The sequence below is a fragment of the Streptococcus sp. A34 genome (assembly GCF_043674115.1).
Lineage (GTDB): Bacteria > Bacillota > Bacilli > Lactobacillales > Streptococcaceae > Streptococcus > Streptococcus suis_V.
In genome coordinates this window covers 1-57,671 of record NZ_JBIMJM010000002.1, presented here as the reverse complement: position 1 = coordinate 57,671, position 57,671 = coordinate 1, and the positions used below count along the sequence as shown (strand labels likewise).

Annotated in this window: 55 protein-coding genes (1 of these 55 running past the window's edge); 47 read left to right on the top strand and 8 right to left on the bottom strand. The window is 44.3% G+C overall.

What is annotated here, in order from left to right; genetic code table 11:
- The 9 genes from ACHBGV_RS00955 to ezrA all read left to right on the top strand — a co-directional run.
- Positions 1-1,153 carry the 3' portion of an RsmF rRNA methyltransferase first C-terminal domain-containing protein gene (locus ACHBGV_RS00955; protein ID WP_394735448.1) on the top strand. The gene continues 149 nt to the left of window position 1, outside the view, so the window shows 1,153 of its 1,302 coding nt (coding positions 150-1,302); the start codon falls outside the window, past its left edge; it ends in the stop codon at positions 1,151-1,153.
- Positions 1,154-1,289: 136 nt separating this feature from the next.
- Positions 1,290-2,159, top strand: a complete 870-nt coding sequence (locus tag ACHBGV_RS00950; RefSeq protein ID WP_105110979.1) for a phosphate ABC transporter substrate-binding protein PstS family protein — start codon at positions 1,290-1,292, stop codon at positions 2,157-2,159.
- Between the two features lie 2 nt (positions 2,160-2,161).
- Positions 2,162-3,079, top strand: a complete 918-nt coding sequence (gene pstC, locus ACHBGV_RS00945) for a phosphate ABC transporter permease subunit PstC (RefSeq protein ID WP_105110978.1) — start codon at positions 2,162-2,164, stop codon at positions 3,077-3,079.
- A complete protein-coding gene (pstA, locus tag ACHBGV_RS00940) occupies positions 3,069-3,956 on the top strand; it encodes a phosphate ABC transporter permease PstA (protein ID WP_105123236.1) in 888 nt (295 codons plus the stop codon). Before pstC (ACHBGV_RS00945) ends, pstA (ACHBGV_RS00940) begins: the two co-directional genes overlap by 11 nt.
- A 24-nt stretch (positions 3,957-3,980) precedes the next feature.
- On the top strand, positions 3,981-4,784 hold the full coding sequence (pstB, locus tag ACHBGV_RS00935) for a phosphate ABC transporter ATP-binding protein PstB (protein WP_172010042.1): 804 nt from the start codon (positions 3,981-3,983) through the stop codon (positions 4,782-4,784).
- 12 nt (positions 4,785-4,796) lie between these two features.
- Positions 4,797-5,555 (top strand): phosphate ABC transporter ATP-binding protein PstB, encoded by a 759-nt coding sequence (pstB, locus tag ACHBGV_RS00930; protein ID WP_105110975.1) that lies wholly within the window; start codon positions 4,797-4,799, stop codon positions 5,553-5,555.
- 30 nt (positions 5,556-5,585) lie between these two features.
- A complete protein-coding gene (gene phoU / locus ACHBGV_RS00925) occupies positions 5,586-6,242 on the top strand; it encodes a phosphate signaling complex protein PhoU (protein WP_105137174.1) in 657 nt (218 codons plus the stop codon).
- Positions 6,243-6,646: 404 nt separating this feature from the next.
- On the top strand, positions 6,647-8,599 hold the full coding sequence (gene gyrB / locus ACHBGV_RS00920; protein ID WP_105110973.1) for a DNA topoisomerase (ATP-hydrolyzing) subunit B: 1,953 nt from the start codon (positions 6,647-6,649) through the stop codon (positions 8,597-8,599).
- A 98-nt stretch (positions 8,600-8,697) separates the two neighbouring features.
- The gene (gene ezrA, locus ACHBGV_RS00915; protein WP_105110972.1) at positions 8,698-10,422 is read left to right on the top strand and encodes a septation ring formation regulator EzrA; all 1,725 of its coding nucleotides are present in this window, start codon (positions 8,698-8,700) and stop codon (positions 10,420-10,422) included.
- 212 nt (positions 10,423-10,634) lie between these two features.
- On the opposite strand, the gene ACHBGV_RS00910 is transcribed toward ezrA, so the two are convergent.
- Positions 10,635-12,830, bottom strand: coding sequence for an LTA synthase family protein (locus ACHBGV_RS00910; protein ID WP_394735486.1), 2,196 nt, complete (start codon positions 12,828-12,830; stop codon positions 10,635-10,637).
- Positions 12,831-13,024: 194 nt separating this feature from the next.
- Here ACHBGV_RS00910 and ACHBGV_RS00905 point away from each other — a divergent pair, with 194 nt between their 5' ends.
- The 11 genes from ACHBGV_RS00905 to ACHBGV_RS00855 all read left to right on the top strand — a co-directional run bounded on the left by ACHBGV_RS00905 (position 13,025) and on the right by ACHBGV_RS00855 (position 25,227).
- Complete coding sequence (locus ACHBGV_RS00905) at positions 13,025-14,185, top strand: class I SAM-dependent rRNA methyltransferase (RefSeq protein WP_394735447.1); 1,161 nt, start codon at positions 13,025-13,027, stop codon at positions 14,183-14,185.
- The gene (aroD, locus tag ACHBGV_RS00900) at positions 14,182-14,856 is read left to right on the top strand and encodes a type I 3-dehydroquinate dehydratase (RefSeq protein ID WP_172062066.1); all 675 of its coding nucleotides are present in this window, start codon (positions 14,182-14,184) and stop codon (positions 14,854-14,856) included. The genes ACHBGV_RS00905 and aroD overlap by 4 nt, the downstream gene beginning before the upstream one ends.
- A gap of 1 nt (position 14,857) precedes the next feature.
- Complete coding sequence (gene aroC / locus ACHBGV_RS00895; RefSeq protein ID WP_394735446.1) at positions 14,858-16,024, top strand: chorismate synthase; 1,167 nt, start codon at positions 14,858-14,860, stop codon at positions 16,022-16,024.
- Positions 16,025-16,031: 7 nt separating this feature from the next.
- Positions 16,032-17,135, top strand: coding sequence for a prephenate dehydrogenase (locus tag ACHBGV_RS00890; protein WP_257104265.1), 1,104 nt, complete (start codon positions 16,032-16,034; stop codon positions 17,133-17,135).
- A gap of 9 nt (positions 17,136-17,144) precedes the next feature.
- Positions 17,145-17,483, top strand: a complete 339-nt coding sequence (locus ACHBGV_RS00885) for a YlbF/YmcA family competence regulator (protein WP_105110968.1) — start codon at positions 17,145-17,147, stop codon at positions 17,481-17,483.
- A 53-nt stretch (positions 17,484-17,536) separates the two neighbouring features.
- The gene (locus tag ACHBGV_RS00880; RefSeq protein ID WP_394735445.1) at positions 17,537-18,157 is read left to right on the top strand and encodes a DUF3885 domain-containing protein; all 621 of its coding nucleotides are present in this window, start codon (positions 17,537-17,539) and stop codon (positions 18,155-18,157) included.
- Positions 18,158-18,348: 191 nt separating this feature from the next.
- Entirely contained in the window at positions 18,349-21,081 is a 2,733-nt protein-coding gene (locus tag ACHBGV_RS00875) for a class I SAM-dependent DNA methyltransferase (RefSeq protein WP_394735444.1), read from the top strand.
- Positions 21,078-23,000 (top strand): DEAD/DEAH box helicase, encoded by a 1,923-nt coding sequence (locus tag ACHBGV_RS00870; protein WP_394735443.1) that lies wholly within the window; start codon positions 21,078-21,080, stop codon positions 22,998-23,000. Before ACHBGV_RS00875 ends, ACHBGV_RS00870 begins: the two co-directional genes overlap by 4 nt.
- Entirely contained in the window at positions 22,997-23,287 is a 291-nt protein-coding gene (locus ACHBGV_RS00865; RefSeq protein ID WP_172023980.1) for a hypothetical protein, read from the top strand. Before ACHBGV_RS00870 ends, ACHBGV_RS00865 begins: the two co-directional genes overlap by 4 nt.
- Positions 23,277-24,155, top strand: coding sequence for a GIY-YIG nuclease family protein (locus tag ACHBGV_RS00860; protein WP_394735442.1), 879 nt, complete (start codon positions 23,277-23,279; stop codon positions 24,153-24,155). Before ACHBGV_RS00865 ends, ACHBGV_RS00860 begins: the two co-directional genes overlap by 11 nt.
- Positions 24,156-24,480: 325 nt before the next feature.
- Positions 24,481-25,227, top strand: a complete 747-nt coding sequence (locus ACHBGV_RS00855) for a hypothetical protein (RefSeq protein WP_167785564.1) — start codon at positions 24,481-24,483, stop codon at positions 25,225-25,227.
- 38 nt (positions 25,228-25,265) lie between these two features.
- Here the strand turns inward: ACHBGV_RS00855 and ACHBGV_RS00850 are convergent, their stop codons facing one another.
- Positions 25,266-25,859 carry a DUF1361 domain-containing protein gene (locus ACHBGV_RS00850; protein WP_394735441.1) on the bottom strand — a complete coding sequence of 198 codons (594 nt, stop codon included), beginning with the start codon at positions 25,857-25,859 and terminating at the stop codon, positions 25,266-25,268.
- Between the two features lie 149 nt (positions 25,860-26,008).
- On the bottom strand, positions 26,009-26,602 hold the full coding sequence (locus ACHBGV_RS00845; protein WP_394735440.1) for a DUF1361 domain-containing protein: 594 nt from the start codon (positions 26,600-26,602) through the stop codon (positions 26,009-26,011).
- Positions 26,603-26,768: 166 nt separating this feature from the next.
- Between ACHBGV_RS00845 and ACHBGV_RS00840 the strand changes: the two genes are divergently transcribed.
- Complete coding sequence (locus ACHBGV_RS00840; RefSeq protein ID WP_394735439.1) at positions 26,769-27,806, top strand: hypothetical protein; 1,038 nt, start codon at positions 26,769-26,771, stop codon at positions 27,804-27,806.
- Between the two features lie 456 nt (positions 27,807-28,262).
- Complete coding sequence (metG, locus tag ACHBGV_RS00835) at positions 28,263-30,266, top strand: methionine--tRNA ligase (RefSeq protein ID WP_394735438.1); 2,004 nt, start codon at positions 28,263-28,265, stop codon at positions 30,264-30,266.
- 30 nt (positions 30,267-30,296) lie between these two features.
- Here the strand turns inward: metG and ACHBGV_RS00830 are convergent, their stop codons facing one another.
- Positions 30,297-30,863 carry a GNAT family N-acetyltransferase gene (locus ACHBGV_RS00830; protein ID WP_105122879.1) on the bottom strand — a complete coding sequence of 189 codons (567 nt, stop codon included), beginning with the start codon at positions 30,861-30,863 and terminating at the stop codon, positions 30,297-30,299.
- Positions 30,864-30,923: 60 nt separating this feature from the next.
- Here ACHBGV_RS00830 and ACHBGV_RS00825 point away from each other — a divergent pair, with 60 nt between their 5' ends.
- The 5 genes from ACHBGV_RS00825 (at position 30,924) to ACHBGV_RS00805 (ending at position 35,403) form a co-directional block, all read left to right on the top strand.
- Positions 30,924-31,865, top strand: a complete 942-nt coding sequence (locus ACHBGV_RS00825; RefSeq protein ID WP_394735437.1) for a competence protein CoiA — start codon at positions 30,924-30,926, stop codon at positions 31,863-31,865.
- Between the two features lie 42 nt (positions 31,866-31,907).
- Positions 31,908-32,534: a hypothetical protein gene (locus ACHBGV_RS00820; RefSeq protein WP_394735436.1), complete on the top strand. Its 627-nt coding sequence runs from the start codon at positions 31,908-31,910 to the stop codon at positions 32,532-32,534.
- Between the two features lie 72 nt (positions 32,535-32,606).
- Positions 32,607-34,409, top strand: a complete 1,803-nt coding sequence (gene pepF, locus ACHBGV_RS00815; RefSeq protein WP_394735435.1) for an oligoendopeptidase F — start codon at positions 32,607-32,609, stop codon at positions 34,407-34,409.
- 76 nt (positions 34,410-34,485) lie between these two features.
- A complete protein-coding gene (locus ACHBGV_RS00810) occupies positions 34,486-34,857 on the top strand; it encodes a hypothetical protein (protein ID WP_394735434.1) in 372 nt (123 codons plus the stop codon).
- Between the two features lie 12 nt (positions 34,858-34,869).
- Positions 34,870-35,403, top strand: a complete 534-nt coding sequence (locus ACHBGV_RS00805) for a DUF6630 family protein (protein WP_172062088.1) — start codon at positions 34,870-34,872, stop codon at positions 35,401-35,403.
- 50 nt (positions 35,404-35,453) lie between these two features.
- Here the strand turns inward: ACHBGV_RS00805 and ACHBGV_RS00800 are convergent, their stop codons facing one another.
- Positions 35,454-35,903 (bottom strand): DUF1694 domain-containing protein, encoded by a 450-nt coding sequence (locus ACHBGV_RS00800; protein ID WP_105122885.1) that lies wholly within the window; start codon positions 35,901-35,903, stop codon positions 35,454-35,456.
- 151 nt (positions 35,904-36,054) lie between these two features.
- Here ACHBGV_RS00800 and eno point away from each other — a divergent pair, with 151 nt between their 5' ends.
- The 3 genes from eno (at position 36,055) to ACHBGV_RS00785 (ending at position 38,196) form a co-directional block, all read left to right on the top strand.
- The gene (eno, locus tag ACHBGV_RS00795) at positions 36,055-37,362 is read left to right on the top strand and encodes a surface-displayed alpha-enolase (protein ID WP_099871461.1); all 1,308 of its coding nucleotides are present in this window, start codon (positions 36,055-36,057) and stop codon (positions 37,360-37,362) included.
- A gap of 192 nt (positions 37,363-37,554) precedes the next feature.
- Positions 37,555-37,740: a hypothetical protein gene (locus ACHBGV_RS00790; RefSeq protein WP_260464362.1), complete on the top strand. Its 186-nt coding sequence runs from the start codon at positions 37,555-37,557 to the stop codon at positions 37,738-37,740.
- A gap of 48 nt (positions 37,741-37,788) precedes the next feature.
- Positions 37,789-38,196, top strand: a complete 408-nt coding sequence (locus ACHBGV_RS00785; protein WP_394735433.1) for an HAD family hydrolase — start codon at positions 37,789-37,791, stop codon at positions 38,194-38,196.
- 32 nt (positions 38,197-38,228) lie between these two features.
- On the opposite strand, the gene ACHBGV_RS00780 is transcribed toward ACHBGV_RS00785, so the two are convergent.
- Both ACHBGV_RS00780 and ACHBGV_RS00775 read right to left on the bottom strand, forming a co-directional pair.
- Positions 38,229-38,414: a hypothetical protein gene (locus ACHBGV_RS00780; RefSeq protein WP_105110949.1), complete on the bottom strand. Its 186-nt coding sequence runs from the start codon at positions 38,412-38,414 to the stop codon at positions 38,229-38,231.
- Positions 38,415-38,474: 60 nt separating this feature from the next.
- Positions 38,475-39,482 (bottom strand): lactonase family protein, encoded by a 1,008-nt coding sequence (locus ACHBGV_RS00775; RefSeq protein WP_105110948.1) that lies wholly within the window; start codon positions 39,480-39,482, stop codon positions 38,475-38,477.
- A 134-nt stretch (positions 39,483-39,616) separates the two neighbouring features.
- On the opposite strand from ACHBGV_RS00775, the gene ACHBGV_RS00770 reads away from it, so the two are divergent.
- The 10 genes from ACHBGV_RS00770 (at position 39,617) to ACHBGV_RS00725 (ending at position 49,221) form a co-directional block, all read left to right on the top strand.
- Entirely contained in the window at positions 39,617-40,792 is a 1,176-nt protein-coding gene (locus ACHBGV_RS00770; protein ID WP_394735432.1) for an AI-2E family transporter, read from the top strand.
- Complete coding sequence (locus ACHBGV_RS00765) at positions 40,782-42,011, top strand: tetratricopeptide repeat protein (protein WP_394735431.1); 1,230 nt, start codon at positions 40,782-40,784, stop codon at positions 42,009-42,011. The genes ACHBGV_RS00770 and ACHBGV_RS00765 overlap by 11 nt, the downstream gene beginning before the upstream one ends.
- Before the next feature lie 3 nt (positions 42,012-42,014).
- On the top strand, positions 42,015-42,731 hold the full coding sequence (gene budA, locus ACHBGV_RS00760; protein WP_105110945.1) for an acetolactate decarboxylase: 717 nt from the start codon (positions 42,015-42,017) through the stop codon (positions 42,729-42,731).
- A 190-nt stretch (positions 42,732-42,921) separates the two neighbouring features.
- The gene (locus ACHBGV_RS00755) at positions 42,922-43,803 is read left to right on the top strand and encodes an extracellular solute-binding protein (protein ID WP_105110944.1); all 882 of its coding nucleotides are present in this window, start codon (positions 42,922-42,924) and stop codon (positions 43,801-43,803) included.
- Between the two features lie 9 nt (positions 43,804-43,812).
- On the top strand, positions 43,813-44,661 hold the full coding sequence (pstC, locus tag ACHBGV_RS00750; protein WP_105161098.1) for a phosphate ABC transporter permease subunit PstC: 849 nt from the start codon (positions 43,813-43,815) through the stop codon (positions 44,659-44,661).
- Between the two features lies 1 nt (position 44,662).
- A complete protein-coding gene (gene pstA / locus ACHBGV_RS00745; protein ID WP_170242578.1) occupies positions 44,663-45,514 on the top strand; it encodes a phosphate ABC transporter permease PstA in 852 nt (283 codons plus the stop codon).
- Positions 45,507-46,256: a phosphate ABC transporter ATP-binding protein PstB gene (gene pstB, locus ACHBGV_RS00740; protein ID WP_125265798.1), complete on the top strand. Its 750-nt coding sequence runs from the start codon at positions 45,507-45,509 to the stop codon at positions 46,254-46,256. Before pstA (ACHBGV_RS00745) ends, pstB (ACHBGV_RS00740) begins: the two co-directional genes overlap by 8 nt.
- Positions 46,256-46,897 carry a phosphate signaling complex protein PhoU gene (gene phoU / locus ACHBGV_RS00735; protein ID WP_172021635.1) on the top strand — a complete coding sequence of 214 codons (642 nt, stop codon included), beginning with the start codon at positions 46,256-46,258 and terminating at the stop codon, positions 46,895-46,897. The genes pstB (ACHBGV_RS00740) and phoU (ACHBGV_RS00735) overlap by 1 nt, the downstream gene beginning before the upstream one ends.
- Before the next feature lie 4 nt (positions 46,898-46,901).
- Positions 46,902-47,576 (top strand): winged helix-turn-helix domain-containing protein, encoded by a 675-nt coding sequence (locus tag ACHBGV_RS00730; RefSeq protein WP_172095015.1) that lies wholly within the window; start codon positions 46,902-46,904, stop codon positions 47,574-47,576.
- Positions 47,569-49,221: an ATP-binding protein gene (locus ACHBGV_RS00725; RefSeq protein ID WP_394735430.1), complete on the top strand. Its 1,653-nt coding sequence runs from the start codon at positions 47,569-47,571 to the stop codon at positions 49,219-49,221. The genes ACHBGV_RS00730 and ACHBGV_RS00725 overlap by 8 nt, the downstream gene beginning before the upstream one ends.
- A gap of 181 nt (positions 49,222-49,402) precedes the next feature.
- Here ACHBGV_RS00725 and ACHBGV_RS00720 read toward each other — a convergent pair whose 3' ends face one another.
- A complete protein-coding gene (locus ACHBGV_RS00720) occupies positions 49,403-51,061 on the bottom strand; it encodes an NFACT family protein (protein WP_394735429.1) in 1,659 nt (552 codons plus the stop codon).
- A 605-nt stretch (positions 51,062-51,666) separates the two neighbouring features.
- On the opposite strand from ACHBGV_RS00720, the gene trpX reads away from it, so the two are divergent.
- The 7 genes from trpX to ACHBGV_RS00685 form a co-directional block, all read left to right on the top strand.
- Positions 51,667-52,674 carry a tryptophan ABC transporter substrate-binding protein gene (gene trpX / locus ACHBGV_RS00715; protein WP_394735428.1) on the top strand — a complete coding sequence of 336 codons (1,008 nt, stop codon included), beginning with the start codon at positions 51,667-51,669 and terminating at the stop codon, positions 52,672-52,674.
- A 20-nt stretch (positions 52,675-52,694) separates the two neighbouring features.
- The gene (locus ACHBGV_RS00710; protein ID WP_105122555.1) at positions 52,695-53,561 is read left to right on the top strand and encodes an ABC transporter permease; all 867 of its coding nucleotides are present in this window, start codon (positions 52,695-52,697) and stop codon (positions 53,559-53,561) included.
- Entirely contained in the window at positions 53,558-54,316 is a 759-nt protein-coding gene (locus ACHBGV_RS00705) for an ATP-binding cassette domain-containing protein (RefSeq protein WP_172074322.1), read from the top strand. Before ACHBGV_RS00710 ends, ACHBGV_RS00705 begins: the two co-directional genes overlap by 4 nt.
- Positions 54,317-54,415: 99 nt before the next feature.
- Entirely contained in the window at positions 54,416-54,856 is a 441-nt protein-coding gene (locus ACHBGV_RS00700; RefSeq protein ID WP_394735427.1) for a hypothetical protein, read from the top strand.
- A 57-nt stretch (positions 54,857-54,913) separates the two neighbouring features.
- Positions 54,914-55,381 (top strand): ATPase, encoded by a 468-nt coding sequence (locus ACHBGV_RS00695; RefSeq protein ID WP_172096590.1) that lies wholly within the window; start codon positions 54,914-54,916, stop codon positions 55,379-55,381.
- Between the two features lie 338 nt (positions 55,382-55,719).
- Positions 55,720-57,066, top strand: a complete 1,347-nt coding sequence (locus tag ACHBGV_RS00690) for a DUF2130 domain-containing protein (RefSeq protein ID WP_394735426.1) — start codon at positions 55,720-55,722, stop codon at positions 57,064-57,066.
- A 192-nt stretch (positions 57,067-57,258) separates the two neighbouring features.
- Positions 57,259-57,671 (top strand): helix-turn-helix domain-containing protein (locus tag ACHBGV_RS00685; protein WP_248025482.1); only part of this gene is annotated, 413 nt, incomplete at its 3' end.

Genomic DNA, 57,671 nt, shown 5'->3' with positions numbered 1-57,671 from the left:
TCCGGACATGCCCTGGTCTTACTATGGCAAAGTTTCAGGAAAATCCCCTGAGCACGTGACAGGTCTGGTCTATTCCCAGGAACCGGCCGCTCAGATTGTCGGTCAAGTAGCTGCGCCTGCAAAAGGGATGAAAGTCCTGGACTTGGCGGCAGCCCCAGGAGGCAAGTCGACCCACCTGCTTTCCTATTTGGATAATACTGGCCTCTTGGTCAGTAACGAAATATCGACCAAGCGTTCCAAGATTTTAGCTGAAAATATTGAACGGTTTGCTGCCAGAAATGTTATCGTGACCAATGAATCAGCCGACCGTTTGGCAAAGGTTTTCCCTTCCTATTTCGATATGATTGTTCTGGATGCCCCCTGCTCAGGTGAGGGCATGTTCCGCAAGGATCCGGATGCCATTCAGTACTGGTCTGCGGACTACCCGGCCCAATGTGCGGCTCTACAGAGAGAAATCTTGGAGTCTGCAATAGAGATGCTGGCTCCCCAGGGACAACTGATTTATTCAACCTGCACCTGGTCGCCTGAGGAAAACGAAGAAATTGTAGCCTGGTTAGTAAAAGAATTTCATCTAGAGTTGGTGGATATTCCTAAAATAAATGGAATGGTGGAGGGCATTGGCTGTCCTGAGACGGCTCGTATGTATCCGCACCATTTCAAGGGGGAAGGGCAATTTGTGGCCAAGTTCCGCTATGTCGGTCAGGGAAGAAGCAAGAAAGTCAAGTCTGGCAAGTCCAATCTCAACCGGGAACAAAGCCAGCTCTGGAAGGAGTTTGCGGAACAGCAGTTGCGGGTTCAGTTGGACGGTCTCCTGCAGGTCTTTGGCGACAATCTCTATCTCTTGCCTGCCGGTCTGCCAGACTTATCCAAGGTTAAGATTGCCCGAAATGGTCTTCATCTGGGCGTTTTCAAGAAGAAACGTTTCGAGCCAAGTTTTGCCCTTGGTCTTGCCCTGCATAGCCATGAGGTGAAAAAACGAGTGGACATTGGCTTGGATGATTTCACCGCCTATGTGGCTGGTCAGCCTCTTGAAGTGTCCAAGGATTTGCCTAATGGTTGGTATCAGGTAGCGGTTGCTGGCAATGGTCTGGGATTTGCAAAAATTGTCAATGGGACCTTGAAAAACAGCTTTCCCAAAGGCCTTCGTTTTTAAGAGATGCAAGCAGATTATTTTTGCAACTTGTACGGTTATATGTTATAGTGGAATGGTGGAAAAATCTTGTAAATTCTATGTAAAAAATACATAAAATAGAGGAGATTCCACTGAAAAATGTAAAGGAAAAAACGACATGAAAAAAAAGCATAAGCTAGGTATTGCAGCTTTATTTTTAGTTTCTAGTTTGGCCCTTTCTGCTTGCTCGTCATGGATTGATCGTGGAGAATCCATTACAGCAGTAGGGTCGACAGCCCTCCAACCCTTGGTTGAGGCGGCAGCGGATGAATTTGGCTCTGTCAACATCGGTAAGTCTGTCAATGTCCAAGGTGGTGGTTCGGGTACTGGTTTGTCACAGGTTCAGTCAGGAGCTGTCCAAATTGGTAACTCAGACGTATTTGCTGAGGAGAAGGATGGGATTGATGCCAGCCAGCTGGTGGACCATCAAGTAGCAGTTGCAGGTCTAGCGGTCATTGTCAACGAAGAGGTGACAGTAGACGACATCTCGACAGAGGACTTGCGTAAAATCTTCACTGGTGAAATTACCAACTGGAAGGAGCTAGGTGGTAAAGACCTTCCAATTTCCATTATCAACCGTGCAGCAAGTTCGGGTTCTCGTGCGACCTTTGACGGCATCATCATGCAAGGTGAAAAAGCCATTCAAAGTCAGGAACAGGATTCAAACGGGATGGTTAAGTCCATTGTAGCCCAAACGCCAGGAGCGATTTCTTATTTGGCCTTTGCCTATCTAGATGAGTCAATTCATACCATTAAATTGAACGGGTTTGAACCGACGGCTGAAAATGTAGCGACCAACGACTGGCCAATCTGGGCTTACGAGCATATGTACACTAAGGGCGAGCCCGAAGGTTTGACCAAGGAATTCTTGGACTACATGTATTCAGAAGAAGTCCAAGAAGGTATCGTTGTCAGCATGGGCTATATTTCGATGAATGCCATGAAGGTTGAAAAGACAGCTGATGGCGTGGTCACAGAGAAGGAGTAGAAATGAAAAATCAACAACTTGAAAAAGAATTGTCAACCCCTTCCAAGAACTCTCGTTTAGAGAAATTTGGTCAAATTTTGACCTTCCTTTGCTTGAGCTTGATTGTCTTCATCGTTGCCATGATTTTGATTTTCGTGGCCCAACGCGGACTTTCGACCTTCTTTGTGGATGGCATTAGCATTGTAGATTTCTTGTTCGGTGACAAGTGGGAACCGGCATCCAAAACTTTTGGTGCCCTACCAATGATTTCTGGTTCCTTTATCGTTACCATCCTGTCAGCAGTGATTGCAACGCCGATTGCTATCGGAGCAGCAGTCTTTATGACAGAGATTTCACCAAAACGTGGTGCTAAGGTTCTCCAGCCAGTTATCGAATTGCTGGTCGGTATTCCATCAGTAGTTTATGGTTTCATCGGTTTGCAGGTAGTGGTACCCTTTGTCCGCTCCATCTTTGGCGGGACAGGTTTTGGTATCTTGTCAGGTGTATTCGTACTCTTCGTCATGATTTTGCCAACTGTAACCTTTATGACAGTGGACAGCTTGAAGGCCGTTCCTCGTCACTACCGTGAGGCAAGTTTGGCCATGGGTGCGACGCGTTGGCAGACTATCTGGCGCGTTATTCTGAACGCAGCTAAACCAGGTATTTTCACAGCTGTTATCTTCGGTATGGCCCGTGCATTTGGTGAGGCCTTGGCTATTCAGATGGTGGTGGGTAACTCAGCGGTTATCCCAACGTCCTTGACAACACCTGCTGCGACCCTGACCTCTGTCTTGACCATGGGTATCGGTAACACGGTAATGGGAACGGTCCAGAACAACGTCCTCTGGTCACTGGCCCTTGTCTTGCTCTTGATGAGCTTGGTCTTCAATATGATTATGAAATTTATTACGAGAGAGGGTAAGAAAAACTATGCACGCTAAGAAAATGGATAAACTGGCGACTGGTATTCTTTACTCTATCGCCACAGTTATCGTCGTTATTTTGACAGCCCTTATCCTCTTTATCCTACTAAGAGGGTTGCCTCATGTGGACTGGCATTTCTTGACCAGCAAGTCATCTTCCTATAAAGCAGGTGGTGGTGTTGGTATCCAACTCTACAATTCCTTCTTCCTCTTGGTTGTAACGCTTTTGATTTCAGTTCCTCTGTCAACTGGTGCTGGTATCTATCTAGCGGAATATGCTAAGAAAGGTCCATTGACCAACTTTATCCGTACCTGTATTGAAATCTTGTCCTCTCTGCCATCGGTAGTCGTTGGTTTGTTTGGTTACTTGATTTTCGTTGTCCAGTTTGAATATGGTTTCTCTATCATCTCAGGTGCCTTGGCCCTGACTGTATTCAACCTGCCACAGATGACCCGTAACGTTGAGGATAGCCTGCGCCACGTTCACCATACACAACGTGAGGCCGGTTTGGCCCTTGGGTTGTCACGCTGGGAAACAGTTCTCCACGTGGTCATTCCTGAGGCTTTGCCAGGTATTGTTACTGGTATTGTCCTTGCATCCGGTCGTATCTTCGGTGAAGCAGCAGCTCTGATTTATACCGCTGGTCAATCAGCTCCGGCCCTTGATTGGTCCAACTGGAACCCGCTCAGCGTTACCAGCCCGATTTCGATTTTCCGTCAGTCAGAAACCCTAGCGGTTCATATCTGGAAGGTCAACAGTGAGGGAACGATTCCTGATGCGACACAAGTATCTGCAGGTTCTGCAGCCATCCTCTTGGTATTTATCTTGATTTTCAACCTTTCTGCCCGTTATATCGGTAAGAAACTTCATGCGAAAATGACTTCTGCAGCATAAGCAGTCGACTTATAAGGAGAAAAAATGGCAGAATATAACTGGAATGAACGCCATATCATTACCTTCCCAGAAGAAAAAATAGCCCTTTCGACAAAGGATGTCCATGTTTACTACGGAAAAAATGAGGCTATCAAGGGCATTGATATGCAGTTCGAGAAAAATAAAATCACAGCCTTGATTGGTCCGTCAGGTTGTGGGAAATCGACTTACCTTCGCAGTCTCAATCGGATGAATGATACCATTGATATTGCCAAGGTAACCGGCCAAATCCTCTATGAAGGAATTGACATTAACAAGCCAAACATGAACGTTTACGAAATCCGTAAGCACATCGGTATGGTTTTCCAACGTCCCAACCCATTTGCTAAGTCCATCTACAAAAACATCACCTTTGCCCATGAGCGTGCAGGTGTCAAGAACAAGCAAGTCTTGGATGAAATCGTGGAAACCTCGCTCAAGCAAGCAGCCCTCTGGGACCAGGTCAAAGACGATTTGCACAAGTCAGCCTTTACCTTGTCAGGTGGTCAGCAGCAACGCCTCTGTATTGCGCGTGCTATCTCTGTAAAACCACAGATTTTGCTTATGGATGAGCCAGCTTCAGCCCTGGACCCAATTGCGACGATGCAGTTGGAAGAAACCATGTTTGAACTCAAGAAGAATTATACGATTATCATCGTGACTCACAACATGCAACAAGCAGCCCGGGCCAGCGATTATACAGCCTTCTTCTACCTGGGTGATTTGATTGAGTATGATAAGACATCAAACGTCTTCCAAAATGCCAAACTCAAGTCAACCAGCGACTACGTTTCAGGACACTTCGGATAGAAAGGAGACACCATGACAACACCTATTTTACAAGTAAAAGATTTGTCTGTTTACTACAATAAGAAAAAGGCTTTGAACAGCGTCTCTATTGATTTCTACCCGAATGAGATTACAGCCTTGATTGGTCCCTCAGGTTCTGGTAAATCAACGCTTTTGCGGTCTATCAACCGTATGGGCGATTTGAACCCAGAAGTAACCTTGACAGGAGCTATTGATTACAACGGCAAGAATATTTATAGTCCACGCACAGATACTGTTGACTTGCGCAAGGAAATCGGGATGGTCTTTCAGCAACCCAACCCATTCCCAATGACCATTTATGAGAATGTTGTCTATGGTCTTCGTATCAATGGTATCAAGGATAAGGCCGTCTTGGATGAGGCGGTAGAACGTTCGCTCAAAGGTGCTTCTATCTGGGATGAGGTCAAGGATCGTCTCCATGACTCGGCCTTGGGTTTGTCAGGTGGTCAGCAGCAACGTGTTTGTGTGGCCCGTGTATTGGCAACCAGTCCTAAGATTATTTTGATGGATGAACCTACCTCGGCACTTGACCCGATTTCGGCTGGTAAGATTGAAGATACGCTCTATGGCTTGAAAGAAAAGTACACCATGGTTCTGGTTACCCGTTCTATGCAGCAGGCGTCCCGTATCTCAGACCGTACTGGTTTCTTCTTGGATGGCGACTTGATTGAGTACAATAAAACCAAGGAAATGTTCTTGAATCCAGCTCACAAGGAAACCGAAGACTATATTACTGGTAAATTCGGTTAATCTTCATTTAGATATAGAAAAGAGATATATATGTTAAGAGCACAATTTGAAGAAGAATTAGGAAAATTGCATAATCAATTCTATGCCATGGGGAACGAAGTACAGGCGCAAATCAACAATGCAGTCCGTGCTTTTACAACTCATGACCGTGAATTGGCTAAGGAAGTCATCGAGGCAGATAGCAAAATCAATGAGTTTGAAGTCAAACTTGAGAAAAAGTCACTTGAAATCATTGCCTTGCAACAGCCTGTATCAACAGACTTGCGCCGTGTTATCACTGTCTTGAAGGCAACCAGCGACTTGGAGCGTATGGGAGACCATGCTGTCTCTATCGCCAAGGCGACTATCCGCATGAAGGGTGAAGTTCGTATCCAGATTGTTGAAGATGAAATCAAGAAGATGGGTAAAGAAGTCCGTAATCTGGTAGAAGCGGCTCTGGATCTCTACTTGAACGCATCAGAAATCGAAACAGCCTACGAAGTGGCAGCTCGTGATGAAATCATCAATAATTTCTACGCGACAATCCAGGAATTGACCACTGAAGAAATCAAGAAAAATCCGGACGCTTTGATTGCTGGACGTGATTACTTCCAAGTCTTGACCTACCTGGAACGTGTAGGGGATTACGCGAAAAATATCTGTGAGTGGATGGTCTATCTCCGCACAGGTGATATTACAGAATTGTAAGAATAGCATAAACTATTGAAGTCTTTAGCATCCGTCTAGAGGCTTTTTTATTGGGTTCTGTGTCTTGATTGTTGGGGTGAGAGTTAGGGTCTGCTTCTCAGGTGAAACGTCTGCTTTTAGTAGGAATTAGCGCTAAAATATGGTATAATGAAGGGTATTCGTTAGAATGTTTTAATACTCTTCGAAAATCAAAAATATCCGTCGTCAAGTGCCTTGGTGAGTGAAAAGCTCCGGGGGAGGTTTTCAGCCTGTCGCCTTGAAACGAGAGAACGACAGAGTTCTACCTTCGGCGTTTTTGAGGCGAACAAGTTCGCTCTATTTCCAGCCTTCAACTGTTCCCCAAACAGTTGAAGCTAGGCTAGATTGATTTTCATTAAGTATAACTAGAAAAATAAGGGATGAACATGACAGAAGAAATCAAAGATTTACAAGAAAAAGCCCAGGAATATGATGCCAGTCAAATTCAGGTCCTAGAGGGACTGGAGGCTGTTCGCATGCGTCCGGGTATGTATATCGGGTCTACTTCTAAAGAAGGCCTCCACCACCTGGTTTGGGAAATCGTCGACAACTCGATTGACGAGGCACTGGCAGGCTTTGCCAGCAAGATTGAAGTCTTTATTGAGCCAGATAATTCGATTACGGTTGTTGACAATGGCCGTGGTATCCCGGTTGATATTCAGGAAAAAACAGGTCGTCCGGCCGTTGAGACAGTCTTTACCGTTCTCCACGCCGGTGGTAAATTTGGCGGTGGTGGTTACAAGGTGTCAGGTGGTTTGCACGGTGTAGGTTCATCGGTCGTCAATGCCCTGTCTACCCAGCTGGATGTCCATGTCTATAAAAATGGTCAGGTATATTATCAAGAATACCGTCGTGGTGAAGTGGTAGATGATTTGAAGGTCATTGGTGAGACAGACCGCAATGGTACTACCGTTCACTTTATTCCAGACCCAGAAATCTTCACGGAAACGACCGAGTTTGACTTTGCTAAGCTCAATAAACGTATCCAGGAATTGGCCTTCCTCAACCGTGGTTTGCAGTTGACCATCAGCGATAAGCGTGAGGGGCAGGAGCAGACCAAGGAGTACCACTATGAAGGTGGGATTGCTTCTTATGTTGAGTACCTTAATGAAAACAAGGATGTTATCTTTGAAACGCCGATTTATACGGATGGTGAGATGGATGATATTACGGTGGAAGTGGCCATGCAGTACACGACCAGCTACCATGAAAATGTGGTCAGCTTTGCCAACAATATCCATACCCATGAAGGCGGTACCCATGAGCAAGGTTTCCGTACGGCCCTGACTCGTGTTATCAATGACTATGCTAAGAAAAATAAAATCCTCAAGGAAAATGAGGACAATCTGACTGGTGAGGATGTTCGTGAGGGTCTGACCGCCGTTATCTCTGTCAAGCACCCTGGACCGCAGTTTGAAGGTCAGACCAAGACCAAGCTGGGCAACAGCGAAGTTGTTAAAATCACCAACCGTCTCTTCTCAGACGCCTTTGCGGAGTTTCTTTTGGAAAATCCACAGATTGCCCGTCGAATTGTAGAAAAAGGCATTCTGGCCAGCAAGGCTCGTATTGCTGCCAAGCGGGCGCGTGAAGTCACCCGTAAGAAGTCAGGTTTGGAGATTTCCAACCTGCCTGGTAAATTGGCTGATTGTTCGTCAAATGACGCGACTAAGACAGAGCTCTTTATCGTCGAAGGGGATTCGGCTGGTGGTTCGGCTAAATCCGGTCGTGACCGTGAGTTCCAGGCCATTCTGCCTATCCGTGGTAAGATTTTGAACGTGGAAAAGGCCAGCATGGATAAAATCCTGGCCAACGAAGAGATCCGTAGTCTCTTTACAGCTATGGGGACTGGTTTTGGGGCAGATTTTGATGTTGAGAAAGCACGCTACCAAAAATTGGTCATCATGACCGATGCCGATGTCGACGGAGCTCATATCCGAACCCTTCTCTTGACCCTCTTTTACCGTTACATGCGTCCGATTGTCGAAGCGGGTTACGTCTATATTGCCCAGCCACCAATCTATGGTGTCAAGGTCGGAAGTGAGATTAAGGAATACATCCAACCAGGAGCCAATCAAGAACAAGAACTCCAGGCAGCCTTAGAAAGACATAGTACAGGACGTTCCAAGCCAACCATTCAGCGTTACAAAGGTTTGGGAGAAATGGACGATCACCAGCTCTGGGAAACAACCATGAATCCTGAAAATCGTCTTATGGCACAAGTTTCAGTAGATGATGCTGCTGAGGCAGATAAAATCTTTGATATGTTGATGGGAGACAAGGTTGAACCCCGTCGCGAGTTTATCGAGGAAAATGCGGTTTACTCAACATTGGATATTTAGAACATATTCACTGAAAAAAATTGTGCACTAGCTAGCAATATATGGTATAATAAGGCGATATATTCTAGTAAATTACTATACTATCTAAGGAGAACTACATGTCTAGAGGAACAATCTATTTAATCGTAGCGATTGTTGTCATTTTAATTGTTGCCTATGTAGCCTGCCTCATCATCCGTAAGAGAAACGAGCAGAAGTTGCTCCAGTTGGAGGATCGTAAGGAAGAGCTATTTAACCTGCCTGTGAATGATGAAGTGGAGCAGGTAAAGACCTTGCACTTGATTGGTCAGAGTCAAATTTCCTTCCGCGAGTGGAATCAAAAATGGGTGGACCTTTCCCTCAATTCATTTGCAGATATTGAGAACCATATTTTTGAAGCAGAAGGGTTCAACAATGCTTTCCGCTTTGTCAGCACAAAGAATGCTATTGACAGCATTGAGAGCCAGATTGACCTGATTGAAGAAGATATCACGTCAATCCGTCAAGGCTTGGCAGAGCTTTCCGAACAAGAAGAGAAAAATACTGGTCGTGTCAAATACGCCTTGGATATGTTTGAAGAATTGCAGGCAACTCTGCAGAAAAATTCAGGCAAGTACGGCGATACACTTCCAGAGCTTGAAAAGCAAGTTAAGAATATCGAAGTTGAATTTTCAGAATTCGTTATGCTCAATTCTTCTGGTGACCCGCTTGAGGCAGCTGAAATTCTGAACAAGACAGAGGAGCACATGATTGCCCTCAATCAAATCATGGATCGAATCCCTGCCTTGGTGGAGAAAGTGGATGTAGACTTCCCAGAGCAGTTGGAAGATTTGGAGTCTGGTTACCGTAAGTTGGTTGAGCAGAATTACCTGTTCACAGAGACGGACATTGAGTCGACTTTCCAGGAAATCCGTGTTGCTATTCGTGAAAATTCAGCCCTCATCGTGTCGTTTGATTTGGATGTGGCTGAGGCTGAAAATACCCACATTCAAGAGCGCATTGACCATCTCTATGATGTATTCCAGAAGGAAATTGATGCTCACAAAGAGACAGTTAAAATCAGCAAAACCCTGCCCAAGTATTTGGAGCATATCCGCAGCAATTCAGACAAATTGACAGAAGAGGTTAACCTTCTTCAAGCTACCTACGTTTTGGCGGATAGCAAGGTTTCTCGTATTCAACAATTGGCAAATCGCTTGACATCACTGGATGCTGTTGTGACAGAAGGTGTTGAAGATTTGGACAATCCTCAGGTAGCCTATTCAATTCTTCAGGAGCGCTTGGAACATGCCCTTGCAAGTTTGAAAGAAATTGAAGAAGAGCAGCTAGTCTTGGCAGACTATCTCAAGACCCAAGAGGATTCAGAAAAATCGGCTCGTATCAAAGCAAATCTCTACATTCATAAGCTGCACACCCTGAAACGCTTTATGGAAAAACGAAATCTTCCTGGTATTCCAGAATATTTCCTTTCAAGTTTCTTCCGTACCAGCGATCAGGTGGAAGCTTTGGCAGCAGAGTTAGAGTATTCTAAAATCAATATTGAAATCATCAATCGATTGTTGGAGAATGCGACCTATGATATGGAAAAATTAGAAGAAATCGCCTATTCAATCGTTCAGTATTCTACACTGACAGAGCAGTTGCTTCAGTATTCTAACCGCTACCGTTCATTCGACGAGAATATTCAAAAAGCCTTCAATCGTTCGCTTGCAATTTTTGAAAAAGATTTTGATTATCAAGCATCATTTGAAGAAATCTCATTTGCCTTGGAAGCAGTTGAACCAGGCGTTACAGAACGTTTTGTTCGTTCATACGAAAAGACTCGCGAAAGCATTCGTTATTAACAGAAGATTAAGGACTGAAGCAGTAGCTTCGGTCCTTGTTTGCGCTTTGGAGATTGCAGCGAAGCAATTGGATTAAGGTTGAAAGGACAGTTGTATAGGTGCAATCTGCATAGAAAAACTCCTCAGAATGGTCATTCTAAGGAGTAGTGAAATATGTCAACAGGTTTCAAATTAATGACACAGGGAAAGGAAGTTAGCTTATCTCCCATTTCCTAATTCCCTGCGCTGGTGCTGGTTTCCGTTGTTGTGTCAGAATCATCTGTGTCGCTGGAAGTTGTCGCACTTGTCTCAGCTGTTTCTTTATGCAATTCCTGATAGCTCGGTGCTTTAAAGAGACTGACGGTCGATTGTTTATTTTTTCGTGCCCAGAGGCTGGTTGACTCTTGACCAAGTGCTTCTTCTCTTTCTAGCAGTTTTTTCAGGGAATCTTGATAGGAATAAGTTGAAACATCTGGGAATCCGATATCGGTTTTTAAGAAGCGGAAGAGATCGCCAGTTTGAATGGCATCGCTAGTTGCTAACTGAGAAGCTACCCGATTTTTTATATTTTCGATTTTAGCCAAAGTCGTTTCATCTGGATTGGTGAGTTCGATGCCACTATCGGTGTAGTAGAGCTTGCCGGCATAGGATGTATATTCTGGTGTAACAAAGGTATCTGCTGTTCGCATGGCAACAATCTGTTGTTTCTGCGGTGACAGTAAATCTTGTCCAACTTGTAGGAATTGACTGGTTTCAATGCCTAGTAAGTGCTCAATGGTTGGCAAGGAGTCTATCTCGCCACCGTAGGTCTCAATGATTCGTCCCTCTGTCATTCCAGGTACCACAATCATGTAGGGAACCCGTTGTAACATGGCGTTGTCGTATTCGGACCAGGTTTCTGGGTCCTTGCCAATGAGGGCAGCCAAATCCGGGTTACGGGAATTAGAAATACCGTAATGGTCGCTGTAGAGGACAATGATAGAATTTTCGTAGAGGCCACTTTCTTTCAGGTAGTCAAAGAAAGCCTTGACTGCTGCATCGAGATAGTTTGCTGTCGCAAAGTAGCTATTGATGGTCGCATCCTCTCCCTTGGCCAGTGGGAAGCCGACTTCGTCGCCGCTCAAGCTGGTTGTGAAGGGATAGTGATTGGATACGAGAATGTATTTGGCGTAGAATGGTTGCTGGAGAAGTTCCAGATACTGAATGGAATCAGCCAGGACAACCTTGTCATTGAGCCCGTATTGGAAGGAATTTTCTTCCGTCGGTTCTGAGAAGTAGGAAATATCAAAGAAGTTGTTGTATCCCCAGCGCTTGTAAGTGTTGTTTCGGTTCCAGAAGGTGCCGCTATTTCCGTGGAAGACAGCTGAGTCGTAACCGGCCAACTTGGATAGGATATAGGGAGCAGCTTGCTGGCTATTGCTTCCCCCATACTGGACCATAAAGGAACCCTGGTCGAGTCCGAATAAGGATGTATCCATCATGGTCTCAGCATCGGAGGTTTTCCCCGCCTTGACCTGGTGGAAGAAGTTTGAGAAAGCAAGGGTAGAGTTGGAATGGTAGAGGGAGTTGAGGAAGGGAGTAACCTCGTATTCCTGGCCGTCGACCTCTAGTTTGTAATCAATGATGAACTGCTGTAGACTTTCTAGGTGCAGGTAAATGACATTTTTCCCCTTGGCCTTGCCAAAAAATTCAGGATTTGGTGCTGCATAATTGGTTTGGATGAAGCTTTGCACAGGCTCCAAATCGGCTGCGCTGGCGCCGGAACGGTCCTTCTCCGCAGAATAGGTCTGGTTGGCATTATAGCTTAAGTAGGCTGGCAAGCCCAGGGCCCGAACGATATAGGTATTGGAAAAACCGCGGGACAAGAGCTCTGGGCGATCAATTTCTGCTAAGAATAGGTTGATCGAAAAAAGCAGAACAGATAGTGACGTTAGGGCCAGAGCCTGTTTCTGAGGGAAAACTGAACGGTCTAAGCTTATTTTTTTAGCGCGAATCAGGAAAATCAGGCCAACAAAATCTAAGAAATAAACTAGGTCCCAGGGACGAAATAACTTGGTCACTGCTTGTCCCTTAAACCCTTCGGAAACGCTGGAAGATGCCAAAATAGTCGAGACGGAGAAGAAATCTGAAAATTCTCGGTAGTAGACGGCATTTGCGAACAGCCAGGCAAAGAGGAGGAAGTAAATTGTCCCTGCAGTTGCGTAAAAGAACTTGCTATTTTTGATATAGAGGGCCAGCCCCAGCAGCAGCAGCCCCAGTGGAATAGGGTTGATAATGGCAATCAGCAACTGGTAGGGGTTGGATAGGTCCAGGTTAAAGTCAACAAAATAGGCCCACAAGGCCTTGAGCCAATAGCTAGTCAGGAGGGTAAGAATAAAAGCCAGTCGACCACTCAGGTGCTGTTTCATCCATTGGCTAATCTTTTTCACCATTCTAAAGTCCTCTCTGTCCTTTCAAAAAATTTTATAAGCCCTTTCACACCGAAGGCAGATTTAGAAACTAGCTCTATATAAGAGTTCCGGTCTGTGAATATAGGTTCTCATCATTATACCACATTTTCAAAACATACTTGAATTCTAGGAGTTTTTTTGTGAATCGAATAATTTTTTGGTATAATATTTCCATGAAATTGATTCTACATCCCAAAGCTGAAAAAAGGCTAAAAAGAGGACTGCATGGCCTCCTGGAACACGATTTTTTGGTTCAACCGGATCTGGACAAGTGGGTGGAACTCTATAATCAAGCCAATCAGTTTATTGGTCAGGCCTATATTTCCAAAGAGAATAAGGGCTATGGCTGGTTGGTTAGTTCTACCAAGCAGGCAGTGACAGAGGAATGGTTTGTCAAACTCTTTGAGACCGCCAAATCTAAGCGGCAGGCCTATCTCCATTCTGAGCAGACGACTGCCTTCCGTCTCTTCAATCAAGATGGCGATGGTTTTGGTGGTTTTACAGTGGATTTGTATGCTGACTATGCTGTATTCTCCTGGTATAATTCCTTTGTTTATGGCATCAAAGAGGTGATTATTTCTGCCTTTAGCCAGGTTTATCAAGAGCTTGCAGGTGCCTATGAAAAGATTCGTTTTAAGGGATTGGATTATGAGAGTGCACATCTATACGGTCAGGAGGCTCCAGATACCTTTACGGTTTTGGAAAATGGTGTCCGCTATCAAGTTTTTATGAACGATGGATTGATGACGGGAATTTTTCTGGACCAGCATGAGGTCCGTGGCTCACTAATAGATGGTCTCGCAGCTGGAAAATCCCTGCTCAATATGTTTTCCTATACGGCAGCCTTCTCGATTGCAGCGGCTATGGGCGGAGCCAGCCGGACGACCTCTGTTGATTTGGCTAAGCGATCTCGGGAGCTGTCCCAGGCGCATTTTGAGGCAAATGGTGTGGATGTTGACCAACATAGCTTTGTGGTCATGGATGTTTTTGAATACTTCAAATATGCCAAGCGTAAGAGCTTGACCTACGATGTTATCGTTATTGATCCACCAAGCTTTGCTCGTAATAAAAAACAAACTTTTTCGGTTGCCAAGGACTACCATAAGCTGGTCAGTCAGGCGGTAGAGATTTTAGAGCCAAATGGTCATTTGATTTTGTCAACCAATGCTGCCAATCTTTCCCTGGAGAAATTCAAGGACCAGATTGAAAAAGGATTCGGCGCTGTCAAGCATCGCTATGTGACGACCTATCGTCTTCCGTCGGATTTTGTATACAATAAAAAAGATGAAAGTAGTAATTACCTTAAGGTCTTTACAATACAGGTGAAAAAATGAAAATAGTCGTTCCGATTATGCCTAGAAATTTGGAGGAAGTGGAAGCCCTAGACGTTGAGCGTCTGGCCGAGGCGGACTTGATTGAATGGCGGGCAGATTATCTGCAAAAAGAAGCTATCTTGACTCTTGCGCCTGCTATTTTTGAAAAATGCAATGGTAAGGAAGTGATTTTCACGGTTCGTACGACGCGTGAGGGTGGCTATCTGGACCTAGATGACCAGGAATATGTGGACTTAATCAAGGAAGTTGCTGGACTTTATAAGCCTGAGTACATTGATTTTGAATATTATTCATATAAGGCCGTCTTCGACCAGATGCTGGACTTTCCAAATTTGGTGCTGAGCTACCACAACTTTGAGGAGACACCGGCCAACTATCTGGAAATCATGTCTGAATTGACTAGTCTATCGCCAGCTGTTGTTAAGATTGCTGTGATGGCTAAGTCAGAGCAGGATGTTCTGGATGTGATGAACTACACACGAGGTTTCAAAACCCTCAATGCAGAGCAGACCTTTGCGACGATTTCCATGGGTGAGCTGGGTAAACTCACTCGCATCGCTGGTCACATAACTGGTTCATGCTGGACCTTTGCAAGTTTAGATGAGGTTTCTGCGCCTGGGCAAATGTCCCTGGCCAATACCCGCAAGTTTTTAGAGATTTTGGAGAATTAGGATGAGATATTTAACTGCTGGAGAGTCCCATGGACCACGTTTGACGGCTATTATTGAGGGAGTGCCTGCCGGCCTTCCATTGACTGCAGATGACATCAATGCGGACTTGATTCGCCGTCAGGGCGGTTACGGTCGCGGAAGTCGGATGAAAATAGAAACAGACCGTGTGGAAATCACGGCTGGTGTTCGTCATGGTAAGACGACTGGGGCACCGATTACGCTCAATGTGACCAACAAAGACCACCAGAAGTGGCTGGACATTATGGCAGTGGAAGATATTGAGGACAAGCTCAAGTCAAAACGCCGGATCAAGCATCCTCGTCCAGGTCATGCGGATTTGGTCGGTGGGATGAAATACCGTTTTGACGACCTTCGTAATTCCTTGGAGCGGTCATCTGCGCGTGAGACGACCATGCGGGTGGCGGTAGGTGCCGTTGCCAAGCGCATTTTGGCTGAGTTGGACATTGAAATTGCCAACCACGTTGTCGTCTTCGGTGGCAAGGAAATCGACGTTCCAGATGGTCTGACTGTTGCAGAAATTCGTGAATTGGCTGCTAAGTCTGAAGTGTCTATTGTCAACCAGGAACGTGAGCAGGAAATCAAGGATTACATTGATCAAATCAAACGCGACGGCGACACGATTGGTGGTGTTGTCGAGACAGTTGTCGGTGGAGTGCCTGCTGGTCTTGGTTCCTATGTACAATGGGATAAAAAATTAGATGCAAAATTGGCCCAGGCCGTTGTGTCGATCAATGCCTTTAAGGGAGCAGAATTTGGAGTAGGATTCCAAGCAGGTTATTTGAGAGGTAGCCAGGTCATGGACGAAATCCTGTGGAATGCAGAAGAGGGCTATACTCGCCGCACCAACAATCTCGGTGGATTTGAGGGCGGTATGACCAATGGTCAGCCCCTGGTCATCAAGGGAGTGATGAAACCAATTCCGACCCTCTACAAGCCGCTTATGTCAGTGGATATTGACACTCATGAGCCTTACAAGGCGACGGTGGAGCGTTCCGATCCGACGGCTTTGCCAGCGGCGGGAGTGGTCATGGAGGCTGTTGTGGCGACAGTTCTTGCGACAGAAATCTTGGACAAGTTCTCATCTGATAACCTGGAAGAACTCAAGGCAGCTGTGGCTAGCCACCGTGACTATGTGAAGAATTTCTAGGAGTCTCATGACAAAAACGATTTATATTGCAGGCTTGGGGCTGATTGGGGCCTCTTTGGCCCTGGGTATTCGGAAGGCCCACCCAGATTACCGAATCATTGGCTACAATCGCGGTGAGCAATCGCGGCGCGTGGCTCTGGAGCGGGGCATGGTGGACCTGGCGACAGACAATTTTACCCAGTATGCAGGTCAGGCAGATGTGATTATCCTCTGTGTGCCTATCCAGCAGACTATCGAATTTATCAAAGAACTGAGCCAATTGGACTTAAAAGAAAATGTCCTTGTGACTGACGCAGGTTCGACCAAGGTGGCCATTGTGGCAGCAGCTGAGGAATACCTGGCACCCAAAGGTATCAACTTTATTGGTGGACATCCCATGGCAGGTAGCCATAAATCGGGCGCTGAGGCGGCAGATAGCTTGCTCTTTGAAAATGCCTATTTTATCATGACGCCTTCTAGTCTGACCAAGCCAGATGCAGTGCCACGATTGACAGATTTGTTGTCGGGGACCGGTGCTCGTTTTGTGCAAATCGATGCGGAGGAGCACGACCGGGTGACTAGTCAGGTTTCCCATTTTCCTCACGTTTTGGCATCTAGTCTGATGAATCAGGCTGGGGACTATGCTCTGGACCATCCTTTCACTAATAATTTTGCGGCAGGTGGTTTCAGGGATATGACGCGGATTGCGGAGAGTGAGCCTGGCATGTGGACCAGTATTTTGGTGACCAATCCAGAGCCGATTCTGGGACGGATTGAGGAATTTAAGGCGAGATTGGACCAAGTAGCTCAGCTATTGTCCACAAAAGACCAGGATGCTATCTGGGAGTTTTTCGACCATGGACGGAAGATGCGCAAGGCTATGGAAATTCATAAGCGGGCTGGTGTGGATTCCTTCTATGATTTGTTTATCAATGTTCCGGATGAGGAAGACACGGTCTTGAAGGTGCTGGAGGTCCTGCGAGGCATTTCTATCGTCAATATCCGTATCAACGAGGAAAACCGTGAGGATATTTACGGTATCTTGCAAATTACGTTTAAAAATAAGGAAGATTTGGAGGATGCTGCTGGACGGTTGCGTCAGCAGACGGACTACCAAATCCACCTAGATTAGGAGAAAATTATGTCAACAAATATCTATGATATTGCTAATGAGTTGGAGCGTGCTATCCGCAATTTGCCTGAATACAAGGCGGTTGAAGCGGTTAAGGTGTCTGTGGAAGCCAATCCAGAAGCCAAGTCTATTTTGGAAGGCTACATTGAGTTCCAAAAGTCTATCCAGGCTAAATTGCAGGCTGGTGACATTCCGACTGAAGTGGACCAGAAAAAGATGCTGGACTTCAATAAGCAGGTTCAAGGTAACGCTCTTTTGACAGAGTACTTCAGCAAGCAACAGCAGTTGGGAACCTATGTTGCTGATTTGGAGCGCATTATTTTTACCCCGTTGAATGAATTGTTGTAAAAAAATTGGAGCATGTCATGAAAATGACTTGCTTTTTTGAAAGGTAGCAAACGATGATTTTTAAGAACTGGATCGAGGAGTTTCGATTAGAAAACAAGCCATTGGTAGGTCCATTTTTTTATGCGACCCCTCTGGCGCTCCGATTTGAGATTGGTCCTGCAGAGGAGGCTGAGACTCTTCCTAGAAAAGTTTATCTTGACCATGCTTATGCGCGTGCAGTTGAATTGATGGAGACTGCAGCTTCAGCATACGACTATGTGATTCTTTCGCTGCTTCGCCAGGAAGATAGGGACATCGACACTTACCTCTGGCATTTTACATCGAAATTTAACTTTGACAAGTGTCCTGAGCATGACTTGATTGAAGTAGAGGACTGGACGGGAGAAGTGCTGGTCTATGAACGCTATCTTTTCCCGGTCGCTGACCAAGATTTGAAAGCTCTGTTGAAGGAGATTATCAAAGCCGACCATGGTGGTTTTCACTACCTTTCAGCTTCTGTATTCTTCCTATCCAGTAAGAAAAAAGTCATCTATCATTGCTATGATGATAGGGGAGTGGATATCGCGGTGGTGGATGATGACAAGCGTCGCCAGCTTTTTACAGATTGCCATGACCTTCTTTTTGACTATGATATGGAGGAGATAGTGAGGAGGATGGATTTTTTAAAAAACTAATATAAAAATGCCCATGATATACTACGTATACCATGGGTTTGACTTTCAGTCAAACCCTAACAACAACAGTCCTATCACAAAATAAGATTAGGAAACTGAATGGTGTGTTTAGTATAATAACGTGGGTTATTTTTTCATCAAACGCTCCTTTTGTACTAATACAAATGTGTTAGGAAAAAGTAGGAGATCTTATGGCAAAGTTTGATATTATTACAATCGAAGACAAGATTCAGCAGTTATTGGAGGATGGTTTTGACCAAGCTTCTTTTATCTATGAATTCTTGTCTTTTTATGATATTCCAAAAGCGACTATCACCCGTATCCGTAAAGAACAAAGTGGTGAAATCAAGAACAAGCTCTACTTCAAGACGGTTCCTACTGACAAGTCGGTTGTGGCAGGTGTTGCTGAGATTGAAGAAGGAATTAAGGATAAAAAATCACAACCCCGTTATATCATCGTGACCAACTTTGTGGACTTTGCAGCTAAGGATACCAAGACAAGTGATACTCTGCAGATTCCTTTTAAGGACTTACCAACCTATGCTGACTTCTTTTTGGCGTGGAATGGCGTCGAGAAGGTAGACTATGCCAAGGAAAATCCTGCGGATATTAAGGCTGCGGAACGCTTTACACGTTTGTATGATGAATTAAAGAAAATCAATCATTTTGATGACCGTAGTCAAGAGGAAAAAGAGTTTAACCTGTTTCTGATTCGACTTCTCTTTCTTTTATTTGCCGAAGATACAGAAATCATGAAAAAAGGTATTTTTACAAATGCCATCAAAACACGCTCGCGAGAAGATGGCAGTGATTTGAATGCTCTTTTTAATCAGATATTTGCCAGTCTGGATATTGCTAACCGTTTCAGCCAAGAAAGCTGGTTACAGGAATTTCCATATGTCAATGGAAAACTGTTTACAGATGCATCAACTAATCTAGTTTTTGATAAGAAAACAAGAAAATTAATCTTGGAAGCAGGCGAGCTCCTCAACTGGAATGAAATCAATCCGGATATTTTAGGGGCTATGATTCAGACAGTGGCTAGCAGTGAGCACCGTTCAAGCTCTGGTATGCACTATACTTCTGTTGAAAATATCATGAAGGTCATTAAACCGCTCTTTCTTGATGAACTGACTGCAAATTTTCAGACTATTGTAGATAAAATCAATGAGAATGAAGACAAGGACATAACCGAGCGAACCAAGCGAGAGAATAGAGCAACTTTCGAGAAAGAATTGTCCACACTTCACGAACGCCTATCCAAGATAAAATTCTTTGACCCAGCCTGTGGCTCAGGGAATTTCCTTATTATCACCTATAAAGAGCTTCGTCGTTTGGAAATTCAGATTTTGAAAACTCTCCGTCATCTAAGAAATGACCACAGTATTAACTTATTTGAAAAATCCAAAATCTCACTTCATCAATTCTATGGAATTGAGCTAGATGACTTTGCTCATGAAGTGGCTCGTCTTTCCCTCTGGATAGCTGAGCACCAAATGAATGTGGAAACGGAAAAAGAAATCGCAATAAAACAAGCCTTTCTCCCTCTGCGTGATGCAGGAAACATCACTCAAGGAAATGCCCTTAGACTTGACTGGGATAGGGTTGTTCCACACTCATCGACTGATGAAATCTACCTGATAGGCAATCCGCCATATATTGGTACAAAAGGGAGAAATGCACAGTCTTTGGATCAAAAAGCTGATTTAGCTCAAGCCATTTTTCCCCTTGAGACAAGAATAATGGATTATATTTTTGGTTGGTTTTTTAAGGCTGCGAAATTTATCTATAATAATAATGCTGAGTTTGCTTTTGTTTCTACTAACTCACTATTTCAAGGAGAGCAAGCCCCAATTGTCGCAGATAACCTGTTAAGTAAATTAGATATAAAATTTGTTTATCCATCTTTTAGGTGGTCCAATAACGCAAAAAATAATGCTGGTGTAATTGTAGTAATTGTAGGTTTTACCAATAAAACTAATGCTAGAAAACATATTTATTTAGAAGATTCAATCAGTTCTGTTGATAGAATTAACGTGCATCTAAAAGCAGGTGCCGATTACAATGTTTTAAAAACTAATCAATTAAATAAAAATTTACCTTTCTTGATGACAATTGGGAGTGCTGAGTATGGAGATGATAATCTAATTTTTTCCATTGAAGAGTATAAAGATTTTATTTTTAAATATCCAGAAACTGAGTATATGTTTAAAAAATGTATTAACGCAACTAATTTAGTCAATGGACAATTTACATATGCACTTTGGCTAGAAGATCATTTAGTAAATGATGCACTGATGATTCCAGAGTTAAAAACAAGAATTGAAATGGTTAGGGAGTTTCGTAGTAACAGTAAGCGAGCTAAAACAAAAAGTGCAGAGAGAACACCTTGGAAGTTTTCAGATTCGACATATCAATCAAAATCGGCTTTAGTATTCCCTGTAGTACACCCAGAGAATCGGGAATATCTTCCGGCAACTTTCATTGATGAAAATATTGTCCCTACCAATGCAAATTATGTAATCTATGATGCTCCAATTTGGTTGCTAGGAATCATAGTGTCAAGAATGCATATGGTTTGGTTTAGAAATATTGGAGGGAAATTAAAGAATGATCCTAGATATTCATCGAAACTCGTATTTAATACATTTCCAATTCCTAAAATTAAAAATGAAAAAATGAAGGAATTAGAAAATTTAGTGTTTGAACTTATTGATGTAAGAGAAGAAGAAGGTGGAACACTTGCAGACCAGTATGGCGGAAGTAATAAAGAAATGAATAAAAGAGTTCGTATAGTGCATGAAAAGATAGATGATACAGTTGAAAAACTGTATTCACAAGTTGCATTTTCTTCTGATAAGTCTCGATTTGACGCACTTATAAAATTATATAATAAAAATCTAAAAATAAAGGAGCAATCATGAGCCAGCTTTTTGAAGTGACCTATGGTCAGAAGAAAACCAGCGTCAATACCAATGAACTGGGCATGCGTGAGATGCAGGCGCGTGTCTATGAAAAGAGAAACAGCCCCTATCTCTTGGTCAAGGCACCGCCAGCATCCGGTAAGTCCAGGGCACTGATGTTTGTTGCCTTGGATAAGTTGAAACGCCAAGGCTTGAAAAAAGCTATCATAGCCGTACCAGAAAAGTCCATCGGCAAGTCATTTCGTTCGACCAAACTTTCGGACTTTGGCTATTACTGGGATTGGATCGTCAAAGATGAAAACAACCTAACCACATCAGGCACCACCAAAAGTAAGGTAGAAAAATTTATCAACTTTATCCAGTCTACTGATGAAACAGATGATGTCTTGATTGCTACCCATGCAACGCTCCGCTTTGCTTCTGAACAATTGGATGCCAGCGATTTTGATGATTGTTTGCTTGCCATTGACGAGTTTCATCATGTCTCCCAGGATGATAATTCTGTTTTGGGAAATGCTCTACGGGAAGTCTTGCAGAAATCAACAGCTCATGTCTTTGCCATGACAGGTTCTTATTTCCGTGGAGATAGTGTACCTATCTTGGATCCGGCAGATGAGGCACGTTTTGAGCGCGTGACCTATACCTATTATGAACAGTTGGAGGGCTATCAATACCTCAAGTCCTTCGTCATGAACTACAAGTTTTACCGTGGTCGCTACACGGATGCCTTTCCAGATTTATTGCCAGAGTTTATTGACAAGAAGACCATTATTCATATTCCAAATGTTAATTCAGGTGAGTCTTCAAAGGATAAGTATGGTGAAGTCGATGAAATTTTAGATTGTTTAGGAGATTACCTGCATAAAGATGAACATGGGATTATTCATCTGCGTTCTAAGACAGGTAAGATCTTGAAGATTGCGGACTTGGTGACTGAGGACGGTCGTGATTTAGTCAGCAATTATCTGGCGAAAATGGATAGTGAAGACGACCTGGATATGATTATTGCTCTTGGGATGGCTAAGGAAGGTTTTGACTGGCCATTTGCAGAATATGCCCTGACTATCGGCTACCGCTCTTCGCTGACAGAGATTGTCCAGATTATCGGACGGGTCACAAGGGACAGCTCAAACAAGACCAGAGCTCAATTTACCAATCTAATTGCAGAACCAGATGCCGAAGATGAGGAAGTCCAATTCTCTGTAAATAACATCATGAAAGCTATTACTGCTAGCTTGTTGATGGAAAATGTCCTCTCGCCATCTTTCAAGTTTAAGCGAAAGGAAAATGACGGCCAGAAAGCTAACGGAGCTGAGATTTTTATCAAGGGTCTAGCCAAGCCATCAACGGAACGTACCCAAAAAATCATTGAGCAGGATATTACAGACTTAAAAGCCTCTGTCTTGCAAGATGATGTGGTACAGGCAGCTATTTCTGCAGGTGCAGAGAGCAAGGTCATCACAAAACAGTTGATTCCAAGAGTGATTGCCAACCGTTATCCAGACCTGACACAGACAGAGGTTGAAGAGGTTCGTCAGCATTTAGTCGCTGATTTGACCTTATCCAATGCTAAGAAAGACAGCGAAAATAATAAGCTGTTAAAAATGGCGGATAAATTTATCAATATTGACGACTTAAGTATAGATTTGATTGATAGTGTCAATCCATTTCAAAGTGCTTATGAGGTTCTGTCCAGGGATGTGGATAGTCGTACCTTAAGCCTGATTGCACGGGTATTTGATGCCAAAAAAGTAGAGTTTACAACTGACGAATTGCGCATGCTTTATCCACAGATTAAGGCTTTTCAGGCTGAGCATGGACGTTCACCAAGACGAAATTCCTCAGATTTAGAGGAAGAACGACTTTACTTTGCCTTAGCTAAGCTTGATGAACTCCGTCGTGAAAGGGATAATCAATGATAGAAAATTTTGCAACCTTAGAAGATATTTTTGCGGATGAAGCCTTTGAAAGCTTGGTTGCTGGGATTCGTGTTGTCAAAGTTGAAAGATTACACCCAGAAATAGAGAAATTTATGGAAATCTGTCAATGGGTTAAGAAACATGGACGAGAGCCACAAAGAAGTACTCAAATCAAAGAACGACAATTATTCAGTCGCTTGAAGGCGATTCGTGCGGATGAGGAGAGAAGAGCTCTAGTTAGCGCCTATGATGAACTGGATTTGTTAGGAGATAGACATGATAGATGACTTAGATGATATTTTAAATGATGATTCCTTGTTTGAAAATTTCGAAACAGATAGGACCTTATTTAGCACTAAACGCTATCAGGGAACAGTTAGAGCTAGGAGTAAATCTAGTAGTCGTCAACGTGTTCAAACTGGCTTTGACACCTATCAGAAATTGTTTACACAGGTTCATGCTGATATTGCTTGTGGTAAACGTCAGATAAAATCCATCGAGGAAACCAGTCAAGGAAACCGTATCAGTCGAAAAAATCCCATTAAACAGGGGAATTTTTATGTTGATAATGGTGTCATGCTGTATGTTGCCAAAATTTATGATCCTAAGACAGGTGTGGAAGTCAACCAGTCAACAGATCGTAAGTACAAGGTGCATATTGTATATGAAAATGGAACGGAGAATCATGTTTGGCTCTTGAGTTTAATTTCTTCATTGTACGATAAAAAGCGTTCGGGCAGATTGGTAACTGAACCCTTAGATACTATTTCTATGCTAGGAGAAGAAACCGCCCAATATCACACAACAGGCTACATTTATGTTATCAAATATGCTGGAACAGATACTCGATTTTTAGAATTGGATAACCTCTACAAGATAGGGGTAGCTACAGATATCAAAAAAAGGCTTTCCAATAGTCAAAACGAAGCGACTTACCTATATGCTCCAGTCTATCTGGTAGCCAGTTATGAGATCCAGAATGTTTCTGCTAACAAGTTAGAAAAATATTTACACGACGCTTTTAGCGACAAGCGCGTCCAACTGGAGACTATTTCTCCAACCGGTAAAAAAGTTTCTGTTACTGAGTGGTTTGTGGTAGAATTAGAACAGATTGAACAAAAAATTTATGAGCTTTTTATGTTTCTAAATCTCTGACATCTTATCAGCTAAACCAGTGGAGAACTATATCGTTCGTTTCTATTTTTCACATTTGCGATTTGATAACTAGTGGGCACGATTGCCATAGCAATAGCTTTCATATTCTTTCGTAGGAAATAGGCGGAAGGACAGATGGACAAACTATTGCCTTGATTTTTTATCGTAAACTGTGCCTCCCTGCAATCATTGGTGCATTGGTAGGTGGTTTTGTCATTTTAAGTCTATTATTTGGCAGAAGGAAATAATGATATTGAAGCATTGCAAAAGAATGGAACCTATCGTACAATGGTAGTATATTTCAGATATACAGGAAGGGGTTGCTATGCCTTACCGTAAATTAACATCAAGAGATCGGTCTTTTATCAAAGGTCAGACGGACCGCTTGCTGAATCAGATGAATAGCAATGCGGCCTATTTGGGGACAGTTCAGACCTATGAAGCAGCCAAGGCTAGGGCCAATCAAGCCTATCTGGCAATGGAACTAGAAGATGACCCAGAGAAAAAGGTCCGACTGGCAAAATTGGTTGAAACCTATACTGCACAAGCCCAGGCTATACTGGATGATTGGGAAGAGAAAAAAAGACCTGCAGAGAAAACGACCAGAAATGTCAAGTTGATCTTGTGGCTGACGATACTGTTCACCCTTAGCTTTGTCTTCCCCGTCAATATCATTCTAGCCATTCTTTTTTCCGTTTGGTTTTATCGGAATTACCTTCGTTCAAGTAGAACTGACCAAGTGATTAAGGCTGCTAATAGCCAATCTTTGACAGAAGAGAGATGGTTTGAAGACTGGTTGACAGAAAAGATTGTCAATCTCAACAAGGACAAGCGGGAGTGGACTGAGGCTATGCTGACAAAATATGACAACTTAGATGACATAGCAGCAGGTATCGGTGAAATGGATGAGATAGATAAAGTGGCTGGTGAGAAGCTTCTTCGACGCTATCAGGATATTTTGGCAGATATTGAAAAACTTCCGGATTCTGACCAGAAAACCTATTATTTGGATTTTCATCGGGAGATCATTTCCGACTTGGAAGATCTATTTGAACAACTCCATTTTGGATAAGAAAAACCGGTAACAGTACAAGGCTGTTGCCGGTTTTGTTATTCGTCTATGGAAAAGACCAAGACCATGATTTGAATAAAGGTAAAGCCCAGGATGAAAGGCAGGGCAGCCCAAGAAATGACTTCAATCATTTCACTGACGACCAGGCTTGGTCTGGTAAAGATGTCCCATGAATTGAGCCGTGCATAGCGTCCGATGTGAATGGCAAAGCTGGATAGGAGGGAAAGACCACCAATCAGAAACAGCCTGATCCAGTAGGACTTGATAGAAAAGGCAGAGAAAATCAGCCTCAGGCTTTCCACGCCTGTCATGACCCCATAGAAAATACTTGGGACATAGAGCATGAAGAGAATCATGCTTTCACGTTGCCAAAGAACTGTGTTGGCGAAGTGCATGTGGACGATATCCGTCACCATGTAGAAGGTATTGGGATAGAAGAAGAGCCAGAGGAGCCCAGCCATGATTTTGAGGACTTTAGATTTTGTGTGGTTGGTCAGGATGGCGAAGTCAAGTGCCACCAAAGCCAAAAACATATTCCAAGTCAAGTCTGGTGCGGTGACACCATAACGCTTTAGACCGGCAGCGATGATGAGGAAAAAAATATGGATCAAAACATTTTTCATTGTAAACATGACAAGCCTCTTTCTGTAGAATATAAATGCTAGTATATCACATTCAGGCAGAAAAGGGGGACTAGGCATTGTATTGTTTGAACATGCTTAAGAATGGATTAAGTATTAGATACAAAAAAGAAACAGCTGAACTGTTTCTTTCAACTCCTTTATTCATCAACGGCAAAGACCAAGACCATGATTTGAATGAGGGTGAAGCCAAAGATAAAAGGGAAGGTGTCCCAAGAGATAGCCGCCAGCATAGAGTTTAAGACGATAAAAGGTTGGATGAACATATCCCAAGAATGAAGATTTGCAAAATATGCAACGTGAATAGCATAGCTAGAAGTTAACGCTAGAGTACCAATAACCCCAAGACGTAGTGCGTAGTTTCTGATTGAATATCCCTTGAAAATCAGTTCTACGCTTTCCACGCCAGCCATAATACCGAATAAAATAGCAGGAATGGTCAACATGAAGAGTATCAAGCTGCTTTGTTCCCAAAGGGTATTGCTGGCCAGCTGGAGATTGGTTAGCTGGGTCACCATAAAGAAGGTGTTGGGATAGAAGAAGAGCCAAAAAGGTGTCAGGAGCAGTTTGCTTGCCACGTGGCTATTTTCCTTGACTAAAATAGCTAAATCCAAAGCAATCAGGGCCATCGTAATATTTCCAATTAGGGGTGAATCTTGTGCACCATATAGAAATAGTCCGACTACTATCAATGCGTAAAATAAATGAATCAAGAGATTTTTTGGTGAAAACATAGATAACCCCATTCTTTTTCATAACTTCTTCTAGTATACCATATCTTGATAGCTTGTGGACGGGAAGTCGCTTTGTTTTTGCACAAAAATATGATAAAATGGGAACATTAGCAAGAAAACTGGAATTGTAGACGCTATTCGACATCTTACTAGAAAAGAGTTTATCATGTCTTTTATCACAACAATTATCGATGACCACTTAGCAGATTTTTCTGGCTCCCTGTCTTATTTTGATCGGGAGGGAAATGTTCATGGCGTTACGCACGGGAGCAAGACCTCCTATCCATCCTTTGAGGATTACTATCTGGCTATGGGCGCGCGTATTAGTAGCGAAGTACAAAGTAAATATACCAGAAAATTAAGGTTTTGGGCTTTTTGGGAGGCCATACAATTCCCCTCGATTGCTCTTTCTCTATTCATCGGTCTTATTTCCTTGGTTCTTTTTTTCATTACAAAGGGAGAGGGATGGCCTGAGGGGCTTGTAAATATTGCTATGTTCTTTACGATTTCCCCACTTTTTGGATATATATATTACAATTTGTTTTTCAAAACTTGGGCGACAACAAATTTTGAAAATGCCTATTATAGAGAACTAGCTAAGAAACAGTCAACGATTTACACGAAGAAAGTCAAGCGTGAAAAAAATTGGCCATTTATCATCGCTGTTGTTGTGCTACTAGCCTTGGGATACTTTGATAGCTGGACTACATCAGTAAAACTATTACTGATGGGGCTGATTCCATTATTGTTGAGCATGATCGAGGGAATCATCCTAATAGGCCTTATAAAACTTTTTACTACTCTATTCCCAAAAAAGAAAAAAGAGACTTCTGATGCTTTGCAACGTCTATCTCCAGAACTCGATAAGGAGTTAAAAAAGTGTCTCAGGGCGATTTATTTAGATTTTCAAAAAGGGAACTACTCAGATGCCTACAAACGATTTGACACCTCTCAGAAAAGTTGGGAAGAGTTTCACCAAGAGATTCAAAATTTCCTTAATGACCAAGAACTGACTGCCTTCCATACCATTCCCTTTGAGGAGACGGAAATTTCAATTTTAAACGTCACGGCCAGCGATTTTGAGGCCGATTTATTTCTATATGATACTCAGGCGATAGAATTTCCAGAGTTTTATCTCATTTGCAAAGTTAGCTACCAAGACGACACAATAAAAGCAATTGAATTGGTTGAGATAGGCTATTAAAGAAAAGAGTGTATTCTCCATGAAGGTCCTCTGATGATAGATTTAACAATGTTGCCTTCGTTTTTCTCTGAAAAAACAGAAAGTTATAGCAATTGAAATCGTTTAAGCTGCATTTTTTTAGATATGTAGTTAGTATGATATGGATGAGCAGTCGTAAATTTTACTCTATATATTTTAATTTACTCCGATACTTTGTAGTTTTCTCACAGTCTTAATCGAATTGGACATGTTTTATACATGAAAGGAATGAATTTCTAAGGTAAATGTCTTAGATATAAATTTAACCGAACAATATATCAGAACACTATCCACTCAAGAAATGGGAGTAGAAAGTAGATTGATATATAGGAACTAAAACTTTTAAAGACCAGTTGCCTGGTCTTTTTTTTGACTTCAAATTGTGGTATAATTGGCTGGTATCAAAAACGCGTTCCATTAGCGCGGAAAGGAAAAAACATGTCAAAAACACCATTTTATATTACAACGCCTATTTATTACCCATCGGGTAAGCTCCACATTGGCTCGGCCTATACGACCATTGCCTGTGACGTACTGGCTCGCTACAAGCGTCTCATGGGCCACGAGGTCTTCTATCTGACAGGGCTTGATGAGCACGGGCAAAAGATTGAGGAGAAGGCAAAAGAGGCTGGTCTGACACCACAAGCCTACGTTGACGGCATGGCGGTTGGCGTTAAAGAGCTCTGGAACTTGCTCGACATCTCTTACGACAAATTTATCCGCACGACTGATGATTACCACGAGGAAGTGGTGGCGGCTGTTTTTGAAAAATTGCTGGCGCAGGACGACATTTACTTGGGAGAGTATTCTGGTTGGTACTCCGTATCAGACGAGGAATTTTTCACCGAGAGCCAATTAGAAGAGGTCTTCCGAGATGAAAACGGCAAGGTAACAGGCGGTATCGCTCCGAGCGGTCACGAAGTAGCCTGGGTATCAGAAGAGTCCTACTTCCTCCGCCTCAGCAAGTATCAAGATAAATTGGTTGAGTTTTTCAATGCTCATCCAGACTTTATCCAACCGGACGGTCGTCTCAATGAAATCATGAAAAACTTCATCGAGCCAGGCTTGGAAGATTTGGCCGTATCCCGTACTTCATTTACCTGGGGCGTGCCCGTACCGTCAAATCCAAAGCACGTTGTCTATGTCTGGATTGATGCCCTACTCAACTACGCAACTGCCTTGGGCTATGGTCAGGAAGAAACAGCCAACTACGACAAGTTCTGGAATGGAACAGTTTACCATATGGTTGGCAAGGACATTCTTCGTTTCCACTCCATTTACTGGCCAATTATGCTCATGATGTTGGATATGAAGTTGCCAGACCGCTTGGTTGCTCATGGCTGGTTTGTCATGAAAGATGGCAAGATGTCTAAGTCTAAGGGCAATGTGGTTTATCCAGAAATGCTGGTCGAGCGTTTCGGTTTGGATCCGCTCCGTTATTACCTCATGCGTAGTCTACCAGTTGGCTCTGACGGCACCTTTACACCAGAAGATTATGTTGGTCGTATCAACTACGAACTAGCTAACGACCTTGGAAACTTGCTCAACCGTACCGTTGCTATGATTAACAAGTACTTCGGTGGTCAGGTACCGACTTTTGTTGCCAACGTGACAGATTTTGATGCGGACTTGGCGGCAGTAGTTGCTGACAACTTAGCAAGCTACCACAAATATATGGAAGCTGTTGACTACCCACGCGCCTTGGAAGCGGTATGGAATATCATCTCCCGTACCAACAAGTACATCGATGAAACAGCACCGTGGGTCTTGGCAAAAGAAGAAGCTGACCGTGACAAGTTGGCGGCGGTGATGGCTCACTTGACAGCAGGTCTTCGTGTGGTGGCTCATCTCATTCAACCATTCATGATGACTACTTCAAATGCCATTATGGAACAGCTTGGTTTGGGAACAGCATTTGACCTTGAAAACCTTGATTTTGCTGGTCTTCCAGCTGGTTTGACAGTGGTCGCAAAAGGTACACCTATCTTCCCACGTCTGGATATGGAAGAGGAAATCGCCTATATCCAAGCTCAAATGGGTGGCAGCTCTGCTATTTCCCAAGAGGAAGAAAAAGAGTGGAACCCAGCTGACGTGGAACTCAAAAACGAAAAAGCTGCGATCAAGTTCGAGGACTTTGATGCGGTTGAAATCCGCGTGGCCGAAGTCAAGGAAGTTGCCAAGGTGGAGGGCTCTGACAAGTTGCTCAAGTTCCGTCTAGATGCTGGTGACGGTCAGGACCGCCAAATCCTGTCTGGTATTGCCAAGTACTATCCAAATGAGCAGGAGTTGGTCGGTAAGAAAGTTCAAATCGTTGCCAACCTCAAGCCACGTAAGATGATGGGCTTGCTCAGCCAGGGTATGATCCTCTCAGCCGAACACGACGGCAATTTGACACTTTTAACAGTAGATCCATCTGTGCCAAACGGCAGTCAGATTGGGTAAGTTTGCAGAGACAAGACACAAAAACCAGCCCTAGTCGGCTGGTTTTTTGAGTACTTTCCATTCCTTTTCTAGAATGGACATAATGAGGGTATCGGCATAACCGTCTGCTGTCTTATGGCTGTCACGCTTGATACCTTCTAAACGAAAACCTGCTTTTTCATAGGCACGCTTGGCACGCGGGTTGAAGGAAAAAACTTCCAATTCCAAGCGATGTAAGCCAACCTGCTCAAAAGCGAAATCTCTGGTTTTCTCGACTGCCCAAGAGCCCAAACCACGGTCCAAATAGTCCTCGTCAAAGATAACAATCCGAAAGTTAGCGGAGTTATTCTCCCTATCTAGTTCATTGATGACCGACTCACCGATAAAGGTTCCGTCAGGTGCAATCAAGATAAAATCAAACCGATCAGGGTCAGCCACAATCCGATTGTAGAAGTTGATAACGTCATCTTTAGTGTAAGTTCCCGAGCTCCCTGTCAAACGATAAATTTCAACGGAAGGCTTGGTAAAACAGTCCTCATAGTATTTCTCTGCAAAGCCCACTTGAAAGGACTGCAGAATGAAGCCATCCTTTTCCCATTTGATAATATTTTTGGTCATTTTCCATCTCCTTTTCATCATTTTACCACAACTTGCGAACTAATAAAGAGAGGAGGTTTTATGTTAGTTGCACTTGATGAAGATGGGCAAGTCTTTAATGTCTTGGAAAATCCTGCGCCGCAAGGCAGTTTTTCCTGTCCAGGTTGTGGAGGACTTGTCCGATACAAATCTGGAAAAATTCTGCGTTCGCACTTTGCCCACGTCACCCTGCGGGACTGCCATTACTTTTCCGAGAATGAATCCGCCCAGCATCTGTCACTTAAGTCTTGTCTGTACAGATGGTTAATCAATGCCGAACAAGTTGAACTTGAAAAAAGCCTGCCCAGTATAGGGCAGGTCGCGGATTTATTTGTTAATAATAGTCTAGCTTTGGAAGTCCAATGTTCCAGTCTGCCGATTTCTCGTTTGCAGCTGAGGACGCAGGCCTATCGTGAGGGTGGTTATCTGGTTCTTTGGTTGCTTGGCAAGGATTTGTGGCTCAAGGAACGACTGACCAATTTGCACAAGCAATTTCTCTCTTTTAGTATGAATATGGGGTTTCACCTCTGGGAATTAGATGACGAGAAAAAAGAATTGCGGCTCCGTTACCTTATTCATGAAGACTTACGAGGTAAGGTCCACTGTATGACTAAGGTTTTTCCATTTTGCGAGGGAAATTTATTGGAAATCTTGCGTCTGCCCTTTGCCAAGCAAATTCTATCTAGCATGACTTGTCCAATGGATGAGGATTTGCCTCGCTACATTGCTCAACAGCTTTATTACAAATCCCCCAAATGGCTCGCCCTGCAAGCAGAGGCTTATGGACGTGGGGAAAATCTACTGATCAAGACAGCATTAGACTTTTATCCCCAAATCCGACTGCCCCGCTCTGCCATTGGCTTTGCCCAAATCAAGCAAGACCTGACTCCGATGTACCAAGCATTTGATCAGTTTTACGACAAAGCAAAAGATAAGAGTAGACAAATCTTGTATCCACCTATAATGTATAGACAACTTATGTAAATAATGATATAATAAAAAAAGGTTTACAAGGAGGTTCGTGGAATGAAATTCAGTCGTTTTACCTTAGTAAGTGCCTCTTTACTGCTAATAGCTTGCTTATCAGCTTGTGCTGTCAGGTATGAGGAAGGGCAAACAAGCACTGCCTCTAGTCAGCAAGTGCAAACAATCAATGAGGATGAAGTACAGAAGTTTACCTCCCAGCATAGTCAGAAAGTAGCATCTAAAGAAGTAGGAGATGACGGAGGAACACTCATAGTCTTTGAAGATGGTACGGAATACCTTTTCACTGATGAATATTATATGCTTTCCTACCAAAGCGGTTGTAAGGTAACCTATTTCATTGAAAGTGGTGATTATACTGTAGCGACAGATGAATACGAAGGCGAAGAGAAAGCAAGTACAGCTAAGGGACAGGTCGGACAGTATTTTGTAGACAGTGGCTATTCTATTTCTTTTGCAAATGATGGCGCCCTCCTCATTGATTTACAAGGAAATTTCACCCACCAGTATGATGACCAGGAGAAAAAAGGAAATATTAATGATGCGGAAGGAAATAGTTACGTCGATAGCTTGTTAAACCAATATGGCATCCCGAATCTTGCCTTTTATGACAGCTTTGTCAAAGAAGTGGTAGCAGATGCCAAGACCTACTTGACTACTGATGAGTAGGTTGTAAGCCCTCACTTTTCAATGGAAAGCGAGGCTTTTTTGTGGTAAAATAATAGGAACGGAGGATTTATTATGTCAAAACAACGTTATGAAATTGAAGAAAAATACCAGTGGGATTTAGCGACTGTTTTCCCGACAGATGAGGCTTGGGAAGCCGAGTTGGCTGATCTCCAAGCAGAAACAGAAAAAGCTAAGGTCTTTGCAGGTCACTTGCTGGACTCAGCTAAGAGCCTCTTGGAGATTAGCGAAACCCAGCTTGGTCTTATGCGCCGGCTTGAAAAGCTCTATGTCTATGCGTCCATGAAGAACGACCAGGATACCCGCGAAGGCAAGTATCAGGAGTTTCAAGCCAAGGCTTTGGCCCTTTATTCTGCCTTTTCACAGGCTTTTGCCTTCTATGAGCCAGAATTTATGGCCATTACTGAGGAGCAACTAGAGGCTTTCAAGGTAGAAGAGCCAGCTCTGAGTCAGTACAGCCACCAATTTGAAAAACTCTTGGCAGTCAAGGACCACATCTTGTCACAGGAAGTAGAAGAAGTTCTTGCGGCGACCAGTGAGATTTTCGATGCTCCGTCTGAAACCTTCTCTGTTTTGGACAATGCTAGCCTGCGTTTCCCAGAAATCGCAGATGAGGACGGCAAGTTGGTGCCCCTTTCTCATGGCAACTACATCTCCTTTATGGAGTCCAAAAACCGCGAAGTGCGTCAAGAGGCCTATGAGGCACTCTACGAAACCTACGAGCAATTCCAGCATACCTATGCCAAGACCCTTCAGTCTAACATTAAGGTCAATAACCTGAAAGCCCGTTTACGGAAGTACGATTCAGCCCGTCACGCAGCACTTTCTGCCAACTTTATCCCAGAGTCCGTTTACGATACATTAGTATCAGCAGTCAACAAGCACCTTCCGCTCTTGCACCGCTATATCAATTTGCGTAAGAAACTCTTGGGTATTGATGATCTCAAGATGTACGATATGTACACACCGCTTTCGAGCACAGATACAAAAGTCACCTATGAAGAAGCCTTGGCTACTTGTGCCGATACCTTGGATATCTTTGGTGATGAGTACGCGGCCATTGTCAAAGAAGCCTTTGAAAACCGCTGGATTGATGTCCATGTCAACGAAGGCAAACGTTCAGGAGCTTATTCGGGTGGTGCCTATGACACCAACGCCTTCATGCTCCTCAACTGGCAGGATAATTTGGACAATATGTACACCCTGATTCACGAAACAGGGCATTCGCTCCATTCGATGTTGACTCGTCAGAACCAGCCTTATGTCTATGGTCACTATTCTATTTTCTTGGCTGAGATTGCTTCGACCACCAACGAAAATCTCCTGACAGAGAAGCTCTTGGCAGAAGTAGAAGACGACAAGACCCGCTTTGCTATTCTCAACCACTACTTAGACGGCTTCCGTGGAACGGTCTTCCGTCAAACCCAGTTTGCTGAGTTTGAGCAGGCTATTTACAAGGCTGACCAGGAAGGCCAAGTCTTGACCGCTGATTTCCTCAACCAGCTTTACGGTGAACTCAATGAGAAGTATTATGGCTTGTCTGCGGAAGAAAATCCATTGATTCAGTATGAGTGGGCTCGTATTCCACATTTCTATTACAATTTCTATGTTTACCAATATTCAACTGGCTTTGCGGCAGCGTCTGCTTTGGCAGATAAGATTGTCAATGGTAGCCCAGAGGACAAGGAAAACTACCTCAACTACCTCAAGGCTGGTAGCTCTGATTATCCACTCAATGTCATTGCAAAAGCTGGCGTGGATATGACCAAGGAAGACTATCTCAACGATGCCTTCAAGGTCTTTGAAGCCCGCTTGACAGAGTTGGAAGCTCTCGTTGAGAAAGGTGTGCACCTATAAGATGATTTCCTACAAACGATCTTTAGTCTATCCGCTTATCAGTTCTAACCTTGTGGCGTTGATTAGCATCGGTGTGATGACCAAACCAGAACCTGCAGTTGGACTAGGACTTGTCTTTCTCCTGGTCGCTATCCTATCGGCTATCTATGCGTATGTCTTGCGCCAGCAGGGTGAAGTCTTTCTCTTAACAGCTGAAGGCTTGGACTTTCAGGAAAAAATCGGCTCACCACGCCAGCATTTTTCAATGGAAGAAATTGGAGAGATGCGCTATATAGTGCGGCCTATTTATCGGGATTTTTTGTCGCATAAGCTGAGGATTGTTGGAAATTCAGGGAATTTGTTAGTTGAAGTGAATTTGAATGCCCTGGCTGGAGCGGACTTTAACGACATTTACCATTTTGTGCAAGAAGTCGCTCCCCATGTCCAGTGGGATTTTCCTACGAATTAAGAAGGAGGAAGCATGCTAACAGAAAATCAATTGCAGGATATTTTTGAAATAGCTGAAATCCTGTCAAATAGCGACAGAGACCTGTTCGCACAGTTGAAAGAGGCAGTTTTTGCAACGGATCCCAATCATATTTTGAATATGTTCGAATCCTATTTGTCAGCTGAGGAGTTTGACCAATTTTTGGACCAGGTGACGGAGTCAGAAAAAGACAATTTATGGTTGATTTTAGTCACGCTGTTAACCAAGCAGGACTATATTTTCCCTTGTGATATAGAAGTTGACTTGACGGATTTTATCAATGGTTTCGATCAGCTCAAACAGGTACGTGCTGCAGGTGTTTTACTAAAATTGGATCCGGATGGACTCAATCCAGGCGCCAATCTTGCCCAGTGGCTCGTAACGATTAATGCCAAGTTTGAAGCTGAAGGCTTGGCTGCGGGCTTGCTGTCAATTACAGAAGACAAGTTTTATGTTTTCTTTAATCAGATTGAAAAAGTAGCCCGGTTGCAGCAGCTGGCACAAGGACTTGATATTGTGATTGCCTAATCATTGAGTATGAATGTGTTATTTTGGGGAATAAAAAGGGCAAGCCTTGCTTACCCAAATAATTTTTTCCAGAAGGAAGGTTTTGTATCTTCCTTTTTTTCTGTTTTTGTCATCCATTCTGGAAAGTTTGCTGCGAATGCAATATCCTCCTTATCGACAGCATGGTCCGTGTGGAATAGGAGAGCATAAGGAGAAGCGCCAACTTTCTCATCAATAATGCTGGCTGTGATGCTACCCTGCTGAGCAATTTTCATCAGTGCGATTTGCAGGCTATCGGACAGGGAAGGGGACAACTTGAGAAAGAGAGGACTGGTTTCTGACAGGAGTTTTTGGCAGATATAAGCAAAGTTCTTTGCCAGGTCAGGATGATTGGCCTCTTCAAAATTGAGAATGAGGACCACCCGTTCGCGGAAGGTTCCCATGTATTTACGCTGTTGGTCAGGGTCCAGTCTGGTCTCGCCAGATGCTTTTTGTAAAATGGTAGAATGTAAATCAGTCATGTTGATTAGTATAACATAGTTGAAAAAGTTCGCCAAGGAAGACGCTTACATCATTTCTTTCAGCAAAATAACCTATTTTTTCTTGAAAAATCCCTGCTTTTAAGGTATGATAGCTTTGTAACAATTTTAAACTCATAAGGAGAGTAATATAATGTCAATTATTACTGATGTTTACGCTCGCGAAGTCCTTGACTCACGCGGTAACCCTACACTTGAAGTTGAAGTTTATACTGAATCAGGTGCTTTCGGACGTGGTATGGTTCCTTCAGGAGCTTCTACTGGTGAGCACGAAGCAGTTGAGCTTCGCGATGGTGACAAGTCTCGTTACCTTGGTCTTGGTACTCAAAAAGCTGTTGACAACGTAAATAACGTAATCGCTGACGCTATCATCGGTTATGACGTTCGTGATCAACAAGCTATCGACCGCGCTATGATCGCACTTGACGGCACTCCAAACAAAGGTAAATTGGGTGCAAACGCAATCCTCGGTGTTTCTATCGCTGTTGCGCGTGCTGCTGCTGACTACCTTGAAGTGCCACTTTACACTTACCTTGGCGGATTCAACACTAAAGTATTGCCAACCCCAATGATGAACATCATCAACGGTGGTTCTCACTCAGACGCTCCAATCGCTTTCCAAGAATTCATGATCTTGCCAGTTGGCGCTCCTTCATTCAAAGAAGGTCTTCGTTGGGGTGCTGAAGTATTCCACGCTTTGAAGAAAATCTTGAAAGCTCGTGGTTTGGTAACAGCTGTTGGTGACGAAGGTGGTTTCGCTCCTAAGTTCGAAGGAACTGAAGACGGTGTTGAAACAATCATCGAAGCGATCGAAGCTGCTGGTTACGAAGCTGGCGAAAACGGCATCATGATCGGTTTCGACTGTGCGTCATCTGAATTCTACGACAAAGAGCGTAAAGTTTACGACTACACTAAATTCGAAGGTGAAGGCGCTGCTGTTCGTACATCTGCAGAGCAAATCGACTACCTTGAAGAATTGGTTAACAAATACCCAATCATCACTATCGAAGATGGTATGGATGAAAACGACTGGGATGGCTGGAAAGCTCTTACTGAGCGTCTTGGCAAACGCGTTCAATTGGTTGGTGACGACTTCTTCGTAACAAACACTGACTACCTTGCACGTGGTATCAAAGAAGGTGCGGCTAACTCAATCCTTATCAAAGTTAACCAAATCGGTACTCTTACTGAAACATTCGAAGCTATTGAAATGGCTAAAGAAGCTGGCTACACTGCCGTTGTATCACACCGTTCAGGTGAAACTGAAGATTCAACAATCGCTGACATCGCAGTTGCAACTAACGCTGGCCAAATCAAGACAGGTTCATTGTCACGTACAGACCGTATCGCTAAATACAACCAATTGCTTCGTATCGAAGATCAATTGGGTGAAGTTGCAGTCTACAAAGGCTTGAACTCATTCTATAATTTGAAAAAATAAAACAGTCTGGGAGACTGTTTTATCCCCGAGCTAGTATAGCGAGGGTCATAATAAGAACAAGTCTGGAAATTTCCAGACTTGTTTTTCGTAGTACAGTGTACTAATTTATCCCCAAACTAGGATAGCTAGGGTTATAGTTGAAACAAGTTCGGAATTATCTGGACTTGTTTTTTATAGAAATGAGTGAACAGAGTGATAAAATGGATATTTTTTGATTTGGGTTCTACATTGCTGAATGAAGAGTTAGCCTATCGTGAGTACATGGAAGAGTGTGTGAAAATGTTAGGCTCTCTTGGAATGGACATTTCCGTCTCTGTTTATTCTGGTAAGATGGAGGAGTTTGTTTGGGAAGACTTGGACCCTATTCGAGCAACTTGAAACCATTTTTCACCGACCTAGCCACGTCCTTTATGGACAAATGAGGGGGTGAGCCTGTATCCTGAAACAATAGATGCTCTAGAGAAGTTATCACAAAACTATCGATTGGGGATTATTGCCAATCAGTCTAGTAGTATTAGAGAACTGCTTAAAGAGTGGGGAATTGAGTCTTATTTTCAACTCATCATCCTCTCTGAAGAGGTTGGGCTATCTAAACCAGATACAACTATTTTCACACTTGCCTTGCAAAAAGTAAACATCCCTGCAGATAGAGTTGTCTATGTTGGTGATAGGTATGATAATGATATTCTACCTGCTAAATCTTTGGGAATGTGGACTGTACGAATACTGACAGGATTTGGGAAGCATGCCAGTGAAAATGAAAAATTGAAGAGTGATTGGGTAATTCCTTCATTGCAGGAGATAACAAATATGTTTGAACAAACAAAAAACTAGACTGAACATTCTCAGCCTAGTTTTTACATGTATTAGAACAAGCCTTTAACTTTATCTAAAAGACCGTTAACGCCTTCAGAACCTGACAACAAGCCTTTTGCTTGCTCCAAGTATTCGCCGAAGTTGTCTTTGTTTTCTTCTATGAATTGTTTTGCACCGTCAAAGTCTTTGTTGGCAATCAAGTCTTTTACTTCGTTAAACAAATCTACTGGATTCATAATCTCACCTCCTATTTGTCTATTAAACCAAAAATAGAGCGATTTCACAATTATTTTGAATTATGGATGAAAGGTCACGCAGACAGCTTCTGGAACCAGGAAATCATAGGATAGTTCTGTTAATCGACCTGTCTCTTCATCACGGGCAAAGACAGTCGCATTGTCAGAGTCTTGGTGGACTGCAACCAGGAATTTTTCATCTGGGCTGAGGGCAAAATCACGTGGCGTCTTGCCATTGGTTGGGACAATTTCCACTAGCTCAAGGCTGGCATCACCCAAGGTCTTGTAGACAGCAATGGAGTCGTGACCGCGGTTAGAACCGTAGACAAATTTCCCATCCTTACTGATGCGAACAGCAGCTGTACCGTTGAAACCAGTGTGGTCAGCTGGCAGGGTCGAGATGGTCTGCATGTGTTCAAATTGACCAAGACCGTCGTAAATCAAAACTTCAATGGTCGAATTGAGTTCGCAGATTAGATAGGCAATTTTTGCGTGGTGGTGGAAGACAATGTGCCGTGGTCCTGCCCCAGGAGCAGAAGAATAGCTACCTACTTGTTCCAATTTACCTTGGTCAGATACCTTGTAGCTGATGACCTGGTCCGTTCCCAAATCGCAGGTTACCAATAACTTATCTGGTGTCAAATCCGCAAAGTGAACATGAGGAGATGCTTGGTTTTCATGAGGACCAGACCCTTCATGTTGCGCCTGGTCTGCCAATTCCAGAGAACCGTCTTCTAAACGTTTGTAGACCAAGACCTGTCCCTTATGGTAATTGGCACCATAGACCAAATTGCGCTCTTCGTCAACTGCAACATAACAATGGGGAGCCCCTTCTTCAACGACATGGTTGAGTGGTTGGAAATCAGCTGTAAAGGCAGCAATCCCTCCCTGACCGTTTTCTGCGCCAACGGAGTAAAGTCGTCCCTCTGCATCGAAAGCAATGTAAGTTGGGTTTGGCTCTTCAGCGACCAATTCTAATTGAGCCAGTGAGCCAGTTTCAGGATTGAAGTTAGCCTTATAAATCCCTTTTGAGTCTCTTTTGGTGTAGGTTCCGAAATAAATGTTCATTTGTTTCTCCTTATCTAGTGATTGTTTAAATTATACCACAATTCTGCATGAAAAAATTTCTTGGACATGATTTCCAGCATAAATTTTCGGCATTTACATGGTACAATAGTAGAAAAAGGAAAGGTAGAAATGAGATGGACGAGAAAGATCAAAAGTTTAGTGTGACCTGGTTTTTTAGATGGTTTATTAACAATCAGGCGGTGACTTTTTTCCTAGTGACCCTGCTGATTAGTCTGACCATTCTTGTATTTTCTAAGATTAGTTTTTTGTTAAAACCGATAGGTAGTTTTGTGGAGATTATTCTCTTGCCTATGCTGTTGACAGGCTTGCTTTATTATCTCCTAAATCCCATTGTGGATTGGTTGGAGAAGAGGAAGGTTTCCAGAACGATTGGTATTTCCATTGTTTTTGTTCTGATTGGACTGCTTTTAGTTTGGGGCTTGGCAGTAGCAATTCCAAATATCCAGGAACAGGTAGTTTCATTTGTGCAAAATCTGCCTGCAAACATTCAAAAGCTAGAGCTACAGTTAACCTCCTTGTTGCAGGATAAGCGGTTTGAACAATTCCGACCGACGGCCCTTCAGGCGATCAATCAGGTCAATGATCAGATTATTTCCTTTGCTCAGCGATTTTCATCCAGCGCGGTCAACTGGGCTAGTCATTTGATTTCAACGGCATCGCAGATTATTGTGGCGGTCTTGATTATGCCCTTTATCCTCTTCTATCTCTTGCGAGATGGTAAGGGGCTCAATGCTTATATCACCCAATACTTGCCGACCAAGTGGCGGGCGCCCATTGGAACCGTTTTGTCGGATGTCAATAGCCAGCTGTCCAACTATGTGCGCGGTCAGGTGACGGTGGCCATGATTGTGGCTCTTATGTTTTCCATCATGTTCTCCATCATTGGTCTCAGCTATCCTGTGACCCTGGGGATTTTGGCTGGTTTTCTCAATCTGATCCCTTATCTGGGTTCCTTCTTGGCTATGATTCCGGCTGTCATTTTGGGCTTGATTGCAGGTCCCTTCATGCTGGTCAAGGTCTTGATTGTCTTTATGATTGAGCAAACCGTTGAGGGTCGATTTGTGACGCCTTTGATCATCGGTTCTTCCTTGAACATCCACCCTATTACCATTCTCTTTGTCCTTTTGACTTCAGGGCAGATGTTTGGGGTGCTGGGCGTTCTTTTGGGAATTCCTATCTATGCCTCTATCAAGGTCTTGGTCAAGGCAGCCTTTGAATGGTACAAGGTTTATAGCGAATTATACGAAGAAGATACAATAGAGAGTTTAGAAGCGAATAATGAACAATAGTGAAAAGATGCTGGCTTGTTTGGACCAGCAGGATTTGGATAAAGCCAATAAATATTTCAAGCGGGCCTTGGTCCAGGACGATGAAGAGACGCTCTTGGCCCTGGCTGCCTACCTGGAGTCCATTGGATTTCTCCCCCAGGCGGCGGAGATTTATGGGAAATTGCAGAGTCAATACCCAGAAGTGGCTATCAATTTGGCTCAGATTGCCTTTGAAGATGGCTTGGTTGAAGAGGCTTTTGGTTATCTGGAGGCCATTCCTGATCGCCACCCTGCCTACTTAGAGGCACTCTTGGTCAAGGCAGATTTGTACCAGGCAGAGGGCCTATCAGATGTAGCCCGTGAAAAATTGCTGGAGGCTAGTCACCTGTCGGATGAGCCCATTATCACTTTTGGACTAGCTGAGTTGGACATGGAATTGGAAAATTTCAAGGAAGCTGTTTCCCTCTACGCCCAGCTGGACAATCGGGAAATATACGAATTGACTGGGGTGTCGACCTATCAGCGGATTGGTCTAGCCTATGCTAGTCTGGGCAAGTTCGAGGCGGCTGTCGAATTTTTGGAAAAGGCTGTGGAGCTGGAATATGATGACCAGACGGTTTTTGAGTTGGCAGCTCTGCTATTTGAACAAGAAGAATACCAGAAGGCTAATCTCTACTTTAAGCAGCTAGATACCATCAATCCTGACTTTGAGGGCTATGAGTACGCCTATGGGCAGTCTCTCCATGCGGAACACCAGTTGGAGGAGGCTCTGGCCATGACCCAGCAAGGCCTGGCCAAAAATGACTTTGATGCCAATCTGCTCCTGCAGGCTTCCCAGTATGCCTATGAATTGCATGATGAGGCGGCGGCAGAGGACTTCCTGCTGCGGGCCCGGGAGGTCATTGATGATGAGAATGAAGTGGCCTTGCGCTTGACCAATCTTTATTTGGAGCAGGAGCGCTATGAGGAAGTATTGCCATTCTTGACCGATGACTTGGACAATGTCCTGGCCCGTTGGAATATTGCCAAGGCCTATATGGCTTTGGAAGAAGTGGAGCAGGCTTTGGCTATCTTTGATGACTTGGTTGCAGATTTGGCAGACAATCCAGAATTTTTGGCGGATTATGTGGAGGCTTTACGGCTTATGGGGCGGGCTGAGGATGCGCGTGTCCAGGCTGGTCGGTATTTGAGCCTGGTGCCAGATGATTTGGCCATGCAAGAATTTTTGAATGAAGAGTAGGATATGCAAGTAAATCGATTATTTCAATACAATACCTTAGGGGCTCTCATGGCTGGTCTTTACGGTGGTTCCTTGACGGTCGGTGAGCTCTTGGAACACGGTGATTTGGGGCTGGGGACCTTGGACTCTATCGACGGAGAATTGATTGTTCTAGATGGCAAGGCCTATCAGGCCAAGGGAGCAGGGGATAAGCCAGAAGTGGTGGAGGTTCCTGCTGATATGAAGGTACCCTATGCAGCGGTTATTTTCCACGAAGCTGAGGTCATTTTCAAGCAGCGCTTTGAGATGACCAGTGAGGAGCTGCAGGCAAGAATTGAGTCCTATTACGACGGGGAGAATCTTTTCCGTTCGATTAAGATTAAGGGGACCTTTTCTCGCATGCACGTCCGCATGATTCCCAAGTCAGCCTCCAGCGTTCGGTTTGCGGAGGTGGCCAGCCACCAGCCTGAATACACGGCTGAGGATATTTCGGGCACCATTGTAGGTATCTGGACACCGGAAATTTTCCACGGCGTCAGCGTAGCGGGTTACCACCTGCACTTTATCTCAGATGATTTGACCTTTGGCGGCCACGTTATGGACTATGTTATCGCCCAGGGCAATGTGGAAGTGGGGGCAGTCGATCAGCTGGACCAACGCTTCCCAATCCAAGACCGCCAGTACCTCTTTGCGAAATTTAATGCCAAGGAAGTGCGAGAGGATATAGAGAAGGCGGAGTGACGTTTCTAAATGAGAATACGAAGGAAAGAATTCGACTTACAGGTGGAATTCTTTTTTCGTGCGATAGGTACAGTGGTGTGAGAGGAGCTAGTGATGGTTCTCCTAATTTTACACAAACTTTACAAAAGCCCTCTAATAGATTTGATATTGACGGTGTAAGATAGAGTCATAACAAAAAGGAGAATTGATTATGTCTTTAACGAATCGTCTTACAAAATTTGCTGTTCTTGGTTTGGCCAGTGTCGGCCTTCTGACTGCCTGTGGTCAGGCTGCTAAGGACACAGCAGACCAGCCTATTACAGTGGTTTCCCGTGAGGAAGGGTCAGGAACCCGTGGTGCCTTTATTGAGTTGGTGGGAATTGAGTCTAAGGATGCCAATGGCGAAAAGGTGGACAATACAACTAACCAAGCTATTGTAACCAACTCTACAGCGGTTATGTTACAGACAGTAACCGGAGATACCGCGGCTATCGGCTATGCCTCACTTGGTGCACTTGACGGCAACAGCAAACCATTGGAAATCGATGGTGTCGCTCCAAGTATTGATACTATCAAATCTGGTGAATACAAGATTGCCCGTCCATTTAATATCGTTACAAAGGATTCTATTAGCGAAGCTGCTCAAGACTTCATCAGCTTTATTATGAGTTCTGATGGTCAAGCAGTAGTTGAAAAATCCGGCTATATCCCAGTCGATGCCAAAGCAGCGTACCAGGCTAAGACAAAATCAGGTAAGGTCGTGGTAGCAGGTTCAAGCTCTGTTAACCCAGTTATGGAAAAATTAAAAGAAGCTTATCAAGCAGTCAATCCAGATGTAACTGTGGAAATTCAGCAAAGTGATTCCTCAACAGGTGTGACAAGCGCCATTGAGGGCTCTGCTGATATTGGTATGGCATCGCGTGAATTGAAGGATTCAGAAAGTTCAGCTGGTGTATCAGCTACACCAATTGCCATCGATGGTATTGCAGTAATTGTCAATAAGGAAAATCCATTGTCAGGTTTGACAGTACAAGAAGTGCAGGATATTTACACTGGTAAAGAAGCCGAGTGGTCAACCTACATTTCTAAATAAGGGGAGTCTATGCGTCAGTTCCGAGAAACCGGCATGCAAGCAGTCTTTTTTCTGGCTGCCTGCATTTCCGTTTTATCCGTAGTATTTATTTGTATCTTTCTATTTTCAGCTGGTTTGCCAGCCATCCAAGAAATCGGTTGGGGAAATTTCCTGTTTGGCTTAGATTGGCGACCGTCTAATCAACTTTTCGGTGTCTTGCCGATGATTGTGGGCTCCGTCTACGTGACCTTTGGTGCCCTGGTGCTCGGTGTACCAATTGGTATTCTGACAGCTGTCTTTCTGGCCTTCTTCTGTCCAGAAAAATGGTATCCAATTTTCAAGCGTGCGGTCAGCCTCATGGCGGGAATTCCCTCAGTTGTTTATGGTTTCTTTGGTTTAGTGGTCTTGGTGCCTTTTATCCGTAGCAATGTCGGTGGTCACGGGATGGGGGTTTTGACAGCATCCATTTTGTTGGGAATCATGATTTTGCCGACTATTATCAGTGTCTCTGAGGCAGCCCTACGTGCGGTTCCAGAAACCTATTATCAGGGTGGCTTGGCCCTGGGAGCCTCCCATGAACGGTCTATCTTCTTTATTATCCTGCCAGCAGCAAGGCGGGGGATTATGGCCAGTGTTATTCTGGGTCTTGGTCGTGCAATGGGAGAAACCATGGCAGTTATCATGGTGGCTGGTAACCAGGCCCTGATACCAAGTTCCTTGACTTCGGGAGTACGGACACTGACGACCAACATCGTTATGGAAATGGGTTATTCAACGGATCTCCACCGCGAGGCCCTGATTGGAACTGCAGTTGTGCTCTTTGTCTTTATATTACTCATTAACTTGCTCTTCTATAGCATGAATAAGAAGGAGGCCTAGGATGTCATTAGTAAAACACCAAGCTTCGACTGACCGGACCTCTCTTATCTTGAGGTGGTTGGTATTTCTAGCGGCTGGTCTGGCAGGCCTTGCAACCAGCTTTATCGTTCTCTATATTTTGATCAAGGGCTTGCCCTATCTCAATCTGGAGCTCTTTTCATGGACCTACAATTCAACCAACGTGTCCATGCTACCAGCCCTTCTCAACACTGTTTTGATGGCTCTTCTGGCCCTCTTGATTGCCTTGCCAATCGGGATTGGTGCCTCTATCTACCTAACAGAGTATGCCCAGCCGGACAATCCCCTAGTAACCATTGTTCGCTTGGCAACGGAGACACTATCAGGGATTCCGTCTATCATCTATGGTTTGTTTGGCGCCCTCTTCTTTGTCAAATTCCTTGGCTTGGGCCTGTCAATCATTGCAGGGGCTATGACCCTTAGTATCATGATTCTGCCCTTGATTATGCGGACAACCGAGGAGGCTCTCTTGTCCGTTGAAGATGGCTATCGGGAAGGAAGTTTTGCCCTTGGTGCTGGTAAATTGCGGACCATATTTCAGGTGGTTTTGCCCTCTGCCTTACCGGGAATTTTTTCAGGTGTCGTATTGGCCCTGGGCCGGGTTATCGGTGAGTCAGCAGCCTTGATCTTCACAGCAGGGACAGTAGCAGAAGTAGCGACCAATCTCACCAGCTCAGGTAGGACCCTGGCTGTCCACATGTATTTGATTTCGGGTGAAGGTATTTATGTCAATCAGACCTACGCAACAGCTGTCATTCTCTTGATTCTGGTCATTGTCATGAACCTCTTGTCTGAATGGATTGCAGTAAAATTAGGAAGAAATAGAAATGAGTAAACTAAGTATCCAAGGTCTGGATCTCTTCTACGGGGATTTTCAGGCTTTGAAGAATATCAATTTAGAAATTCCAGGCAATCAGATTACAGCCTTTATCGGGCCTTCTGGTTGCGGGAAATCAACCCTCTTAAAAAGTCTGAACCGTATGAATGATTTGGTCAAGAACTGCCGTTTAACGGGCAAAGTTCTGCTGGACCAAGAAGATATTTATGCGGAGATGAAGACGACAGTCCTCCGTAAGAAGGTCGGAATGGTTTTTCAAAAACCAAACCCTTTTCCAATGAGCATTTATGATAATGTGGCCTACGGACCTCGTACCCACGGCATTCATAATAAGCTGGAACTGGATAAGATTGTCGAGCGTTCTCTTCGTCAGGCAGCTATCTGGGATGAGGTCAAGGACCGCCTCAATAAGTCTGCCCTGGGCTTGTCGGGCGGTCAGCAGCAGCGTCTCTGTATTGCCCGTGCCCTGGCTATCGAGCCGGAAGTTCTCTTGATGGACGAGCCGACGTCAGCCCTCGACCCGATTTCAACCGCCAAGATAGAAGAATTGGTCCTGGAATTGAAGAAGGACTATACTATTGTCATGGTCACCCACAATATGCAACAGGCCTTGCGGGTATCTGACCAGACTGCCTTTTTCCTCTTGGGTGAGGTCGTTGAATTTGACAAGACAAGCAGTCTCTTTAGTATGCCAAAAGATCCACGTACGGAAGACTATATCACAGGGAGGTTTGGTTAATGCGTTCACGTTTTGAAAGCCAATTAGAAGAATTGCAAAAGGACATGGTCTACATGGGTGGTCTCTGTGAGGAGATTATCGCAGGCTCTGCCGACGGTCTCAATGGGCCAGAGCAGTTGAACTACGAAAAAATCCAGCAGACCTACCAGCAGATTGAGGAGCTAGAGCGGGATATCGAAGCCCGTTGCCTCAAATTGCTCCTGCGCCAGCAACCAGTTGCTCGGGACCTGCGCACCATTTCATCCGCCCTTAAAATGGTCTACGACATGAAGCGAATCGGCGCCCAATCCTCTGAAGTGGCGGACCTGATTCGCAACAATCCCATTGAACTGGTGGAAGAGATTCCTTTGGTTAAGAAAATGGCAGAGCAGGTCAGTCAGATGGTGGTGGGTGCCCTGGATGCCTTTATCAAAGAAAGTCACGATTTGGCCAGCCAAGTCGTTGCAAAAGACGATACAGTTGACCAATATTTTGGTACAATAAAAGAAAAACTGGCCACATATATCGGGAGCCACTCTGCAAATGGTGACCAGGCCATTGACCTCTTGATGATTGCCAAGTACCTGGAGCGCATCGGTGATCACGCCGTCAATATTGCCAAGTGGGTACAATTTTCTATTACGGGTCAATTAGAAGGGTAAGAAAATGATCTACTGTGTAGAAGATGATGATGCCATTCGTGAATTGATGATCTATAGCCTCAAGACTGCTGGTTTTGAGGCTAAGGGTTTTCCAGAGGCTGCAAGTTTTTGGGAAGGATTGGAGGAAGCAAGTCCTGATTTAGTGGTCTTGGATGTTATGATGCCAGGCCAGGACGGAATTTCAGTCCTCCAGGACCTGCGTAGGCAGACTAGGTGGATGGCTATACCCGTCATTATGGCAACGGCCAAGGGGACTGAGATTGACAAGGTTCAGAGTTTGGACATGGGGGCTGATGATTACCTGGTCAAGCCCTTTGGTATGATGGAAATGATTTCCCGTATCAAGGCTGTTTTGCGCAGGACTCAAAAGCAGGAGGAGCAAGAGCTTGCCTTTGCCACGATTCGTATCAATCTAGCCAGTCACAAGGTCTATGTCCAAGACAGCAAGGTTGAATTGACCTTGAAAGAATTTGAATTACTGCACCTCTTCATGCGGTTGCCTCAAAAAGTCTTTACCCGTCAGGAACTCTTGGACAAGGTCTGGGGACAAGATTTTATGGGCGAGACGCGGACGGTCGATGTCCATGTGGGAACCCTGCGCCAGAAATTGGGCCAAGCCGGTCACCTGGTCAAAACAGTACGTGGAGTAGGCTATCTCTTGGAGCAAGACCATGACTAAACGGATTTTTCAAGCAGTGTTTATGACAGCTATGGGGGTCTTTTTGCTGACTATCCTTACTGTCCAGGTCTACCTTTATAATTATTTTAACGGTCAATTGGTCGATCATTTAGTTCAAGAAACCCAGTTGGTGGCAGAGGCGGTTGAAAATGAAGGCATAGACTATCTGCAGCACATTGTTCCTGGTGAATACCGTTTTACCTGGATAGCTCCTGACGGCAGTGTCATCTATGACTCCGAAAATGATGCCTCACAAATGGACAATCACAGCCAGCGCGAAGAAGTCATTCAGGCTAAAAAAAATGGAATCGGCCAGAGGGTCAGGTATTCTAGTACCCTGTCTGAAACCCTCATTTACTCGGCACGGCTCTTGCAAGACGGCAGTATCGTCCGTCTTGCAGTTTCCCACAGTACGGTCTTTGATTTGATGCAGCAGATGTTTCCCTGGTTTGCCGTCTTGGGGTTTGTGTCGCTTCTGACTTCCTACGTCCTTGCCAAATACACGGCTCAAAAATTACTCCGGCCCTTGGAAACCATTGACTTAGAGCGACCCTTGAAAAATGATGTTTATAAGGAATTGCATCCCCTGCTCAAGCGACTGGATTTTCACCAGTCTCAATTGGCTGAAAAAGAGAGTCTCCTGCGGCAGAAACAGGATGAATTTGACACTATCATTTCCAAGATGAAGGAGGGGTTAGTCATCGTTGATAACCAGGGCCGGTTAGTCATCTACAATGAGGCGGCTCGTAATCTTTTAGAATTGGAAGAGTCAGCCCTCTCCAGACCCATTGCTCTTTTTCAGCGCCAATCGGCCTTGAAGGACTTGCTGACGGAGTTACTGGATGGTCAGAAAACAGATACAATTGTCGAATTGCAGGACCACCAATACAAGGTCATCGGACGTCCGATTTGGTCGGAGCAGCAGCAATCAGGGGCCGTTCTTCTCTTTTTCGATGTGACCGAGCAGTATTATCTGGAAAAATTGCGGAGGGAGTTTACAGCGACGGTTTCCCACGAATTGCGGACACCGCTCCACATTCTATCTGGCTATTCTGAAATCCTGCAGTCGCGCATTGCCTCGCCAGATGATGTTGTCGTCTTTGCCGAGAAGATTCACCAGGAATCCCAGCGCATGATTCAACTGGTAGAGGATATTCTCCAATTGGCCCAGTTGGATGAAGGTAGACATATCCGAAAAGAGGATGTGCAATTGACTGACCTGGTCCAGCAGGTTTTGGCTGGTCTGGAAGACAAGGCGGTGCAGAAAAATATCGCTTTGAGCTTTACGGGTCCCCAGATTTCCTATCATGGAAATCCTGTCCTGCTCCAGTCTATTATTTTTAATCTGTGTGACAATGCCATTAAATACAATACCGAGCATGGACAGGTCCATGTTAGTCTCAGTCAGACAGATGAGGCCATTAGCCTGGTCGTAGAAGATACTGGTCTGGGCATCTCACCGATAGATCAGGAACGCATGTTTGAGCGCTTTTATCGGGCCGACAAGAGCCGTTCCAAACAAGTGGGCGGTACTGGTCTCGGTCTCTCCATTGTCAAACACGCCCTTCAAGTCCACGGCGCTACCATCCACGTCCAAAGCCAGTTAGGTCAGGGAACTGTGATGAAGGTGAAGTTTCCGAAATAAAATAAAACCTGTATTCACAGCTCAGCATCTTTAGCTAAGGCTAGTTTTCTGCCACTCAGCGTTCGTTTTTCTCGAAATACAGTCAGTATTGCATCAAAAAACAGACTTGATTTGTAAAAAACTATCTCTTTTCTAAATATACTTTGCTTGTGAACACAGGTTTTAAAAAGCATGAAAATCATCAGATTTTCATGCTTTTTATTTTCTCTTCTGTCGGTGTCACGCGCAGGGTTTTCTGACCACGGTAGGTCACAAAACCTGGCTTACCACCTGTTGGCTTATGGAGCTTCTTAGCTTCAATCATATCAACTTGAACCAAGTTAGAATGTCTAGCCCTGGAGAAGTAGGCAGCCAGCTCTGCCGCGTCTGTCTTGACTTCGTCGCTGGGGTACAAGTTATCGGTGATGACCACATGACTGCCTGGAATGTCTTTAGCGTGGAACCAGAGTTCGCCTTTTTTGGCCATTTTGAAGGTCAGCTCATCATTTTGCAAGTTATTTTTCCCAACCAAAATAATTGTCTTCCCGTCCGTCGCCAAGTAACGTTCAGGCTTCTGGCGTTTATGGATTTTCTCACGGTGGCGACGTTTGAGGTAGCCTGTTTCAATCAATTCCTCACGGATTTCATCGATTTCTGCCAGACTAGCCTGTCCCAGCATGGTATCAACAGACTCCAGATAGATAATGGTCGCCTTGGTTTCCTCGATCAAGCTGGTCAGATGCTTGACCGCCTCCTTGAGTTTCTGGTATTTCTTGAAGTACCGCTGGGCGTTCTGGCTAGGAGTAAGAGCCACATCCAACTCAATCTCCAACTCCTCGCCCGTATAGTAGTTGTCTAAGGTCACACTAGCCTGGTCGTTGGGTACCTGATGCAGATAGGTGGTCAAGAGCTCACCCTTTTGCCGCACCAACTCCGCCGTCTCCGTATCCGCCAATTCCTGCTCCTGCTTGACCAGTTTCTTGCGATTCTTCTCCAACTCACTGGCCACCCGCTTGATCAGCTCATTGGCCTGCTGGGCCACCCGATCCCGCTCCGCCTTGTCCTGATAGTAGAAGTCCAGCAGACTGCTCAGGCTCTCAAATTGTGGCTGGTTTTCAGGGCTATTGGCAAATGGCAGAGCAGCATAGGACTTGTCCGTTAAGCTAGGCTGTGTAGCCTGGTCAAAAAAGGCACGAAAGTTCTTGAGGCGGTCTGTCTGTAAGTGACTGGCCAGTTCAGAAGCCGTATCCCGACCCAAACCTTGAAAGACCTGTTGGAGATTTTTCGGACTCAGTTCCTGAGTCGATAAGATTTCAAACAATTTCTCGTCAGACACCGTGTATGGATTGAGAGAATGCGTCTCGGGTGGAAGAATGTAGGTGGAACCTGGCAAAATAGTTCGGTAGGAATTTTGCGAGAAACCAACGTGCTTGATAGCCTCGATAATTCGCTGCTCAGACTTATCCACCAAGATGATATTGCTGTGCTTGCCCATGATTTCCACGACCAAGGTAACTTGGATATGGTCGCCAATCTCGTCCTTGTTGGACACCGAAAATTCTAAAATGCGGTCATTGTCCAACTGACGAATCTCCTCGATAATGGCCCCCTGCAAGTATTTCCGTAGAATCATGGTAAAGGTATTGGGTACTTTGGGATTGGTAAAGTCCGACTGGGTCAGCTGAACCCGTCCGAAAACCGAATGGGCGGACAGGAGCAGCTTATGGCTCTGACGGTTGCTGCGGATATTGAGGACAATCTCCTGCTCAAATGGCTGGTTGATTTTCTGAATCCGCCCCCCTTCTAAATTGGCCTTTAACTCAGCCGTCATGTGATGTAAAAAAAATCCGTCAAAAGACATGGTAGACCTCTTTCTCTTCCTGGAATCTAGCTTTTTCTAGTATAGCATATTTTGGGGGCTGACAACATGTTAAGGAATTTTCAGAAAATTTGTTCAAAATCCTTGACAAATCCTCCAAGACCATCTATAATCTTATGTAATCAGAAGAAGTAGTAGGACAGAAGTCTTTAGGGAGCCTGTGGTTGGTGGAAACGGGCGGCGGAGTCTTATGAAATGGGCTGATGAGATTGTTTGGCATAAATACTTTGTGTAGACTGTTTTGGCTGAGTACGAGGCAGGTCGACGCAGCTTATACTGGCGGTATAGCAAGGAGAGCTAACAAAGTACTCAGTCAAAACAGTCATGCAAATGAACTTAAAACAATGATAGTTCGGTTGGCACACCTTACAGTGCAACTCCTTGTTTGAGGAGATGAGATATGGGAGGATTCTAGACATTCCCATAAGTGAGGTGGCACCGTGTCATTGACGCCCTCGCATACGATTTTAGTATGCGTGGGCTTTTTCTATACAAAGGAGATTACATTATGATGAAACGATGGCGTAGCATACAGATCTTGAATTGACGAAATAGATACAATTGTTTTAATAAGAAAGAGGTTTATGATGAAAAATAAAAAATTGATGGGTGTGTTGATTGCATTTTTTGCGATTATTGTAGCTGTAGTGATTTCAAATCAGAATAAACAAGAGACCACAACAGAGACTGGGACGGAATCTCAAACCGTTAAAATCGGAGTTCTCCAATATGTGACCCACGCTTCCTTGGACGAAATTTACAAAGGGATCGAAGCTGGTCTCAAAGAAGGCGGCTACGATAAGGATGCCAACATACAAATCGACTTTATGAATGCAGAAGGTGACCAGTCACAGGTTCAGACCATGAGTAAGAAATTGGTAGACAACGGCAACCAACTCTTGATTGGTATCGCGACACCAGCCGCCCAAGGCCTAGCCAACGCAACCAGCGACCTACCGATTATCATGGGAGCTGTAACCGATCCGGTCGGTGCCAACTTGGTTGCTGATTTGAAAAATCCTGGTGGCAATATCACTGGCGTTTCTGACCAAACACCAGTAGCAGATACTATTGACTTGATTAAACAAATCACTCCGGAGGCAAAAACAATCGGTGCTCTCTTCTCATCAAACGAGGACAACTCAAAGGCCCAAGTTGCTGAATTTAAGGCGGCAGCTGAGGCAGCAGGCTATGAAGTTATCGAGTATGCAGTTCCTTCTTCAAACGAAATTGCTTCAACAGTAGAAGTTGCCTCAACCAAGGTAGACGCCTTCTTCACACCAGTTGACAATACCATTGCATCGGCTTTCTCAACAGTCGTTTCTGCAGCCAACAAGTCTAAAAAACCAATCTATACTTCTGTAGAGGATATGGTCGAAGGTGGCGGTATCGCATCTGTAACCCTCAGCCAATTTGACCTAGGTGTTGCTACTGGTAAAATGGCTGCCAAGGTTCTTGACGGTGCCAAAACAGCTGACACACCAGTTGAAGTCTTTAACCAAGGTACCGTTGTCGTCAACCAAAAAGTAGCTGATGAACTTGGCCTTACCCTTCCAGCGGAGATTGTTGAAAAAGCAAGCCGCGTGATTAAATAAACGAAATTTTAGAGAGAATTATGATCCTTTCCACCATTTCCCAGGCCCTGCTTTGGGCCATTCTTGGTCTTGGTATCTTCATGACCTTCCGTATTTTGAACTTTCCAGATATGACGACAGAGGGTTCCTTTCCCTTGGGCGGAGCCGTGGTTGTGACCTTACTTACTCAGGGTGTCCACCCGATTCTGGCGACCTTAGCTGCTGTTTTGGCAGGCTGTTTGGCAGGGCTTGTGACCGGTCTCCTGTATACCAAGGGGAAAATTCCAACCCTCTTGTCGGGGATTCTGGTTATGTCTTCCTGCCATTCCATTATGCTCTTCATCATGGGGCGGGCCAATCTGGGCTTGCTCAATATCAAGAGTTTGCAGGACCTCCTGCCTTTTGATAGGGAGACAAATGGATTGATACTAGGCCTGATGGCAGTTGTGGCTGTCATCTCTGCTCTGCTATTCTTCCTAAATACCCGCCTGGGTCAGGCATTTATCGCTACGGGTGACAATCCCGACATGGCACGCAGTTTTGGCATTCATACCAGCCGTATGGAGCTTATGGGTCTGATCCTCTCCAATGGGGTCATTGCCCTTGCTGGTGCCCTCATCGCCCAGCAGGAGGGTTACGCGGACGTTTCGCGCGGTATCGGTGTCATCGTGGTTGGCATGGCCAGTCTCATCATCGGTGAGGTTTTGTTTGATAATGTGACAATGGCAGAGCGTTTTATCACCATTGTGGTGGGAGCGATTTTCTACCAATTCTTGATTTTGGGTGTGATTTCCCTGGGAATCAATACCAGCTACCTCCGCATTTTCTCGGCCCTCATCTTGGCAGTCTGCCTCATGGTCCCTGAAATCAAAAATAACATCCTGAAAGGAGCCAGATTGACCAAATGAATGCAATCGTTGAACTAAAAAATGCGCGTGTGGTGGTCAACAATGGCCTGGACCAGGAGCGCGTGATTCTAAAGGATGTCAATCTGACTATCTACCAAGGGGATTTTATCACTATTCTCGGTGGCAATGGTGCTGGTAAGTCCACCCTCTTCAATGTCATAGCAGGTACCCTGCCCTTGACCAGTGGAACAGTGTCTATCTTGGGCGAGGATGTGACCAAGTGGCCAGCGGAAAAGCGGGCCAAGTACCTGTCCCGGGTCTTTCAGGATCCCAAGATGGGAACGGCACCTCGGATGACTGTGGCGGAAAATCTTTTGATTGCTAAGTACCGTGGCCAAGGTCGTGGGTTGGTTCCTCGGCAACTTCCCCAGTATTTGGAAGAGTTTGAGGTGACCCTAGAAAAAATTGGCAATGGTCTGGAAAAGCATATCGCCACTCCAGTTGGTTTATTATCGGGTGGCCAGCGTCAGGCTCTCAGCCTCTTAATGGCCTCTATCGTTAAGCCAGAGCTGTTGCTCTTGGATGAACACACGGCGGCCCTTGATCCAAAGACCAGCCAGTCCCTCATGAATTTGACGGATAGCCTGATTGCCGACCAGGAGCTGACTGCCCTTATGGTCACTCACCAGATGGAGGATGCCCTTAACTTTGGCAATCGCTTGATTGTCATGAAGGATGGTCAAATTATCCAAGACCTCAATCGCCAGCAAAAAGCGGAAATGCAATTGGAAGATTACTATAAATTCTTTGAGTAATAAGCCTGGAGCGATTCAGGCTTTTCTTATCAATCAATACCAATAATTAGTGATTTGTGTTATACTATAACTAACGAAGCTGTATAGGAGGAGTAGTTTATGCCTCAAAATCGAAAGGAACGCTTGTTTTTTGGCATGTTAATGTCAGCGATGATGGGATTTGTAATGACTGTTTATAATTTATGGTGGGCAGGTCGCTTGCAACTACCTATTTTGTTGCCATCTTATTTCTTGGGAGTGGTTGTCTCTTTTATAGCATCGCAATTTGTCAATCCTTTAGCCCTCAGATGGATCAATTTCATCGGACCAAAATTACCTTCTGAAAAGCATATTTCCTTTGCTATGATTAGTTTTCGGTCTGTTGCAATGGGGTTAATTATGGGAGTATTTGGCATGTATATGAGTCACCTTCCCTTTCATTTACCGATTTATGGTTTCCGCTTTTTGAGAAATATTATTCTATCACTTCCCTTAAGTTATTTTATTGTCAATCCTCTTGCGAGACGTATCCTAGTCTCAGTGAGGGGAAGGAACAGTTAGACACTGGCTTTGCTGGTGTTTTTTCATTTTTTAGAGATTTTTTGCTATACTAGACATATGAAAATTTCAATTACTACAACCTCTACACACTATCAATTAAATGTGGCATACTCCGTTTCTGCATCTTTGACAGAAACATGGGATTTACTGGCTACAGACGCTGGTTTTGCCAAATGGTTTCCAGAACTCCATATTGAAGGACAAAAGTTGGTCTTTGAAATGGAGGATTTCCGTGAGGAGATGGACTTGTTGGCCTATCGCGAACCGCATGAGATTGTCTATACTTGGGATACTGCTCGGGTTGGTTTTATTCTGACAGAGCAAGAAGGTGGGAGTCACATTGCCTTTGAGGAAATCATTCCTAAGGATTTTGGCAATGAATTTGCGACGGCTGAAAAAGATATGACCGGTTGGCTGGTCCAGCATGAATGTATTCAACTTCTCTTGCAAGGACAGGACTTACCGGACCATCTGCCTTTGCAGGAAAAATGGGCTGCATTTTTGGAAGAAGAACTGAAACGATAGAAGACTAGGAGATTGAGTAAGATGAAATGGTGGGCCCGATTGAGAGAAGAGTATTATGAAACAAGGTACAATTCTGGAGAGGATTGGTTGGAGTGGTTCATAAAAAGAAAAATGACCTGGGGCTGGCGGTGGTTTCTAGTCGTGGCTATTTGTGTCCTCTATCGACTGTTTTGGCTAGAACCACGAAATATTTTTCGCTTCTTCTATTTTATTTTTTTCCTTGGACTTGTATATGGTTGTTATAATTTGATAAGGTTAATACGCAGGAAGTGAAAAAACGAGTAAGCGACATTATTGTTTGCACACATGATAAAAGAATATAAATGAAAGGAATTACCATGCAACAAATTACTTGCCCGCATTGTGGAACGGCTTTTCAAGTTAATGAAACAGAATACAGCCAGCTTTTGGCTCAGGTTCGTGGTGTGGAGTTTGATAAGGAAGTTCATGATCGTTTGGCGCGTGAGACAGAGTTGCTGACTCAGAAGGCTGAAAATGACTTGCAGGCTAAATTGGCTGACAAGGATAAGGCTATTTTAGAATTGACAGCTAAGGTTGAGCAGGTGTCTAGTCAGACGGAACATGAGGTCAGCTCTGCTGTTGCTCAAAAGGATAAGGAGTTGATGGCACTTCAGGCTCAGCTGGACAAACTGACTAGTCAGTCGGAACTTGAAATCAGCTCTGCTATTTCCCAAAAAGACCAAGAAATCCAAGAACTCAAGGCTCAGTTGGGGCAAATCGAGCTAGCCAAGGATTTGGAGTTGCAGCAGGCAGTGGCTCAGGTTGAGAAGGAGCGGGATGCGGCCCAGAATGCCTTGGTTTTGCAGGAGCAAAAGCAGGAATTGGCGCTGGCGACCACTCGGCAGGAGTATGAGGTTCAGCTCAAGGCGGCTAGCGAGCAGGTAGAGTTCTATAAGAACTTCAAGGCCCAGCAATCGACCAAGGCTATCGGTGAAAGTTTGGAATTGTATGCTGAGTCGGAGTTCAATAAGGTTCGACAGTTAGCCTTTCCCAATGCTTATTTTGAAAAAGATAATCAAGTGTCGGCGCGTGGGTCCAAGGGCGACTACATCTACCGCGAGACGGATGAAAATGGTGTCGAAATCATCTCCATTATGTTTGAGATGAAGAACGAGGCGGACGATACGGTCAAGAAGCACAAGAATGAGGACTTTTTCAAGGAACTGGATAAGGACCGTCGGGAGAAGGACTGTGAGTATGCGGTTTTGGTGACCATGTTGGAGGCGGACAATGATTACTACAACACGGGTATCGTGGATGTCAGCCACAAGTACGAGAAGATGTACGTGGTCCGTCCCCAGTTCTTTATTCAGTTGATAGGGCTTTTGCGAAATGCTGCGCTCAACAGTTTGAAGTACAAGCAGGAGTTGGCTTTAGTCAGAGAACAGCATATCGATATTACCCATTTTGAAGAAGATTTGGCGACCTTCAAAACAGCCTTTGCCAAGAACTACCAGTCAGCCAGTACCAATTTCCAAAAGGCTATTGACGAGATTGATAAGGCTATCAAGCGGATGGAGGCAGTCAAAGCTGCTCTGACAACTTCAGAAAATCAGCTCCGTTTGGCCAATAACAAACTGGATGACGTCACGGTCAAAAAGCTAACCCGTAACAATCCAACCATGAAAGCCAAGTTTGAGGCCTTGAGAGGGGCTCAGGAATGAAACAATTCGCCACCCGAGCCTGTATGGCTCAAAAGAGCTGGGGATAGCTCTTTTGGGGTTGGATAGAGCGAACTTTGATTGCTTCAAAACGTTTTTGATAAATTACCCGCGTTGTAAAATGAAGTGCAACAAAAAAGACATGTTCGTCTGATATACTAGAATTCCCCAACTCAGTATAGAAAGCAGATGAACATGTCCAACACTCATTCTACCAGAAACTCATCCTATTCTCATCTCTCAGCCACAGAACGTGGTGAAATTGCAGCTTATCTTAAAATGGGAAAGAAACCAATTGAAATCGCTCGGCTTCTGGGTCGTCACCGGTCTACAATCTGTCGAGAAATCAAACGTGGTTCAGTAGATCAGGTACAGGATAAAAATGGGAAACGAACTTATTTCAGCGCCTATTTCGCTGATAGTGGACAACGTGTATATGAGACCAATCGCCGAAAGTGTTCTTATCTCAAGTTGAATGATTGCTCCGCTAGGTTCATTGAACAATTAGGAGATGCCTTGAAGGCTAACGTTCGTCTCCATAGCGTAGATAGTTTTGTTCAGACTTATAAAGCAAGCCATTCTGAAGAAGTCGTACCCTCTACCAAAAC

What these genes read in the sequence shown, in the direction of transcription:
- ACHBGV_RS00950 (WP_105110979.1), top strand. Translation starts at nt 1,290, where the DNA reads ATGAAAAAAAAGCATAAGCTAGGTATTGCAGCTTTATTTTTAGTTTCT.
- pstC (WP_105110978.1), top strand. Translation starts at nt 2,162, where the DNA reads ATGAAAAATCAACAACTTGAAAAAGAATTGTCAACCCCTTCCAAGAAC.
- pstA (WP_105123236.1), top strand. Translation starts at nt 3,069, where the DNA reads ATGCACGCTAAGAAAATGGATAAACTGGCGACTGGTATTCTTTACTCT.
- pstB (WP_172010042.1), top strand. Translation starts at nt 3,981, where the DNA reads ATGGCAGAATATAACTGGAATGAACGCCATATCATTACCTTCCCAGAA.
- pstB (WP_105110975.1), top strand. Translation starts at nt 4,797, where the DNA reads ATGACAACACCTATTTTACAAGTAAAAGATTTGTCTGTTTACTACAAT.
- phoU (WP_105137174.1), top strand. Translation starts at nt 5,586, where the DNA reads ATGTTAAGAGCACAATTTGAAGAAGAATTAGGAAAATTGCATAATCAA.
- gyrB (WP_105110973.1), top strand. Translation starts at nt 6,647, where the DNA reads ATGACAGAAGAAATCAAAGATTTACAAGAAAAAGCCCAGGAATATGAT.
- ezrA (WP_105110972.1), top strand. Translation starts at nt 8,698, where the DNA reads ATGTCTAGAGGAACAATCTATTTAATCGTAGCGATTGTTGTCATTTTA.
- ACHBGV_RS00905 (WP_394735447.1), top strand. Translation starts at nt 13,025, where the DNA reads ATGAAATTGATTCTACATCCCAAAGCTGAAAAAAGGCTAAAAAGAGGA.
- aroD (WP_172062066.1), top strand. Translation starts at nt 14,182, where the DNA reads ATGAAAATAGTCGTTCCGATTATGCCTAGAAATTTGGAGGAAGTGGAA.
- aroC (WP_394735446.1), top strand. Translation starts at nt 14,858, where the DNA reads ATGAGATATTTAACTGCTGGAGAGTCCCATGGACCACGTTTGACGGCT.
- ACHBGV_RS00890 (WP_257104265.1), top strand. Translation starts at nt 16,032, where the DNA reads ATGACAAAAACGATTTATATTGCAGGCTTGGGGCTGATTGGGGCCTCT.
- ACHBGV_RS00885 (WP_105110968.1), top strand. Translation starts at nt 17,145, where the DNA reads ATGTCAACAAATATCTATGATATTGCTAATGAGTTGGAGCGTGCTATC.
- ACHBGV_RS00880 (WP_394735445.1), top strand. Translation starts at nt 17,537, where the DNA reads ATGATTTTTAAGAACTGGATCGAGGAGTTTCGATTAGAAAACAAGCCA.
- ACHBGV_RS00875 (WP_394735444.1), top strand. Translation starts at nt 18,349, where the DNA reads ATGGCAAAGTTTGATATTATTACAATCGAAGACAAGATTCAGCAGTTA.
- ACHBGV_RS00870 (WP_394735443.1), top strand. Translation starts at nt 21,078, where the DNA reads ATGAGCCAGCTTTTTGAAGTGACCTATGGTCAGAAGAAAACCAGCGTC.
- ACHBGV_RS00865 (WP_172023980.1), top strand. Translation starts at nt 22,997, where the DNA reads ATGATAGAAAATTTTGCAACCTTAGAAGATATTTTTGCGGATGAAGCC.
- ACHBGV_RS00860 (WP_394735442.1), top strand. Translation starts at nt 23,277, where the DNA reads ATGATAGATGACTTAGATGATATTTTAAATGATGATTCCTTGTTTGAA.
- ACHBGV_RS00855 (WP_167785564.1), top strand. Translation starts at nt 24,481, where the DNA reads ATGCCTTACCGTAAATTAACATCAAGAGATCGGTCTTTTATCAAAGGT.
- ACHBGV_RS00850 (WP_394735441.1), bottom strand. Translation starts at nt 25,859, where the DNA reads ATGTTTACAATGAAAAATGTTTTGATCCATATTTTTTTCCTCATCATC.
- ACHBGV_RS00845 (WP_394735440.1), bottom strand. Translation starts at nt 26,602, where the DNA reads ATGTTTTCACCAAAAAATCTCTTGATTCATTTATTTTACGCATTGATA.
- ACHBGV_RS00840 (WP_394735439.1), top strand. Translation starts at nt 26,769, where the DNA reads ATGTCTTTTATCACAACAATTATCGATGACCACTTAGCAGATTTTTCT.
- metG (WP_394735438.1), top strand. Translation starts at nt 28,263, where the DNA reads ATGTCAAAAACACCATTTTATATTACAACGCCTATTTATTACCCATCG.
- ACHBGV_RS00830 (WP_105122879.1), bottom strand. Translation starts at nt 30,863, where the DNA reads ATGACCAAAAATATTATCAAATGGGAAAAGGATGGCTTCATTCTGCAG.
- ACHBGV_RS00825 (WP_394735437.1), top strand. Translation starts at nt 30,924, where the DNA reads ATGTTAGTTGCACTTGATGAAGATGGGCAAGTCTTTAATGTCTTGGAA.
- ACHBGV_RS00820 (WP_394735436.1), top strand. Translation starts at nt 31,908, where the DNA reads ATGAAATTCAGTCGTTTTACCTTAGTAAGTGCCTCTTTACTGCTAATA.
- pepF (WP_394735435.1), top strand. Translation starts at nt 32,607, where the DNA reads ATGTCAAAACAACGTTATGAAATTGAAGAAAAATACCAGTGGGATTTA.
- ACHBGV_RS00810 (WP_394735434.1), top strand. Translation starts at nt 34,486, where the DNA reads ATGACCAAACCAGAACCTGCAGTTGGACTAGGACTTGTCTTTCTCCTG.
- ACHBGV_RS00805 (WP_172062088.1), top strand. Translation starts at nt 34,870, where the DNA reads ATGCTAACAGAAAATCAATTGCAGGATATTTTTGAAATAGCTGAAATC.
- ACHBGV_RS00800 (WP_105122885.1), bottom strand. Translation starts at nt 35,903, where the DNA reads ATGACTGATTTACATTCTACCATTTTACAAAAAGCATCTGGCGAGACC.
- eno (WP_099871461.1), top strand. Translation starts at nt 36,055, where the DNA reads ATGTCAATTATTACTGATGTTTACGCTCGCGAAGTCCTTGACTCACGC.
- ACHBGV_RS00780 (WP_105110949.1), bottom strand. Translation starts at nt 38,414, where the DNA reads ATGAATCCAGTAGATTTGTTTAACGAAGTAAAAGACTTGATTGCCAAC.
- ACHBGV_RS00775 (WP_105110948.1), bottom strand. Translation starts at nt 39,482, where the DNA reads ATGAACATTTATTTCGGAACCTACACCAAAAGAGACTCAAAAGGGATT.
- ACHBGV_RS00770 (WP_394735432.1), top strand. Translation starts at nt 39,617, where the DNA reads ATGGACGAGAAAGATCAAAAGTTTAGTGTGACCTGGTTTTTTAGATGG.
- ACHBGV_RS00765 (WP_394735431.1), top strand. Translation starts at nt 40,782, where the DNA reads ATGAACAATAGTGAAAAGATGCTGGCTTGTTTGGACCAGCAGGATTTG.
- budA (WP_105110945.1), top strand. Translation starts at nt 42,015, where the DNA reads ATGCAAGTAAATCGATTATTTCAATACAATACCTTAGGGGCTCTCATG.
- ACHBGV_RS00755 (WP_105110944.1), top strand. Translation starts at nt 42,922, where the DNA reads ATGTCTTTAACGAATCGTCTTACAAAATTTGCTGTTCTTGGTTTGGCC.
- pstC (WP_105161098.1), top strand. Translation starts at nt 43,813, where the DNA reads ATGCGTCAGTTCCGAGAAACCGGCATGCAAGCAGTCTTTTTTCTGGCT.
- pstA (WP_170242578.1), top strand. Translation starts at nt 44,663, where the DNA reads ATGTCATTAGTAAAACACCAAGCTTCGACTGACCGGACCTCTCTTATC.
- pstB (WP_125265798.1), top strand. Translation starts at nt 45,507, where the DNA reads ATGAGTAAACTAAGTATCCAAGGTCTGGATCTCTTCTACGGGGATTTT.
- phoU (WP_172021635.1), top strand. Translation starts at nt 46,256, where the DNA reads ATGCGTTCACGTTTTGAAAGCCAATTAGAAGAATTGCAAAAGGACATG.
- ACHBGV_RS00730 (WP_172095015.1), top strand. Translation starts at nt 46,902, where the DNA reads ATGATCTACTGTGTAGAAGATGATGATGCCATTCGTGAATTGATGATC.
- ACHBGV_RS00725 (WP_394735430.1), top strand. Translation starts at nt 47,569, where the DNA reads ATGACTAAACGGATTTTTCAAGCAGTGTTTATGACAGCTATGGGGGTC.
- ACHBGV_RS00720 (WP_394735429.1), bottom strand. Translation starts at nt 51,061, where the DNA reads ATGTCTTTTGACGGATTTTTTTTACATCACATGACGGCTGAGTTAAAG.
- trpX (WP_394735428.1), top strand. Translation starts at nt 51,667, where the DNA reads ATGAAAAATAAAAAATTGATGGGTGTGTTGATTGCATTTTTTGCGATT.
- ACHBGV_RS00710 (WP_105122555.1), top strand. Translation starts at nt 52,695, where the DNA reads ATGATCCTTTCCACCATTTCCCAGGCCCTGCTTTGGGCCATTCTTGGT.
- ACHBGV_RS00705 (WP_172074322.1), top strand. Translation starts at nt 53,558, where the DNA reads ATGAATGCAATCGTTGAACTAAAAAATGCGCGTGTGGTGGTCAACAAT.
- ACHBGV_RS00700 (WP_394735427.1), top strand. Translation starts at nt 54,416, where the DNA reads ATGCCTCAAAATCGAAAGGAACGCTTGTTTTTTGGCATGTTAATGTCA.
- ACHBGV_RS00695 (WP_172096590.1), top strand. Translation starts at nt 54,914, where the DNA reads ATGAAAATTTCAATTACTACAACCTCTACACACTATCAATTAAATGTG.
- ACHBGV_RS00690 (WP_394735426.1), top strand. Translation starts at nt 55,720, where the DNA reads ATGCAACAAATTACTTGCCCGCATTGTGGAACGGCTTTTCAAGTTAAT.